The sequence below is a fragment of the Franconibacter sp. IITDAS19 genome, from assembly GCF_023079515.1.
Taxonomy (GTDB): Bacteria; Pseudomonadota; Gammaproteobacteria; order Enterobacterales; family Enterobacteriaceae; genus Franconibacter; species Franconibacter pulveris.
The window spans coordinates 1-57,671 of the sequence record NZ_JALJCP010000004.1; the positions used below are offsets into that span (position 1 = coordinate 1).

The 57,671-nt window shown below is 54.4% G+C and carries 49 protein-coding genes, 1 tRNA gene and 1 pseudogene (1 of these 51 running past the window's edge); 25 read left to right on the forward strand and 26 right to left on the reverse strand.

All coding sequences use genetic code 11. From position 1 onward, the window contains the following. Window positions 1-46: 46 nt before the first annotated feature. A complete protein-coding gene (locus tag MT962_RS12750; protein ID WP_247365785.1) occupies window positions 47-1,639 on the reverse strand; it encodes a methyl-accepting chemotaxis protein in 1,593 nt (530 codons plus the stop codon). A 250-nt stretch (window positions 1,640-1,889) separates the two neighbouring features. Then, window positions 1,890-2,420: an inorganic diphosphatase gene (gene ppa, locus MT962_RS12755; protein WP_024556592.1), complete on the reverse strand. Its 531-nt coding sequence runs from the start codon at window positions 2,418-2,420 to the stop codon at window positions 1,890-1,892. A 401-nt stretch (window positions 2,421-2,821) separates the two neighbouring features. On the opposite strand from ppa, the gene ytfQ reads away from it, so the two are divergent. The 5 genes from ytfQ to MT962_RS12780 all read left to right on the forward strand — a co-directional run bounded on the left by ytfQ (window position 2,822) and on the right by MT962_RS12780 (window position 9,290). Further along, window positions 2,822-3,778 carry a galactofuranose ABC transporter, galactofuranose-binding protein YtfQ gene (gene ytfQ / locus MT962_RS12760; RefSeq protein ID WP_024556591.1) on the forward strand — a complete coding sequence of 319 codons (957 nt, stop codon included), beginning with the start codon at window positions 2,822-2,824 and terminating at the stop codon, window positions 3,776-3,778. Window positions 3,779-4,104: 326 nt separating this feature from the next. Beyond that, window positions 4,105-5,604: a galactofuranose ABC transporter, ATP-binding protein YtfR gene (gene ytfR / locus MT962_RS12765; protein ID WP_024556590.1), complete on the forward strand. Its 1,500-nt coding sequence runs from the start codon at window positions 4,105-4,107 to the stop codon at window positions 5,602-5,604. A 10-nt stretch (window positions 5,605-5,614) separates the two neighbouring features. Next, a complete protein-coding gene (ytfT, locus tag MT962_RS12770) occupies window positions 5,615-6,637 on the forward strand; it encodes a galactofuranose ABC transporter, ATP-binding protein YtfT (protein ID WP_247365787.1) in 1,023 nt (340 codons plus the stop codon). Further along, entirely contained in the window at window positions 6,624-7,625 is a 1,002-nt protein-coding gene (yjfF, locus tag MT962_RS12775) for a galactofuranose ABC transporter, permease protein YjfF (protein WP_024556588.1), read from the forward strand. Before ytfT ends, yjfF begins: the two co-directional genes overlap by 14 nt. 99 nt (window positions 7,626-7,724) lie before the next feature. Then, a complete protein-coding gene (locus tag MT962_RS12780; protein ID WP_247365789.1) occupies window positions 7,725-9,290 on the forward strand; it encodes a methyl-accepting chemotaxis protein in 1,566 nt (521 codons plus the stop codon). A gap of 47 nt (window positions 9,291-9,337) precedes the next feature. On the opposite strand, the gene fbp is transcribed toward MT962_RS12780, so the two are convergent. Continuing rightward, window positions 9,338-10,336 (reverse strand): class 1 fructose-bisphosphatase, encoded by a 999-nt coding sequence (gene fbp / locus MT962_RS12785; RefSeq protein WP_024556586.1) that lies wholly within the window; start codon window positions 10,334-10,336, stop codon window positions 9,338-9,340. Window positions 10,337-10,511: 175 nt separating this feature from the next. Here fbp and mpl point away from each other — a divergent pair, with 175 nt between their 5' ends. Then, entirely contained in the window at window positions 10,512-11,879 is a 1,368-nt protein-coding gene (mpl, locus tag MT962_RS12790; RefSeq protein ID WP_247365791.1) for a UDP-N-acetylmuramate:L-alanyl-gamma-D-glutamyl-meso-diaminopimelate ligase, read from the forward strand. 80 nt (window positions 11,880-11,959) lie between these two features. Here the strand turns inward: mpl and MT962_RS12795 are convergent, their stop codons facing one another. Then, window positions 11,960-13,168, reverse strand: coding sequence for an aldose 1-epimerase family protein (locus MT962_RS12795; protein ID WP_247365792.1), 1,209 nt, complete (start codon window positions 13,166-13,168; stop codon window positions 11,960-11,962). 290 nt (window positions 13,169-13,458) lie between these two features. After that, complete coding sequence (gene yjgA / locus MT962_RS12800) at window positions 13,459-14,010, reverse strand: ribosome biogenesis factor YjgA (RefSeq protein ID WP_024556583.1); 552 nt, start codon at window positions 14,008-14,010, stop codon at window positions 13,459-13,461. A 106-nt stretch (window positions 14,011-14,116) separates the two neighbouring features. On the opposite strand from yjgA, the gene pmbA reads away from it, so the two are divergent. Both pmbA and cybC read left to right on the forward strand, forming a co-directional pair. Continuing rightward, the gene (gene pmbA, locus MT962_RS12805) at window positions 14,117-15,469 is read left to right on the forward strand and encodes a metalloprotease PmbA (protein ID WP_034882082.1); all 1,353 of its coding nucleotides are present in this window, start codon (window positions 14,117-14,119) and stop codon (window positions 15,467-15,469) included. Window positions 15,470-15,528: 59 nt separating this feature from the next. Next, window positions 15,529-15,918 (forward strand): cytochrome b562, encoded by a 390-nt coding sequence (gene cybC, locus MT962_RS12810; RefSeq protein WP_247365793.1) that lies wholly within the window; start codon window positions 15,529-15,531, stop codon window positions 15,916-15,918. A 51-nt stretch (window positions 15,919-15,969) separates the two neighbouring features. Here cybC and nrdG read toward each other — a convergent pair whose 3' ends face one another. From nrdG to MT962_RS12825, 3 genes are all read right to left on the reverse strand, one after another. Beyond that, on the reverse strand, window positions 15,970-16,434 hold the full coding sequence (nrdG, locus tag MT962_RS12815; RefSeq protein WP_024556580.1) for an anaerobic ribonucleoside-triphosphate reductase-activating protein: 465 nt from the start codon (window positions 16,432-16,434) through the stop codon (window positions 15,970-15,972). A 238-nt stretch (window positions 16,435-16,672) separates the two neighbouring features. Further along, on the reverse strand, window positions 16,673-18,808 hold the full coding sequence (gene nrdD / locus MT962_RS12820) for an anaerobic ribonucleoside-triphosphate reductase (protein ID WP_024556579.1): 2,136 nt from the start codon (window positions 18,806-18,808) through the stop codon (window positions 16,673-16,675). A gap of 292 nt (window positions 18,809-19,100) precedes the next feature. Beyond that, window positions 19,101-19,982, reverse strand: a complete 882-nt coding sequence (locus MT962_RS12825) for a LysR family transcriptional regulator (protein WP_247365794.1) — start codon at window positions 19,980-19,982, stop codon at window positions 19,101-19,103. Window positions 19,983-20,084: 102 nt separating this feature from the next. On the opposite strand from MT962_RS12825, the gene MT962_RS12830 reads away from it, so the two are divergent. Beyond that, window positions 20,085-20,615 (forward strand): NAD(P)H-dependent oxidoreductase, encoded by a 531-nt coding sequence (locus MT962_RS12830; protein WP_024556577.1) that lies wholly within the window; start codon window positions 20,085-20,087, stop codon window positions 20,613-20,615. On the opposite strand, the gene treC is transcribed toward MT962_RS12830, so the two are convergent. The 6 genes from treC to pyrB form a co-directional block, all read right to left on the reverse strand. Next, the gene (gene treC, locus MT962_RS12835; RefSeq protein ID WP_188723954.1) at window positions 20,586-22,277 is read right to left on the reverse strand and encodes an alpha,alpha-phosphotrehalase; all 1,692 of its coding nucleotides are present in this window, start codon (window positions 22,275-22,277) and stop codon (window positions 20,586-20,588) included. The two genes, MT962_RS12830 and treC, sit on opposite strands and share 30 nt — an antisense overlap. Window positions 22,278-22,332: 55 nt before the next feature. Continuing rightward, a complete protein-coding gene (gene treB, locus MT962_RS12840; RefSeq protein WP_024561311.1) occupies window positions 22,333-23,751 on the reverse strand; it encodes a PTS trehalose transporter subunit IIBC in 1,419 nt (472 codons plus the stop codon). 130 nt (window positions 23,752-23,881) lie between these two features. Continuing rightward, window positions 23,882-24,829: a trehalose operon repressor TreR gene (gene treR / locus MT962_RS12845; protein ID WP_188723955.1), complete on the reverse strand. Its 948-nt coding sequence runs from the start codon at window positions 24,827-24,829 to the stop codon at window positions 23,882-23,884. A 303-nt stretch (window positions 24,830-25,132) separates the two neighbouring features. Beyond that, the gene (ridA, locus tag MT962_RS12850; protein ID WP_024561309.1) at window positions 25,133-25,519 is read right to left on the reverse strand and encodes a 2-iminobutanoate/2-iminopropanoate deaminase; all 387 of its coding nucleotides are present in this window, start codon (window positions 25,517-25,519) and stop codon (window positions 25,133-25,135) included. A gap of 69 nt (window positions 25,520-25,588) precedes the next feature. Beyond that, entirely contained in the window at window positions 25,589-26,050 is a 462-nt protein-coding gene (gene pyrI, locus MT962_RS12855; protein ID WP_024556573.1) for an aspartate carbamoyltransferase regulatory subunit, read from the reverse strand. Window positions 26,051-26,063: 13 nt separating this feature from the next. After that, window positions 26,064-26,999 carry an aspartate carbamoyltransferase gene (gene pyrB / locus MT962_RS12860; protein WP_024556572.1) on the reverse strand — a complete coding sequence of 312 codons (936 nt, stop codon included), beginning with the start codon at window positions 26,997-26,999 and terminating at the stop codon, window positions 26,064-26,066. A 438-nt stretch (window positions 27,000-27,437) separates the two neighbouring features. On the opposite strand from pyrB, the gene MT962_RS12865 reads away from it, so the two are divergent. Continuing rightward, complete coding sequence (locus MT962_RS12865; RefSeq protein ID WP_029591364.1) at window positions 27,438-27,890, forward strand: YhcH/YjgK/YiaL family protein; 453 nt, start codon at window positions 27,438-27,440, stop codon at window positions 27,888-27,890. Between the two features lie 271 nt (window positions 27,891-28,161). Here the strand turns inward: MT962_RS12865 and argF are convergent, their stop codons facing one another. Next, window positions 28,162-29,166 carry an ornithine carbamoyltransferase gene (gene argF, locus MT962_RS12870; protein WP_024556570.1) on the reverse strand — a complete coding sequence of 335 codons (1,005 nt, stop codon included), beginning with the start codon at window positions 29,164-29,166 and terminating at the stop codon, window positions 28,162-28,164. Window positions 29,167-29,330: 164 nt separating this feature from the next. Between argF and rraB the strand changes: the two genes are divergently transcribed. From rraB to MT962_RS12890, 3 genes are read left to right on the forward strand one after another with little or no spacing between them, the layout of a single operon-like run. After that, window positions 29,331-29,750: a ribonuclease E inhibitor RraB gene (gene rraB / locus MT962_RS12880; RefSeq protein WP_024551479.1), complete on the forward strand. Its 420-nt coding sequence runs from the start codon at window positions 29,331-29,333 to the stop codon at window positions 29,748-29,750. A gap of 47 nt (window positions 29,751-29,797) precedes the next feature. After that, the gene (gene miaE, locus MT962_RS12885; RefSeq protein WP_024556569.1) at window positions 29,798-30,556 is read left to right on the forward strand and encodes a tRNA isopentenyl-2-thiomethyl-A-37 hydroxylase MiaE; all 759 of its coding nucleotides are present in this window, start codon (window positions 29,798-29,800) and stop codon (window positions 30,554-30,556) included. A 43-nt stretch (window positions 30,557-30,599) separates the two neighbouring features. Continuing rightward, the gene (locus tag MT962_RS12890) at window positions 30,600-31,415 is read left to right on the forward strand and encodes a topoisomerase II (RefSeq protein ID WP_247365795.1); all 816 of its coding nucleotides are present in this window, start codon (window positions 30,600-30,602) and stop codon (window positions 31,413-31,415) included. Window positions 31,416-31,454: 39 nt separating this feature from the next. Here the strand turns inward: MT962_RS12890 and MT962_RS12895 are convergent, their stop codons facing one another. Further along, window positions 31,455-31,961, reverse strand: a complete 507-nt coding sequence (locus MT962_RS12895; RefSeq protein WP_024560508.1) for a phenolic acid decarboxylase — start codon at window positions 31,959-31,961, stop codon at window positions 31,455-31,457. A 99-nt stretch (window positions 31,962-32,060) separates the two neighbouring features. Here MT962_RS12895 and MT962_RS12900 point away from each other — a divergent pair, with 99 nt between their 5' ends. Next, window positions 32,061-32,942, forward strand: a complete 882-nt coding sequence (locus MT962_RS12900) for a LysR family transcriptional regulator (protein WP_247365796.1) — start codon at window positions 32,061-32,063, stop codon at window positions 32,940-32,942. Between the two features lie 2 nt (window positions 32,943-32,944). On the opposite strand, the gene MT962_RS12905 is transcribed toward MT962_RS12900, so the two are convergent. The 6 genes and pseudogenes from MT962_RS12905 to pepA form a co-directional block, all read right to left on the reverse strand. Further along, on the reverse strand, window positions 32,945-33,448 hold the full coding sequence (locus tag MT962_RS12905; RefSeq protein WP_024556566.1) for a GNAT family N-acetyltransferase: 504 nt from the start codon (window positions 33,446-33,448) through the stop codon (window positions 32,945-32,947). Between the two features lie 118 nt (window positions 33,449-33,566). Beyond that, window positions 33,567-33,881: a DUF2645 family protein gene (locus MT962_RS12910; RefSeq protein ID WP_024556565.1), complete on the reverse strand. Its 315-nt coding sequence runs from the start codon at window positions 33,879-33,881 to the stop codon at window positions 33,567-33,569. After that, window positions 33,878-34,060, reverse strand: a pseudogene (locus tag MT962_RS12915) (hypothetical protein); the annotation flags it as partial. The pseudogene MT962_RS12915 and the gene MT962_RS12910, both read right to left, overlap by 4 nt. Window positions 34,061-34,407: 347 nt before the next feature. Further along, on the reverse strand, window positions 34,408-37,263 hold the full coding sequence (locus tag MT962_RS12920) for a valine--tRNA ligase (RefSeq protein ID WP_024556564.1): 2,856 nt from the start codon (window positions 37,261-37,263) through the stop codon (window positions 34,408-34,410). A gap of 5 nt (window positions 37,264-37,268) precedes the next feature. Further along, window positions 37,269-37,727: a DNA polymerase III subunit chi gene (holC, locus tag MT962_RS12925; protein ID WP_024556563.1), complete on the reverse strand. Its 459-nt coding sequence runs from the start codon at window positions 37,725-37,727 to the stop codon at window positions 37,269-37,271. Between the two features lie 175 nt (window positions 37,728-37,902). Next, entirely contained in the window at window positions 37,903-39,414 is a 1,512-nt protein-coding gene (gene pepA / locus MT962_RS12930) for a leucyl aminopeptidase (protein ID WP_024556562.1), read from the reverse strand. Window positions 39,415-39,680: 266 nt separating this feature from the next. On the opposite strand from pepA, the gene lptF reads away from it, so the two are divergent. The 5 genes from lptF (at window position 39,681) to MT962_RS12955 (ending at window position 46,724) form a co-directional block, all read left to right on the forward strand. Beyond that, complete coding sequence (lptF, locus tag MT962_RS12935; protein WP_024556561.1) at window positions 39,681-40,793, forward strand: LPS export ABC transporter permease LptF; 1,113 nt, start codon at window positions 39,681-39,683, stop codon at window positions 40,791-40,793. Further along, window positions 40,780-41,862, forward strand: a complete 1,083-nt coding sequence (gene lptG, locus MT962_RS12940; RefSeq protein ID WP_024556560.1) for an LPS export ABC transporter permease LptG — start codon at window positions 40,780-40,782, stop codon at window positions 41,860-41,862. Before lptF ends, lptG begins: the two co-directional genes overlap by 14 nt. 75 nt (window positions 41,863-41,937) lie before the next feature. Beyond that, complete coding sequence (locus tag MT962_RS12945; protein ID WP_024560502.1) at window positions 41,938-42,405, forward strand: hypothetical protein; 468 nt, start codon at window positions 41,938-41,940, stop codon at window positions 42,403-42,405. 119 nt (window positions 42,406-42,524) lie between these two features. Next, the gene (locus MT962_RS12950; RefSeq protein ID WP_247365797.1) at window positions 42,525-44,159 is read left to right on the forward strand and encodes a dihydroxyacetone kinase subunit DhaK; all 1,635 of its coding nucleotides are present in this window, start codon (window positions 42,525-42,527) and stop codon (window positions 44,157-44,159) included. 903 nt (window positions 44,160-45,062) lie between these two features. Further along, entirely contained in the window at window positions 45,063-46,724 is a 1,662-nt protein-coding gene (locus MT962_RS12955; RefSeq protein WP_247365798.1) for a hypothetical protein, read from the forward strand. 69 nt (window positions 46,725-46,793) lie between these two features. Here MT962_RS12955 and MT962_RS12960 read toward each other — a convergent pair whose 3' ends face one another. Beyond that, the gene (locus MT962_RS12960) at window positions 46,794-47,813 is read right to left on the reverse strand and encodes an NAD(P)-dependent alcohol dehydrogenase (RefSeq protein ID WP_024556556.1); all 1,020 of its coding nucleotides are present in this window, start codon (window positions 47,811-47,813) and stop codon (window positions 46,794-46,796) included. A 226-nt stretch (window positions 47,814-48,039) separates the two neighbouring features. On the opposite strand from MT962_RS12960, the gene MT962_RS12965 reads away from it, so the two are divergent. The 5 genes from MT962_RS12965 (at window position 48,040) to MT962_RS12985 (ending at window position 52,272) form a co-directional block, all read left to right on the forward strand. Continuing rightward, a tRNA-Leu gene (locus MT962_RS12965) sits at window positions 48,040-48,124 on the forward strand. A 211-nt stretch (window positions 48,125-48,335) separates the two neighbouring features. Beyond that, complete coding sequence (locus tag MT962_RS12970) at window positions 48,336-48,923, forward strand: hypothetical protein (protein ID WP_247365799.1); 588 nt, start codon at window positions 48,336-48,338, stop codon at window positions 48,921-48,923. After that, on the forward strand, window positions 48,920-49,969 hold the full coding sequence (locus MT962_RS12975) for a DGQHR domain-containing protein (RefSeq protein WP_247365801.1): 1,050 nt from the start codon (window positions 48,920-48,922) through the stop codon (window positions 49,967-49,969). The genes MT962_RS12970 and MT962_RS12975 overlap by 4 nt, the downstream gene beginning before the upstream one ends. Before the next feature lie 116 nt (window positions 49,970-50,085). After that, entirely contained in the window at window positions 50,086-51,816 is a 1,731-nt protein-coding gene (locus MT962_RS12980) for an ATP-binding protein (protein ID WP_247365803.1), read from the forward strand. A gap of 3 nt (window positions 51,817-51,819) precedes the next feature. Then, window positions 51,820-52,272, forward strand: a complete 453-nt coding sequence (locus MT962_RS12985) for a hypothetical protein (protein ID WP_247365805.1) — start codon at window positions 51,820-51,822, stop codon at window positions 52,270-52,272. A 97-nt stretch (window positions 52,273-52,369) separates the two neighbouring features. On the opposite strand, the gene dndE is transcribed toward MT962_RS12985, so the two are convergent. Genes dndE through dndC form a run of 3 tightly spaced genes read right to left on the reverse strand, consistent with a single transcriptional unit; the run spans window position 52,370 to window position 56,371 of the window. Beyond that, window positions 52,370-52,738 carry a DNA sulfur modification protein DndE gene (gene dndE / locus MT962_RS12990; RefSeq protein WP_247365806.1) on the reverse strand — a complete coding sequence of 123 codons (369 nt, stop codon included), beginning with the start codon at window positions 52,736-52,738 and terminating at the stop codon, window positions 52,370-52,372. After that, window positions 52,738-54,714, reverse strand: a complete 1,977-nt coding sequence (dndD, locus tag MT962_RS12995; RefSeq protein ID WP_247365807.1) for a DNA sulfur modification protein DndD — start codon at window positions 54,712-54,714, stop codon at window positions 52,738-52,740. Before dndD ends, dndE begins: the two co-directional genes overlap by 1 nt. 1 nt (window position 54,715) lies before the next feature. Further along, window positions 54,716-56,371, reverse strand: coding sequence for a DNA phosphorothioation system sulfurtransferase DndC (gene dndC, locus MT962_RS13000; protein WP_247365808.1), 1,656 nt, complete (start codon window positions 56,369-56,371; stop codon window positions 54,716-54,718). A 381-nt stretch (window positions 56,372-56,752) separates the two neighbouring features. Between dndC and dndA the strand changes: the two genes are divergently transcribed. Then, window positions 56,753-57,671, forward strand: partial view of a cysteine desulfurase DndA gene (gene dndA, locus MT962_RS13005; RefSeq protein WP_247365809.1) — the 5' portion only. Its footprint extends 206 nt past the window's final position; only the first 919 of its 1,125 coding nucleotides appear in the window; the start codon lies at window positions 56,753-56,755; its stop codon lies off the right edge, out of view.

Genomic DNA, 57,671 nt, shown 5'->3' on the forward strand with positions numbered 1-57,671 from the left:
AAACAATAAATAACGACAATGCCGCCCACAGGGCGGCATTTTTATATCAGGCGAGCTGTTCGTCGCGCTTTCCAAGGCGGAACACGCTGACGGTTTCCAGCAGCCGGTGCGCCTGCTCCTGCATCGATTGCGCGGCGGCGGCAGATTGCTGCGAAAGCGCGGCGTTCTGCTGCGTCGCGGCGTCCATCTGCGTTACGGCGACGTTCACCTGGTCGATGCCTGCGCTCTGCTCATGGCTTGCCAGCGAAATGTTCTCCACCAACTCGCTCACGCGCTGCACGCTGCGGACAATTTCTTCCATTACATCACCTGCGCCTTTCACCAGAGTATTGCCTTCTTCGATGCGGTTCACCGAGCGGTCGATCAAATCGCGAATATCTTTCGCGCTGGCGGCAGAACGCTGCGCCAGCGCCCGCACTTCGGCCGCGACGACGGCGAAACCGCGCCCTTCGCTACCCGCACGGGCCGCTTCTACCGCGGCGTTAAGCGCCAGGATATTAGTCTGGAAAGCGATGCTGTCGATAACGCTGACAATGGTGCTTATCTCACTGGAGAAGCGATGAATCACACTCATGGTCTGCACTACGCGCTCCACCGCTTCGCCGCCTTCACCTGCGCGCAGGCGCGCATCGCGGGCGATGTTGCTGGCAAAGCGGGAGTTTTCAGCGTTATTTTTCACCACTGAGGTGAGCTCTTCCATGGAGGCCGCTGTCTCCACCAGCGCGCTGGCCTGCGCTTCATTACGCGAAGAGAGCTCCCGGCTGCCGGTCGCGATTTGCGATGAGGCGGTGGCGATAGTCTCCGTGCCCGCCCGTACGCCTGCCACAATGCGCGTCAGGTTGCCGTTCATCTCCTTGAGCGCGCGCATCAGCTCGGCGGTTTCATCGCGCCCATGAACGGTAATCGTCGCCTGCAAATCTCCGGCGGCCACCGTACGGGCAATGGATACGGCTTCAGCCAGCGGGCGCGTAATGCTGCGCACCAGCCACCAGGTAATTAACGCGCCGGTAAGAAGAGTCAGCGCCATAGTGAGCAGCAGCATTAACCGCGTGCGTTGAAACTGCGCTTCGTTGCGAGCGTCGGACTGCTGATGGAGGTGTTCCGCCTGCTTCAGCGTGCTGGCGACCATCTCATCGATCATGCGCGTCGGCTCACGATCAATACCCGCTACCAGGTGATCGACCCGCTGCGCGCTGGTCGGGTCATTCACCACGTATTGCGTCAGCGCGTTCAGGTATTGCTGCTCCAGTTCGCCGTGCAGGACGCGGGTTTTCATCACCGCGTCGGCGTTCATACCCATCTGCGGCAGCAGCGCGGCGAGTTCATTAAGCAATGCCTGCGTCTTCTGGCTCTGGCTGATAAACGCGCTTCGGTATTTATCAAACTGCGCCTGGTCCTGAGCGCCGCGCAGCAGGGTGTTTTTCCACTCCTGCACCTGAATTTTGAACTGCACCTGGGCATTGCGGGCCGTATCGATACTTTCCGCTATCACCTTCTCCGTGGTCATGATCTCCTGGTTTTGCTTAAGGCCGTTGGCGTTAACCGCAAGGCTGCGTATGCCAATAAACAGCGTCGCGAGCAGCAGCAGGCCCGCCAGCAGGCCAAGCCGCTGTCCGATAGTAAGATGATTAAGTTTCATTGCAGTTGGTCATTCCCCGGTCAAGAAGGCGTGCGGCGCACGCGAGCAGGAGATATCGACCGCAAAAAGAGGAGCTTTAAGCTCACTAAAGAAGGAAACGCCAATGCAGATAGGGTAACGCGATGAACAAAAAAGAAAGAATCGCTTTATGACACTTTTATGAAACCTCTCAGAGCGCGTAAAACGCGGCGCTGAAGGCCAGAAACAAACACACCGCCCGCAGGCGGTGTGCTGTGTGAAGCGGGAAGAATTACTTCTTCGCAGCGCGTTCGAAAGAGGTACGAATTTCTTCTTTCGCGGCTTCTGCGTTGTCCCAGCCGTCAACTTTAACCCATTTGCCTTTTTCGAGGTCTTTGTAGTGCTCGAAGAAGTGGGTAATCTGCGCTTTCAGCAGTTCCGGCAGGTCGTTCACATCTTTAATGTGATCGTATTCTTTGGAGAGCTTGGTGTGCGGTACAGCAACCAGTTTCGCATCTTCGCCAGATTCGTCGGTCATTTTCAGCACGCCAACCGGACGGCAGCGGATCACAGAGCCCGGCTGCAGCGGGTACGGCGTCGGGACCAGCACGTCAACCGGGTCGCCATCCAGGGAGAGGGTATGGTTGATGTAACCGTAGTTGCACGGATAGAACATAGCGGTGGACATAAAGCGGTCAACGAACAGCGCGCCGCTGTCTTTGTCCACTTCGTATTTGATCGGGTCCGCGTTGGCCGGGATTTCGATAATAACGTAGATGTCTTCCGGCAGATCTTTGCCCGCAGGTACGTTCAGTAAGCTCATGTCTGTTTCCTTAAAAATGTATGGCAAACAAGTGCCCGGTATTATAGCCAGGTGGAGGTAAATGTCTTTGCCTGTTTTCGCCGGTCCGGCGTAGCGGGACAATTTTAAGACCTTTTCCGCGCCCGGAAAATCCATAAAGCCAGCCGCATTCTCAATAAATCTGTGTAACCGTTTACAAAGCAGATACAGGTCAGGATTTTTGTGTAAGAAAAGCCTGCTATCTCACCTTAGGCGGCAGGCGCGCCAGCGCTTGTCTTGCGTCACCTTTTGTCACTCACGGGATTTAACGTTTTCGTTACTTTTTTGAATTGTGATGTAACGCATTCAGTTACATCCCGGATTGTCTATAGTTTCGGCGCAGGTGGAGATTTAACCAACAATAACCCTACGAGGATGCACTTATGTGGAAGCGCTTACTTCTGGTCACAGCAGTTTCGGCAGCCATGTCGTCTATGGCGATGGCCGCCCCGTTAACCGTGGGATTTTCTCAGGTAGGTTCCGAGTCTGGCTGGCGAGCGGCGGAAACTAACGTCGCCAAAAGTGAAGCGCAGAAGCGAGGCATCAATCTGAAGATTGCCGACGGCCAGCAGAAACAGGAAAACCAAATCAAGGCGGTGCGCTCTTTCATCGCTCAGGGCGTGGATGCCATCTTTATCGCCCCGGTCGTCGCAACGGGTTGGGAGCCGGTGTTGCAGGAAGCAAAAGAAGCGGAGATCCCGGTTATCCTGCTTGACCGCTCCATCGACGTAAAAGACAAGTCGCTCTATATGACCACCGTTACCGCCGACAACGTGCTGGAAGGCAAGCTGATTGGCGACTGGCTGGTGAAAACCGTCGCCGGCAAGCCGTGTAACGTTGTGGAACTTCAGGGCACCGTGGGCGCAAGCGTGGCGATTGACCGTAAGAAAGGTTTCGCCGAAGCCATCTCTAAAGCGCCGAATATCAAAATTATCCGTTCTCAATCCGGCGACTTTACCCGTTCGAAAGGGAAAGAGGTGATGGAGAGCTTTATCAAAGCGGAAAACAACGGCAAGAACATCTGCATGGTTTACGCGCATAACGACGACATGGCGATTGGCGCTATTCAGGCCATTAAAGAAGCGGGCCTGAAGCCGGGCAAAGATATTCTCACCGGTTCCATCGACGGCGTGCCGGACATCTTCAAAGCGATGATCGACGGCGAAGCTAACGCAAGCGTTGAGTTAACGCCAAACATGGCGGGCCCGGCGTTCGACGCGCTGGAAAAATTCAAAAAAGATGGCACTCAGCCTGAAAAACTGACCATCACCAAATCGACGCTCTATCTGCCGGATACGGCTAAAGAGACGTTAGAGCAGAAGAAAAATATGGGTTACTGATAAGCCAATAGCAGTGGCGGCGGCTCTTTGACGCCTGTGAGCATCTTTCTGGCGAGGGGGCGGCGAGGGAGAAAATCCTCGCCGCGGCCCTCTCCCTGGAAAGAAGAGAAAAAAACCGGCTCCTTTGGCCGAAGTAAAACGTAAAGAAGCGAACCGATTCGCTCTTCTCTACGGAGGAGAGGAAGGAAAACCGACGCCTCGATGAATCGGTCATTTAATAAAAAGCAAACCGAGCCCCTCTTCCCCCCGGGAAGAGGGGCAATTTTCGGAGTGAGTAAACACAGCGCATCCACCGTTTTAGCGCGTGGGCAACGGGGAGTCTGGCAATGCATAACGAACAGCAGGAGATCCTGCGCACGGAAGGCTTAAGCAAATACTTTCCAGGGGTGAAAGCGCTTGAAGAGGTCAACTTCAGCCTGCGGCGCGGCGAGATCATGGCGTTGCTTGGTGAGAACGGCGCCGGGAAATCCACGTTGATTAAAGCCCTGACTGGCGTTTATCAGCCGGACGGCGGCACCGTTTTTCTCGAAGGCAAACCGGTGCGGCCGAAAAACACCGCTCACGCCCAGGAGCTGGGTATCGGCACCGTCTACCAGGAGGTCAACCTGCTGCCCAATATGTCGGTGGCGGATAACCTGTTTATCGGTCGCGAGCCCCGGCGCTTTGGGCTGCTGCGCCGTAAAGAGATGGAGCAGCGCGCCGCGCGGTTGATGGAATCTTACGGCTTTAAGCTCGACGTGCGCGAGCCGTTGAACCGTTTTTCCGTGGCGATGCAGCAGATTGTCGCTATCTGTCGTGCCATCGATCTCTCCGCCAAAGTGCTTATCCTGGACGAGCCCACCGCGAGCCTCGACACCAAAGAGGTAGAGATGCTCTTTACCCTGATGCGCCAGCTGCGCGATCAGGGCGTCAGCCTGATTTTCGTCACCCACTTTCTCGACCAGGTCTATGAAGTCACCGACCGCATCACGGTGCTGCGCAACGGCAAGTTTGTAGGAACGCGTGAAACTGCCGAACTGCCGCAAATCGAACTGGTGAAGATGATGCTGGGACGCGAACTGGACACCAACGCGTTGCAGCGCGCCGGACGCACCCTGTTGAGTGAGAAACCGGTCGCTGCCTTCAGCAACTTCGGTAAGAAAGGGGTTATCACGCCGTTCGATCTGGAAATTCGTCCCGGCGAAATCGTCGGTCTCGCTGGCCTGCTCGGTTCGGGGCGTACTGAAACCGCCGAGGTTATCTTCGGCATTCACCCCGCCGACAGCGGCACCGCCGTTATCAAAGGCAAGCCGCAGACGTTGCGATCGCCGCATCAGGCCTCCTGTCTCGGCATCGGTTTTTGCCCGGAGGACCGCAAAACCGACGGCATTATCGGCGCCGCGTCGGTGCGCGAGAACATTGTGCTGGCCTTACAGGCACAGCGCGGCTGGCTGCGGCCTATTCCGAAGCGTGAGCAAATTCAGATAGCCGAGCGTTTTATTCGCCAGCTTGGCATCCGCACGCCGGGCACGGAACAGCCGATAGAGTTTCTTTCTGGCGGCAACCAGCAAAAAGTGCTGCTTTCGCGCTGGCTGCTGACGCGTCCGCAATTTTTGATTCTGGATGAGCCTACGCGCGGCATTGACGTCGGCGCGCATGCGGAAATTATTCGCCTGATAGAAACGCTCTGCGCCGACGGGCTGGCGCTGCTGGTGATTTCGTCAGAGCTGGAAGAGCTGGTGGGCTATGCCGACCGGGTGGTGATCATGCGAGACCGGCAGCAGGTGGCGGAAATTCCGCTCGAGCAGCTTTCGGTGAGCGCGATTATGAATGCCATTGCGGCATAAGGAGTTCTGAGTGATGGGATCATTACCTGAAGTGGGTGCGCCAAAACGCCGCTTCCGCTGGCCGCCGGGCATGCCGCAGTTAGCGGCGCTGCTGCTGGTGCTGCTGGTAGACAGCCTGGTGGCGAGCCACTTCTTCCAGATAGTGTTGCAGGATGGCCGCCTGTTCGGCAGTCCGATAGACATTCTTAACCGCGCCGCTCCCGTGGCGTTGCTGGCGATCGGCATGACGCTGGTGATAGCGACTGGCGGCATCGACCTTTCCGTGGGGGCGACCATGGCTATCGCCGGGGCGACAGCCGCCGCGATGACCGTCGCCGGGCACGGCCTGGCGGTTGTCCTGCTCGCCTCGCTCGGCGTGGGCGTGCTGGCGGGGTTATGGAACGGCATTCTGGTCGCGGTGCTGAAAATCCAGCCCTTCGTCGCCACGCTTATCCTGATGGTGGCCGGGCGCGGCGTGGCGCAGTTGATTACCTCCGGGCAAATCGTCACCTTTAACTCGCCTTCGCTCTCCTGGCTTGGCAGCGGCTCGCTGTTGCTTTTCCCAACGCCAGTTATCATCGCGCTCGTCACGCTGATTATTTTCTGGCTGTTCACCCGTAAAACGGCGCTCGGCATGTTTATCGAAGCGGCGGGTATCAACATTCGGGCGGCGAAAAACGCCGGCGTTAACACCCGGGGCGTGGTGATGCTGACCTACGTGCTGAGCGGCGTCTGCGCCGCTATCGCCGGCGTTATCGTCGCGGCGGATATTCGCGGCGCGGACGCCAACAACGCCGGGCTGTGGCTTGAGCTGGACGCTATCCTCGCTGTGGTGATTGGCGGCGGCTCGCTGATGGGCGGGCGCTTCAACCTGGTGCTTTCGGTGGTGGGCGCGCTGATTATCCAGGGGATGAATACCGGTATTCTGCTCTCCGGCTTTCCGCCGGAGCTTAACCAGGTGGTAAAAGCGGTGGTGGTGCTTTGCGTGCTGATAGTCCAGTCGCCGCGCTTTATTGGCTTGCTGAAGGGAGTGCGCCGCCATGATAAAACGTAACCTGCCGCTGATGATAACGCTTGCGGTATTTGTGCTGGGCTACCTCTACTGCCTGACGCAGTTTCCCGGCTTCGCCTCCACGCGCGTAATTTGCAACATCCTTACGGATAACGCATTTCTTGGGATCATCGCGGTCGGCATGACCTTTGTGATCCTCTCCGGCGGGATCGATCTCTCAGTCGGCTCGGTGATCGCCTTTACCGGCGTTTTCCTTGCCAAAGCGATAGGCTTCTGGGGGCTTTCGCCGCTGGTGGCTTTCCCGCTGGTGCTGGCGATGGGCTGCGCCTTCGGCGCTTTCATGGGGCTTTTGATAGACGCACTGAAAATCCCGGCGTTTATCATTACGCTCGCCGGGATGTTCTTTCTGCGCGGCGTCAGCTATCTGGTTTCCGAAGAGTCTATTCCGATTAACCACCCCATTTACGACACGCTCTCAAGCCTCGCCTGGAAAATCCCCGGCGGCGGACGCTTAAGCGCGATGGGTCTGCTGATGTTGGGCGTGGTGGTTATCGGTATTTTCCTCGCTCACCGCACCCGTTTTGGCAACCAGGTTTACGCCATCGGCGGCAGCGCGGTTTCGGCGAACCTGATGGGTATCTCCACCCGCAGCACGACCATCCGCATTTACATGCTCTCCACCGGGCTTGCCACGCTTGCGGGCATTGTCTTCTCGATTTATACCTCGGCGGGTTACGCGCTGGCGGGGGTAGGGGTAGAACTGGACGCTATCGCCTCGGTGGTCATCGGCGGCACGCTGCTCTCCGGCGGCGTGGGAACGGTGCTCGGCACGCTGTTTGGCGTCGCTATCCAGGGCTTGATCCAGACCTATATCAACTTTGACGGCACGCTCAGTTCATGGTGGACCAAAATCGCCATCGGCATTTTGTTGTTTATCTTTATTGCGCTGCAGCGCGGCCTTACCGTGCTGTGGGAAAACCGCCAGAGCGCGGATGTTAAGCGCGTTAGCACGGCGCCAACAAGCCAGTAACATACTGAAATCGCTAAAAATGATTAAACTTTCTCCGGTGATTGCCGATAACTCACTATTCATCCGTTTTGAGCTATCGCGATTACCGGGAAAAGTACCATGCTAAAAAATCTCTCCATTCGTACCGGCCTGCTGACCCTGTTGGCGGCCATGACGCTTTTGCTGTTGGTCGTTAGCGGGATTGGCATTTACGCGCTGACGCAAAGTTCCACCTCTCTGCAACGCATCAACCAGCTACAGGGTGAAAAAATGGTGCGCCTGAACGAAGGCTATACGCTGCTTTTGCGGGCGCGTAACGAAGCCGGGCAGGCGGTGCGCCAGATGGAGGTCGGCCTGTTAGACGATGCCGGTAATTCTGTGAAAAGCGTAACCGCGGAAATCGCCCAGGCGCAGCAGACGCTGAAAGCGCTGATTGCCAGCGGCGTGGACGACGAGCAGGGCGCCGCGCTACTGAAGAAGCTGGCGGCAAGCTATAACGCCTATAACAGCAAAGGCATCACGCCAATGCTGGCCGCGCTCAACAAGCAAAGCCCCGATGAGTATTACGACCTGCTGGAAAACGGGCTTATTCCGCTCTCCCGCAGCTTTGATAACGACATGCAGGCGTTCCAGCGCTGGAGCGAACAGCGCGGCAATGAAGAGGTGGCGACGGTCCTGGCGCACAAGCGGACGGTGATGGGGTTAATGGTGTTCGCCGTGCTGCTCACCGCGGCGCTGATTGCGCTGGTGTGGCTGGCGCTGCGTCATTTGCTGCTCCAGCCGCTGAGCCGTGCGATTGAACAACTGGAAGTGATTGCCGCAGGCGATCTCACCCATACCACTGCTGACGCAGGCAACAACGAGCTGGGACGCCTGGCGACGGCGATTGAGAGTATGCGCCAGGCGCTGATGGCGTCGGTGTTGCGCGTGCGCGACGCCAGCGCGCAGATAGATACCGGCAGCCGCGAGCTTTCGGCTGGCAACGTCGATCTCTCTCAGCGCACCGAATCTACCGCCACCTCCCTTGAGCAGACCGCCGCGAGCATGGAAGAGATCACCGCCACGGTGAAACAGAATGCGGCGAATGCCGAAGCGGCGCACAAGATGGCGCAAACCGTTTCCGATACCGCCGATCGCGGCAGCGAAATGGTCTGCTACGTCATTGAGAAAATGCGTGATATTTCCGGCAGCGCCGGCCGCATCGCCGACATTCTGAGCGTTATTGACGGCATCGCCTTCCAGACCAACATCCTGGCGCTGAACGCGGCGGTGGAAGCGGCGCGGGCAGGAGAGCAGGGAAGGGGATTTGCGGTGGTGGCAGGCGAAGTGCGCAGCCTTGCCAGCCGCAGCGCCGAGGCGGCGAAAGAGATCCGCACGCTTATCAGCGACTCGCAAACCCACGTTGGCGAAGGCAGCGAACTGGCGCAGCAGGCGGGCGAAACCATGGATGAAATTGCCGAAGAGGTTTTACGCATGACGAAGCTGATGCGAGAAATCGCCAACGCGTCGCATGAGCAGAGCCGCGGCATTGAGCAGGTGAATATTGCGGTCAGCCAGATGGACGAAGTGGCCCAGCAGAACGCCGCGCTGGTGCAGCAATCTTCCGCCGCCACGCGCTCGCTTGAAGAGCAGTCGCAACAGCTGGTGGCAGCGATGGCGACATTCAGGTTGCAGATGCAGGCCTGAAAATAATAAAGGGCAGCGTGAGCTGCCCTTGTTGTCTCATACCGGCGTTACGCGTCCGGATACTCGCGAATAAAGCGCTCGACATCTTCCACCATGTGGTCGGTGCCGACGAAGAACGGACGGCGCTGGTGCAGGCTGTCCGGAACGATGTCCAGAATGCGCTGCTTGCCGTCGCTCGCCTTGCCGCCCGCCTGTTCGGCGAGAAACGCCATCGGGTTGCACTCATACAGCAGGCGCAGCTTGCCTTCCGGGTGGCTTGCGGTGCTCGGATAAAGATAAATGCCGCCTTTAAGCAGGTTGCGATGGAAATCCGCCACCAGCGAGCCGATGTAGCGCGAGGTGTAGGGGCGCTGGGTCGCTTTATCTTCTTCCTGGCAGAATTTGATGTATTTCTTCACGCCATTCGGGAATTTGATGTAGTTACCTTCGTTGATGGAGTAGGTGTTGCCTTTCTCCGGGAAGCGCATGCGCTCCTGGCACAGGCAGAACACGCCAAGCGAAGGATCGTAAGTGAAGGCGTGAACGCCGCAGCCGGTGGTGTAAACCAGCATGGTGGAGGAGCCGTAAACCACGTAACCCGCCGCCACTTGCTTGCTGCCAGGCTGCAGGAAGTCTTCCATGGTGACCGGCGTGCCGACCGGCGTAACGCGGCGGTAAATAGAGAAAATGGTGCCAACAGAGACGTTAACATCGATGTTGGACGAGCCGTCCAGCGGGTCCATCAGCACGACATATTTTGCATGTTCGCAGCCTTCAAAAACCACAATCTCATCTTCTTCTTCAGAAGCGATGCCCGCCACGATATCGCGAGCGCGCAGTGCGGCTTTCAGCTTTTCGTTGGCGAACAGATCGAGCTTTTGCTGCACCTCGCCCTGAACGTTTTCCGCGCCGCTGGCGCCGAGAATATCAACCAGACCTGCTTTGTTGATATCGCGGTGGATAATCTTCGCGCCCAGCTTTATTGCCGACAGCAGCGCCGTCAGTTCGCCGGTCGCATGTGAAAATTCGTGCTGCTTTTCGACAATAAACTCACCTAACGTTTTCATAACACTTTCCCTGCATCTGAAGTTGAGTAAAGCGATCACAACAATATTAACAAAGTTTCAAATTGTCGCGCAGAAGTGAATCGTGTAAGCCAAATACAGATAATCCTGAAAGGCATTTCTCCAGCCCCCTTCCTGCGGGTAGAATGTGCGCCGGACTAAAAAAGGATAGTGACGTATGCGCATTCATATTCTGGGTATTTGTGGCACTTTTATGGGCGGACTCGCGATGCTGGCGCGTTCGCTTGGCCACGAGGTGACGGGCTCGGATGCTAATGTCTACCCGCCAATGAGCACCCTTCTTGAAAAGCAAGGTATCGAATTAATCCAGGGCTACGACGCCGCGCAGCTGGAGCCGCGCCCGGACCTGGTCATCATCGGCAACGCCATGACTCGCGGCAATCCCTGCGTGGAAGCGGTGCTGGAGCAGGGCATTCCTTATATGTCCGGCCCGCAGTGGCTGCACGATTTTGTGCTGCGCGACCGCTGGGTCGTCGCCATCGCCGGCACCCACGGTAAAACTACCACCGCCGGCATGGCCGCCTGGATCCTTGAAGCCTGCGGCTACAAGCCGGGCTTTGTGATAGGCGGCGTGCCAGGTAATTTTGACGTTTCCGCGCGCCTTGGCGATAGTCCGTTCTTCGTAATCGAAGCTGACGAATACGACTGCGCCTTTTTCGATAAGCGCTCCAAGTTCGTCCACTACGCGCCGCGCACGCTGGTGCTAAACAATCTGGAATTCGACCACGCCGATATCTTCGACGACCTGAAGGCTATCCAGAAGCAGTTCCACCATCTGGTGCGCATCGTGCCGGGGCAGGGGAAAATCATCTGGCCCGAAAGCGATATCAACCTGAAGCAAACGCTGGGGATGGGTTGCTGGAGCGATCAGGAGACGGTTGGCGAGCAGGGCCACTGGCAGGCGAAAAAGCTGACGACCGACGCCTCAAACTGGGAAGTGTGGCTTGACGGCGAAAAAGCAGGGGAAGTGAACTGGGGCCTCGTAGGCGAGCACAACATGCATAACGGGCTGATGGCGATTGCCGCAGCACGCCATGTAGGCGTAACGCCCGCCGACGCTGCGCAGGCGCTGGGTTCATTCGTTAATGCACGCCGCCGTCTGGAATTGCGCGGCGAAGCGAACGGCGTAACCGTGTATGATGATTTCGCCCATCACCCGACCGCCATCCTCGCCACGCTTGCCGCCCTGCGCGGCAAAGTAGGCGGCACGGCGCGCATCCTCGCCGTGCTGGAGCCGCGCTCCAACACCATGAAGATGGGCGTCAGCAAAGACGATCTCGCCCCTTCGCTCGGTCGCGCCGACGAAGTGTTCCTCTTCCAGCCGCACCATATTCCGTGGCAGGTGGCGGAAGTGGCGGAGGCCTGCGTACAGCCTGCCCACTGGAGCGCCGATCTCGACACGCTGGTGGAGATGATTGTGAAAACCGCGCAGCCTGGCGACCATATCCTGGTGATGAGCAACGGCGGCTTTGGCGGCATTCATCAGAAGCTGCTGGATGGCCTCGCGCAGAAAGCGCAGGCCTGAAAAAAGGGCGTCTCCCGCGCCCCTGGCTTCATCCTTGCTGGTAAGAAAAGCCGCTTCCTGCGAAGCGGCTTTTTTATGCTTTACTCTTTCGCGATGGGCGTATCGCTGGCTTGCGTTTGCTTATCGCCCTGAATGGCGGCGACCTGTTTCTCCACGTCCGCCACCTGTTCGCTGCTGTGCAGCAGCGTGTAGGTTAAATCGAACTGCGTGCTGGCGCCGGGGGCGAGTTGCTTCACGCGCTTCTGCTCGCGCTCAATGGTCACCGGATAAGCGTAGCTGGTGCCCGGTTCGATGCCGGTCACATACCCTTGTTTTTCCGTATCGGTGTTTTTCCACATCGTCAGCACCGGCAGTTGCGACACGTTAAAACCGATAGCCGCCCCTTTGTCGCCCGCTTTGTTGATCACGGCGGCGAGGGTCTGCTGGTTCGCATCGGCAAGCGGAGTAAGGTTAAAGACCATTTCGTCAAAGTCTTTCGTCGGCGCGCTGTAGGTATTCCACGTTTTTATCCCGCCTTTGGCGTAGTCGTTAAAGGGGCTCACGTTCGCCAGCGGAGCGATAAAGCGCGCCCCTTCTTCCAGAATCGGCTTGCCGAAGTTGCTGTGGTAGATAATCTGATAGTCATGCGGATAATCGGCGTGGTTCGTCAGCACATCGTGCAGGCTGAAGCTGTTGCTGCCCGGCACATAGCGCAGTTCGGTCATCGTTTGCAGATCCGCTTTTTTAAAGGTGCTCTCTTTAATCAGACCGCGTATGCGGATTTCATACGGCGCGCTTTCACTTACTTCTACTTCCACGCGGGAGGCTGGCGTGTTGCCCGCTTTGCCATGAAGCGTATAAAGCTGGCCGTCAGCCGTTGTCGGATGGCCGGTCCACTCATAGCCGCAGCGCACCATCATTTCATTGAACCCTTCCAGCCAGCCGAGACCGTTGCGGCTTTCCAGATTAATAAATGCCGGGTTCACGACCTCTTTGACCGGCGAATCCCAGCCCAGGCGCACGCCAAACCCTTGCGCATGCAGCAGGTTCATGCCGCGCGTAGGGCTTAAGACGATGGTGAGGCCGTTTTCACTGGCGAGCGTGATGATTTTGCTGCCCTCCTGCTTGCCGCCGTGCAGCACTTTTTGCTCAATGCTGAACGGGGCGCCTTTGAGGTTCAGCTGCTGGCTGGTTATGCGCCAGTCTCCTTTATCCGTGCCCTTTTCAGCGTTGGTCAGCACCCAGGTCTGGGCGGAAGCCTGAGCCGAAACCAGCAGCGCGAGCGAGGTCAGAAGCAGCGTCTTTTTCATCCTTTTATCCTTTTTGCTGAATCGATTTAAGTTAATGGCCTGTGAAGACTAGTTTCTGTGGCGGATAAGAAACGTGATCGCATTCACTGCTCGGGAAAAAGCAGCAGATGAAGGAAATTTTTGAGGTCAGGGTCTGTTTTTTTATGAAATCAGGAGAGATGTTGCGAAGAAAAGTGTGAAGAAAAACCTGGTTAGCTTTAACGTTTCAGCTTAAGGGGCATGCAAAGAATTAAAAAAGCGAGGAGAGAGAAAGTAAAAAAAGAAGCCCGGCAGAACCGGGCTTTTAGCGCTTATTCCTGGCCTTCAGCCAGTTCGCGTAGATACTGGAAAATCAGGCGGGCGGATTTAGGCGGCTTATTGCCTTCCTTTTCCTTTTTCGCGTTGCGGATAAGCGAACGCAGCTGCTGACGGTCCGCCTGCGGCCAGAGGTTCAGCACGTCCGGCACCGCGTCGTCGCCTTCTTCAATCAACCGGTCGCGCAGATGCTCCAGCTTATGGAACAGCGCCACCTGCTGGTTGTGGCGGTTTTTCAGTTTATCCAGGGCCTGACGGATAGGCTCGTCATCGCGCTGGCGAAGCATTTTGCCGATAAGCTGCATCTGGCGGCGGCGGCCTTCTTTCTTGATGCGCTGCGCCAGTTCAATCGCGGCGCGCAGATCTTCATCCAGCGGGATTTTATCCAGGGCGTTCTTGCCCAGGTCCACCAGCTCGGCGCCGAGACGTTTTAACTCTTCGGCATCGCGCTTAATTTCGCTTTTGCTGACCCAGATAATCTCGTCATCGTCGTCTTCGTTTTCATTATCAGGGACATCATCGAGCCAGTCTTCGGGCTGCTTTGTCATCTCAGGCTCCTTAAAAAAAGAGGCTAATACTACCAGTTAAGGCGCGCACTGCGAAATGGTTCTCTGTTAGACTCAAAAAATACGTCTTCTGTTTTCACCTTACATTATGGCATTCGCGATGAAACTAATCACACAAGTTGCGCAACAGCGCAAAACACTGGAAGAGGCCGTCGCCACTGCGCTGGAACTGGCATCGGGCAAGGCGGACGGCGCGGAAGTGGCGGTGAGCAAAACCACCGGTCTGAGCGTCAGCACCCGCTATGGTGAGGTGGAAAATGTGGAATTCAACAGCGATGGGGCGCTCGGCATTACCGTTTACCATCAGAACCGTAAAGGCAGCGCTTCGTCCACCGACTTAAGCCCGCAGGCGATTGCCCGCACGGTGCAGGCGGCGCTGGATATCGCGCGTTACACCTCGCCGGATCCGTGTGCGGGCGTGGCGGATAAAGATCTGCTGGCGTTTGACGCGCCGGATCTCTCTCTGTTCCATCCGGCGGAAGTGGACCCGGATCGCGCCATTGAGCTTGCCGCGCGCGCCGAGCAGGCCTCGCTGAAAGCCGATAAGCGCATTACCAATACCGAGGGCGGCAGCTTCAACAGCCATTACGGCATTAAAGTATTTGGCAACAGCCACGGCATGCTGCAGAGCTACTGCTCCACCCGCCACTCGCTTTCAAGCTGCGTCATTGCTGAAGAGAACGGCGACATGGAGCGCGACTATGCCTACACCATCGGCCGGGCAATCGAAGATTTGCGCTCGCCGGAGTGGGTGGGCGAAGAGTGTGCTAAGCGCACCCTGTCCCGCCTGTCGCCGCGTAAGCTCCCCACCATGAAAGCGCCGGTAATTTTCGCCCATGAAGTGGCGACCGGTTTGTTCGGTCATCTGGTGGGCGCCATTAGCGGCGGCGCGGTTTACCGCAAATCGACCTTCCTGCTGGATTCGCTGGGTAAACAGATCCTGCCTGACTGGCTGACGATTGAAGAGCATCCGCACCTGCTGAAAGGGCTCGCCTCTACGCCGTTTGACAGCGAAGGGGTGCGCACCGAGCGTCGCGATATCGTGAAGGATGGCGTGCTGCAACAGTGGCTGCTGACTAACTATTCAGCGCGCAAGCTGGGGCTGAAAAGCACTGGCCACGCGGGCGGCATCCATAACTGGCGCATCCAGGGGCGCGGACTGAGCTTTGATGAGTTGCTCAAAGAGATGGGCACCGGACTGGTGGTCACCGAGCTGATGGGCCAGGGCGTGAGCGGCATTACCGGCGACTATTCCCGCGGCGCGGCCGGGTTCTGGGTGGAAAATGGCGAGATCCAGTATCCGGTAAGCGAAATCACCATCGCCGGCAACCTGAAGGATATGTGGCGCAACATGGTCACTATCGCCGACGATATCGAAACGCGCAGCAACATTCAGTGCGGCTCCGTACTGCTGCCGGAGATGAAGATAGCCGGGCAATAATTCCCAGGGGCGCCCGCAGCGGCGCCCTTTTTTCGTCACCATAATAAGAAGGTAAGCCGATGCGTAAGTCATTGTTAGCAATGTTAGCCGTCTCCTCCGTGCTGTTTGCCAGCACCGCAGCTCTGGCGGCGGATCTGGAAGATGATATGGACATCCTCAACGACAATTTAAAAACGGTGCAGAAAACCACCGACGCGGCAGAGATGAAGGATGCCTTAACGAAGATGCGCGCCGCCGCGCTGGATGCGAAAAAATCGACGCCGCCGAAGCTTGAGGACAAACCGGCGGACAGCCCGGAGCTGAAAGATTTCCGTCACGGTCTGGATACGCTGGTAAGCCAGATTGACGGCGCGCTGAAGCTGGCTAATGAAGGCAAGGTGAAGGAAGCGCAGGCGGCGGCTGAAGATTTCAAAACCACCCGCAACACTTACCACAAGAAATACCGTTAATTGCCAGGCCAGCCCGTTCGCTGCGGGCTGGCTGGTTCCTGCACAGGCGGCTCAGCGTAAATAATGAATCACCTGATTGCTGCTGCCGCGCCAGATAAGCGCCGGGTCTTTGAGATCCTGCATGAACTTCCCGTCTACCAGCACGTTGATAAGGTCAACGACCTCACGCTGCGCTGGCGTTAATTCCTCAAGCTTATAGCCGGTCCATACCCAGATATCTTTACCGGGACATTCAGCCCGCACGCGACGCACCAGCGTTAAAATCGCCGGCACGTTTTGCGGATGCAGCGGGTCGCCGCCAGAGAGCGACAACCCCTGGCGTTTTATGCGGGTATCGTTGAGGTCCTGGATTATCTGCGCTTCCATTTCTGGCGTGAAATGAGCGCCGGAGTTAAGCCGCCAGGTGCTTTTGTTATAGCAGCCGGGGCATTCATGAACGCACCCTGCGACAAACAGCGTGCAGCGGGTGCCCGGCCCGTTGACTATATCAACCGGATAGTACTGATGAAAATTCATTCCGCTTCTCAATTGACGCCATAGCGGCGTTGGCTGCGCTCATTCGCCCCGGTCACTTACCGGAGTAAGCTCCCGGGGACTCGTTCGTTTGCCGCCTTGCTCTGACGTCAGTTGCTTTGCGGAACCGCTCCTCAAGTGACGCCATAGCGGCATTGGCTGCGCTCATTCGCCCCGGTCACCATCAGCGCGGCGTGAGCCATGCAGGGCGGGTTAGCGAGCCGATACCCATCATCAGGCCTTACCCAATCTGCCCGTTGCCTAAATGCTTCACGCGGCGTTTTACCTCTTCCTGCTTGCCAGCGTTAAACGGACGCGCATCCGGGCTGCCGAGATAGCCGCACACGCGGCGGGTAACGGAGACGCGGGCGGCGTCGTGGTTGCCGCATTTCGGGCAGGTGAACCCTTTGCTGGTGCACTCAAACTCGCCGGTAAAGCCGCACTCGTAACACTCATCGATTGGCGTATTCGTGCCGTAATAAGGCACATGCTGATAGCTGTAATCCCATACGTCTTCCAGGGCCCGCAGGTTGTGCTGAATGTTCGGATATTCGCCGTAGCAGATGAAACCGCCGTTCGCGAGCGGCGGGTAGGGCGCTTCAAAGTCGATTTTGTCGTAAGGGTTCACCTTTTTCTCCACGTCCAGGTGGAAGCTGTTGGTGTAATAACCCTTGTCGGTTACGCCCGGCACCACGCCGAACTCGGCGGTATCAAGACGGCAGAAGCGGTCGCAGAGGTTTTCGCTCGGCGTGCTGTAGAGGCTAAAGCCGTAGCCGGTCTCCTCTTTCCACTGGTCCACCGCGTCACGCAACCGCGCCACAATGGCGATGGCTTTGGCGCGCAGCGTTTCGCTGTCATAAACATGCTGATTGCCGCTAAGCGCGTTGATGGTTTCATGAATGCCAATATAGCCAAGGGAAATTGAAGCGCGGCCGTTTTTAAAGATCTCCGCCACCTCGTCATCCGCTTTCAGGCGTACGCCGCAGGCCCCTTCCATATAGAGAATGGGCGCCACGCGCGCTTTTACCCCTTCGAGACGGGCGATGCGGGTCATCAGCGCCTTGCGCGCCAGCGCCAGACGCTCATCCAGCAGCGTCCAGAAGGCGGCTTCGTCGCCTTTCGCTTCCAGCGCGATGCGCGGCAGGTTAAGGCTGATAACGCCGAGGTTGTTGCGCCCATCGTGGATCTGCTCGCCGTTCTCTTCGTACACCCCAAGGAAGCTGCGACAGCCCATCGGCGTTTTGAAGGAGCCGGTGACTTTCACCACCTGGTCGTAGTTCAGAATATCGGGATACATGCGCTTGCTCGCGCACTCCAGCGCCAGCTGCTTGATGTCATAGTTAGGGTCGCCGAATTTGTGGTTCAGGCCGTCGCGAATGGCGAACACCAGCTTCGGAAAGACTGCCGTTTTACGGTTTTTACCCAGCCCTGCGATACGGTTGCGCAGAATCGACGTCTGGATGAGGCGCGACTCCCACGATGTACCGAGGCCGAAGCCGAACGTGACGAAGGGCGTCTGGCCGTTGGCGGTGTGCAGCGTATTGACTTCATATTCCAGCGACTGGAAAGCGTCGTAACACTCTTTTTCCGTGCGGTTGCGGGCATAGCCCTCCGCGTCCGCTATCTGCCACTCTTGCGCCACCCGACGGTGTTTTTCAAAGCTTGCGGCGACGAAAGGCGCCAGCACCTCATCGATGCGGTTAATCGTGGTGCCGCCGTAAATATGGCTCGCCACCTGAGCGATAATCTGCGCCGTCACGGCGGTGGCGGTGGAGATAGATTTCGGCGGCTCGATTTCGGCGTTGCCCATCTTAAAGCCGCGCGTCAGCATGCCTTTTAGATCAATAAGCATGCAGTTGAACATCGGGAAAAAGGGCGAGTAGTCGAGGTCGTGATAATGAATTTCGCCGCGCTCGTGCGCCAGCACCACGTCGCGCGGCAGCAGGTGCTGACGGGCGTAGTGTTTCGCGACGATGCCCGCCAGCAGGTCGCGCTGGGTCGGGATGACTTTGCTGTCTTTGTTCGCGTTTTCATTGAGCAGCGAAGCGTTTGTCTGCTCCACCAGCCCCTGAATTTCGCGGTTCAGGCGGCCGCGCTTTTCACGTTCCACATCGCGGTCGTGGCGGTACTCAATGTAGGCGCGCGCCAGCTGCTTGTGGTTGCCCGCCATCAGCTGGTTTTCCACGGCGGTCTGAATTTCATGGATATCGACCTGGCTGCGCCCCTGCATCTGCTGGCTTACCAGGGCGGCGACGGTGGCGCAATAATCGGCGTCATCGACTCCCGCTGCTTTTGCGGCACGAAGAATGGCTTCCTGAATGCGCGCTGAATCGAAAGGTACTTTGCACCCGTCTCTTTTCACTACATGCGGTGTCATGATCTCTCCATTTTAAACAGGTTATCCACAGAGGCGTACAGGAGGCATGGACGGGATTTTTGTTTTTTTCACCCGCCGCTTCCGGCATTCCGGCCCCTTTTATCCACAGCCTGAATCCCGCTCAGGACGGCGCGGATTGTTGAAATAGTAGACGAAAAATACAAGATGTTGGGCCGGGTGGGATTTTAAAGTCTATATATAGTGCTTTGCATCAAAGATGTTTGCGTTTTTATTGATGCAGGACAAAGCAAACCGGGCAGGGCACAAAGGATGGGCGGTAGCGCGCGGGAATTCACTTTGTAAATGTATTGAGTAAAAAATCAACAAACACGCGCGCGCGGGGCGCCAGCTGGTGGCTCGGGTACTTCACCCATAGCGGCTGTGGCGCGGCCCAGTCATCTTCAAGTAAAGGAAGAAGGCGGCCTTGAGCAATGTGCGGCTCCAGGTACCAGTCTGCGAGCGAAACGATGCCCATGTCCGCCAGCGCGGCGTCCACCAGCACGTCCGGATAGGTACTGATAAGCCAGGCGTTTTGCTCTTCAAGCGTTACCTCTTGCGCAAGCCAGCTTTGCAGGCGGCCGTTGCCGGGGTTGCGATGCACCAGGCAGCGATGGTGGGCTAAATCCTGCGGCGAACGGGGCGCGCCGAACTGCGCCAGGTACGCGGGCGAGGCGGCCATCATCATGCGCATCGGGGCGATTTCACGGGCTACTACGCGGTTGTCCTGTACGCTGCGCTGGCCGATGGCGACGTCAATGCGCTCGCCGATGAGGTTAACGCGGCGCGGATCCATCGCCAGATCGAGCCGGACTTTTGGGTAACGCTGCTGAAAACGCGCCAGTTCGGGCATTAAACGGTAGCGGCCGAAGCCGGGAATAACGCTTATGCGCACCAATCCTTCCGGCTCGTCTGCCGGGTTCTCCAGCGCCTGATTCAGGGCGTGCCACAGCGGGGAAACCTGCTCGCGCAGCGCCACGCCTTCTTCCGTCAGCATCACAAAGTGGGTGTTGCGCTGAAACAGCACGCGCCCCAGCCGCTGCTCCAGCAGCCGCACGCTTTTGCTTACCGCGGCGGGCGTCACGCCCAGCATACGCGCCGCCGCAGAAAAGCTCTGGCTCTCCGCCGCCGCCAGAAAAGCGGGCAGCAGACGATGCACATCGGAAGTCAGCGCCATGGTTGATACCTTTCGTTGAAACAGAAATGCTCAAGCCCAGCCTACAGGTTAGCCTGCCGGCGTGACAACATAAAACCAACACCCCATAACGAGGAACGAAGAATGAAAAAAGTGTTGGTTCTGGCAGGCCACCGCACCCCGGATGAATCCCGCGTTAACCGCGCCGCCGTCGAGGCGTTTAAAGCCTTGCCGCAGGTCACGGTGCATGAGCTGATGCGCGAGTACCCCGATTTTCAGATAGACGTGAAGCGCGAGCAGGCGCTTCTGCTGGCGCATGACGCGGTTGTGATGCTGTTTCCCTTCTGGTGGTACAGCTCGCCCGCCATTTTAAAAGAGTGGCAGGACCAGGTGCTGGAGCACGGCTTCGCCTACGGCACGGGCGGCGACAGGCTGCGCGGCAAACCGTTTCTGCTGATGGTCTCCACCGGCGGCAGCGAGCAGGCCTATTCGCCGGAGGGGTATAATCGCTATCCCATTGACGCCTTCTGGCTGCCGTTCAACGCCACCGCGAACATGACCGGGATGATCTGGCAGCCGCCCGCGCTGATTCAGGGCACCCATGTGCTGACGGATGACGATCTCGACGCGGGCGTCAGCCGCTGGTTAAGCCGCATCAACGCGCTTTGCGCCTGAAGCGCCCGGCGCCTGCAGCCAGTAGACCGCCTCGAACGGGCGCAGCGTGCCTTCGCAAGGCCGGGGCGCCGGGTCCGGATAGTTGCTCATCAGCACCTGCCAGCCGTCGCCGCACTCACCCGGCATGCACCAGTGGCTTTCACGGCTCAGGTTGGCGACCACCATCAGCTGCTGGCCCTGCCATTCGCGGCGATAGCACCAGATAAACGGATGCTCCGGCAGCAGATCCTGATAGCTGCCCCAGGTAAAGACAGGGTGCGCTTTGCGCAGGCGGATCAGTTTCTGATAGGCGTAAAAGACCGAGTCGGGGTCGTTCAGCGCGGCCCTGGCGTTGATGGCGCGGTAATTATCGCAAAGCCCTATCCACGGCGTGCCGGTGGTGAACCCGGCGTTGTCGCTGTCGTCCCACTGCATCGGCGTGCGGCTGTTGTCGCGCGACTTGCTGGCAAGAATAGCGAGCAAATGCTCCGGCTTATGCCCCTGCGCCCGCAGCTCGGCGAACATGTTATGGCTCTCCACATCACGGTAGTCAATGATGCGGGTGAAGTGCGGGTTGGTCATGCCCAGCTCCTCGCCCTGATAGATATAGGGGGTGCCCTGCATGCCGTGCAGCACCATGGCTAACATTTTCGCCGCCGGGACGCGCAGCTCTCCCTCGTCGCCAAAACGGGAAACGATGCGCGGCTGGTCGTGGTTACACCAGAACAGCGCATTCCACGCCACGTTGTGCATACCCTGCTGCCAGTGGTTGAAGATAGCCTTCAGCGCCACGTAATCGGGCGCCGCCAGCGTCCATTTCTGCCCGGCCGGGTAATCCACCTTCAAATGGTGGAAGTTAAAGGTCATGGAAAGCTCTTTGCCGTCGAGCGCCGCGTAGCGCTGGCAGTTGGCGAGCGTGGTAGAGGACATTTCGCCTACCGTCATCAGCCCGCGCGGCGTGAACACATCGCGGCTGAACTCCTGCAAATAGTCGTGAATGCGCGGCCCGTCGGTGTAAAAACGCCGTCCGTCGCCGTTAACGTCATCCGGGAAATCCTGATCCTTGGAGATAAGATTAATGACGTCGAGGCGCAGCCCGTCCACGCCGCGGTCGGCCCAGAATTCGCATACCTTTTTAAGCTCGGCGCGCACCGCGGGATTCTCCCAGTTGAGGTCCGCCTGCTCCGGTGCGAAAAGGTGCAGATAGTATTGTCCGCTTTCGGCGTGCCAGCGCCAGGCGCTGCCGCCAAACTTGGAACGCCAGTTGTTCGGCGCTACCTCCGGCGAGCCGTCGCGCCAGATGTAAAAATCGCGGCGCGGGCTCTCTTTGTGTACCGCCTCGTGAAACCAGGCGTGCTGCGTTGAGGTGTGGTTAAACACCATGTCGAGAATGATGCGGATGCCGCGCTCGTGGGCGCCCGCCACCAGCCGGTCGAAATCGTCCAGCGTGCCGTAAGCGGTGTCGATGGCGGTGTAGTGGGCGACGTCGTAGCCGTTATCCACCTGCGGCGAGATGTAAAACGGCGTGAGCCAGATGGCGTCCACGCCAAGCGTCTGCAGATAGTCAAGGCGCTGGATAACGCCCGCCAGGTCGCCGGTGCCGTTGCCGGTCGTGTCCTGAAAGCTCTTTGGGTAGATCTGATAAATAACGCCTTGTTGCCACCACGGCGGAGTCATATTCATCGCACTGTCCTGCTTTGCAAAGGGCGCGGCTGCCCGCGCCCGTCATCACGGAAAATTACACCACCAGCAGCGTGCCCTGGCGGAACTTACGCTTGTAGAGGAAAGAGGTCAGGATCATCGGGATAACAATCGCTACCGCCATCGCCAGCGCGAAAACCTGCCAGTAGCCCGGCTGGATGGAGAGAATGCCCGGCAGGCCGCCAACGCCGATACCGTTAGCCATAACGCCGTTCAGGCCGCACAGCAGCCCGGCGAGGCCGGAGCCAATCATGGCGCAGAGCATCGGGAAGCGGTATTTCAGGTTAATGCCGTACATGGCAGGCTCGGTGACGCCGAGGAAGGCGGAGATAGCCGCCGGAACGGAGATCTCGCGCTCGTTGTGCTTGCGGCTGGTGATGATGATGCCTACCACCGCCGACGCCTGGGCGATGTTGGAAAGCGCAATCAGCGGCCATACCGGGGTGCCTCCCATGTTCTGAATCATCTGCATGTCGATGGCGAGCGTCGTCTGGTGCACGCCGGTTATCACCAGCGGCGCATAGAGGAAGCCAAACAACGCGGCGCCGATGGGCGCGAAGCTGCCGGTCATCAGGTGACGCACCGCGAAAGCCACGCCGTCGCCAATCAGGCGGCCGAACGGGCCGATAAAGGCGTGGGCCAGGAAGACCGCGAGGATCAGCGAACAAACCGGCACCACCACCAGATAAAGATAGTCCGGCACCAGCCGTTTGATCCGCGTTTCAATGAACCCAAGCGCGAGGCCCGCCAGCAACGCCGGGATCACCTGCGCCTGGTAGCCCACTTTGGCTATCTGGAACAGGCCGAAATCCCACACTTCCGGTGTTTGCTGCCCGAGCAGGTAAGCGTTCATGAGCTGCGGGGAGACCAGCGTGACGCCAAGCACAATGCCGAGTATCGGCGTGCCGCCCATCTTGCGCACCGCCGACCAGCAGATACCCACCGGCAGGTAGAAGAAGATGGCTTCGCCAATCAGCCACAGGAAGTCGTAAATTGATTTCAGCGCCGGGAACATCTGCGCCAGCGTCTTGCCGTCGCTCATCGGCAGGTCGCCGATGACGTTGCGAAAACCAAGGATCAAGCCGCCGCTAATCAGCGCGGGCAGCAGCGGAAAGAATATTTCCGCAAAATGGGAAATAAGACGCTCATGCCATTTCATATTCTGGCGGGCCGCCAGCTTCGCCTGCTCTTTATTGGCGCTGCTGTGGCCGCTGGTGGCGATAAGCGCCTGGTAGTATTCGCCCACTTCCGGGCCAATCACCACCTGAAACTGACCGGCGTTGGTAAAGCAGCCCTTGACCATCGGCAGCGTTTCGATGGCTTTCGGGTCCGCTTTCGCCGGGTTATTGAGCACAAAACGCAGCCGGGTAATGCAGTGGCTGACCGTGGCAATGTTTTCACGGCCACCCACGAGTGCTATCAGTCTGTCGATATCCTGTTGGTTTATTTTTCGCATGATGACGCCCCGTGACTGAGTAAAAGTAGGCTGAGGGTAAGACGGGCCAAGCTTATCCGTTTCCCTTCAGCGGGAAAAAGGGAACGTTCCCGAAACAGGGCGGCGATCACAATATATCCGCAGGCAGGGGTTAACTCAGGGCGGCGGGAATGGTTATCTGACGCAGTTCAGCGTGCTGGGTTACCTGGGCGATAAGCTGCAAGGCGGCCTGTTTGCCCGCCTGCGCGTAACCTGGGTCGACGGTGAGAATTTCAGGGTGAAGAAACTTCAGCAGCGGGGTATTGCCAACGCTCGCCAGCTGTAGCGGGGTGCGCGGATGTTGCTGCAGGTATTTGCTTGCGCCGATGGCGAGCGTGTCTGTGGCGCAGAGCAGGGCGGTGGTCTCTTCATTGAGCACTTTCGCCACGTGGTCATAGCCTTGCTTCATGGCGAGCCCCGGCAGGACAGCGTTGGGCGTCAGTTCATGCTGCCGGCAAAAGCTAAGATAGGCCTCGTGGCGGCGCAGGCCGGTCGTGATGTCGCTCTCCGGCACGCCGAGGTAGCTGATATGCCGGTGACCCTGTTCAAAGAGTCGCTGCATCAGGATGCGGATAGCCCCTTCGTCGTCATAGCAGACCGAGGCGAAGCCTTCGGCATCGCGCGCCATCAGCACCAGCGTGTCGCGCCAGGGAGTAAGCATCGCTTCGTCGATGCCGGTAAAGCCAAAGAGGATCACGCCGTCGATGTTGCGGTGGCTCAGCACGTCCAGATGCTCCTGCACCAGCTTCGTTGAAAACTGGCTTTCCATCATGATCGGGTCGTAGCCCTGTTCGTAGAGACAGGGAAGCATGGTCTGCACCGCGAGGTTTTCTGAAAGAGAATCGAGACGGGTGACGATAATCGCCACCACTTTATCGCTCTGGCCGCGCATCGCCCGCGCCGAGCGGGAAGGGGAAAAACCGTGCTGACGCATGACCGCTTCCACCCGCTCGCGGGTGCGTTCGCTGACGCCGCTCTCGTTATTGAGCACGCGCGAAACGGTCGACTTTCCCACGCCGCTTAAACGCGCGATGTCTTTGATGGTCAGGCGGTTTTGCATCGGTCCATTCCCCTGGCATATTAAGATTTTATATTCAACGGCTTAGGTTATCGCTTTTTCTGCCGGACGCAATGAGCATAGTCTGGTTTAGGTTTGGTTTGTCTGGCCGATGCTGGCGCAGGCGTACCCAGGCCCGGGTTTCAGGTGAAAGCGTCCCCGCTACCTTCGCCCGTCGCGCTTCGTTTTTCAATACCCTGGCTTGCCGCCATCAGGTAGACGAGGGGAGCGTGACGCGGCTGCGTCTTGCCAGCGCTAAAAAAGAAAAAGGCCACCGGAGTGACCTTTTTAATGTGAGTACGGCGATTAACGGCGTACGGCGATCGCTTCGATTTCGATCTTCACATCTTTCGGCAGACGCGCCACTTCCACGCAGGAGCGCGCCGGGAAGGTCGCCTGGTGTTCGGTGAAGAACGCTTCGTAGGTGGCGTTAACGGTGGCGAAATCGTTCAGGTCTTTCACGAAAACGGTGGTCTTCACGATATCGCCCACTTTCAGGCCAGCCGCTTCAACGATGGCTTTCACGTTTTCCAGCGACTGACGCGCCTGAGCGGCGATGTCATCCGGCACGGCGCCGGTTTTCGGATCGACCGGGATCTGGCCGGAGGTGATGATCATATTGCCCAGATCGACGCCCTGAACGTAAGGGCCGATAGCTGCGGGTGCATTTTCCGTCGCGAGTGTGCGGGACATAGTCTCTCCTGAGTTAAGCGATTAGGCTCCCGCCATTATAGGGAGCCGCTGTGTCATTGCCAGTGTGAATTAATCCGCCAGTACCACGTGGTGCGTAAACTCTTTTTCGCAATATTTGCACTTCAGCAGGATCTCATCGTTACGCTGCTTCACGGCGAAGCCGGAGTCCACCGGCTCGCTGCGGCTGATGCAGTTGCTGTTCGGACAGACCAGCACTTTCTCGATGCGCGAAGGCAGGCTCGGGCGGCTTTTGCCTACCACTTCATACTCGTCGATGCGGTTAACCGTCGCCTGCGGCGCGTAAAGCGCCAGCTGGTTAACCTGCTCATCGGTCAGGAACGTATTTTCAATTTTAATCAAGTCCTTGCGGCCCAGTTCGCCGGAGGGCAGGTTCAGGCCGATGGTGATGCGCTGGTCGGTTTCGGTGAGCTTGAACAGCGTCAGCAGCTTAAAGCCTACGTGCGCCGGGATATGGTCAATCACCGTGCCGCGCTTGATAGCTTCTACCTGTAATTTATTGTCGTGTGTCATTTAAGCATCCTCCTTACAGAGCCAAATCGCGATTCAGAACCAGCGCCAGCAGCGCCTGGCGAGCGAAAATACCGTTGCCGGCCTGCTGGAAGTACCAGGCGTGCGGCGTTTTATCGACATCGGTTGTTATCTCATCCACGCGCGGCAGCGGGTGCAGCACCTTCATGTTGGCGCGCGCCCCTTCGAGGTCCGCCGCGCGCAGGATGAACTGCGCTTTGACGTTGGCGTATTCAGACGGGTCGAGACGCTCTTTCTGCACGCGGGTCATGTAGAGAATGTCCACTTCCGCCACCACCTCGTCGATAGCCTCGTGGCGGCTCCAGACAATCCCTTTTTCATCCAGCATATCGAGGATGTATTGCGGCATCGCCAGCGCGTCGGGGGCGATAAAGTAGAAGCGGTTGCCGTTGAACTTCGCCAGCGCCTGAGCGAGCGAGTGCACGGTGCGGCCATATTTCAGGTCGCCCACCATCGCGATGTTCAGGTTCTCCAGACGTCCCTGGGTCTCCTGAATGGTGAAGAGATCGAGCAGCGTCTGCGTAGGGTGCTGGTTAGCGCCGTCGCCCGCATTCAACACCGGCACGCCGCCGGAGAATTCGGTGGCGAGACGCGCCGCGCCCTCCTGCGGGTGGCGCATTACAATGGCGTCCACATAGGTGCTGATAACCGAAATCGTGTCCGCCAGGGTTTCGCCTTTCTTGCCAAGCGAGGTGTTGCTGCTGTCGGAGAAGCCGACCACTGAAGCGCCGAGGCGATGCATGGACGTTTCAAAAGAGAGACGAGTGCGGGTAGAGGCTTCAAAGAAGCAGCTGGCGATAACTTTATGCCTGAGCAACTCCGGCTGCGGGTTCGCCTTGAGTTTCGCCGCCGTCTCCAGCACCAGCTCAAGCTCCTCGCGGCTGAGATCGTTAATGGAAATGATATGTTTCTTATAGAGCGAATTAGCCATTTCTGTCTCCTCTTCAGGCCGGCGGGTAAACGCTGGACGAAAAAAAAGCCCCTCAATGAGGGGCTTTCAGTAGAAATTGAATAGCGGAAAGAAAAACGGCGTGGCCGCCGCCAGCGTTGTGGCGACGCGGTAAGCGAGTTTGTCGAACAGACCTGACCATGCTTCCTCCCGGCAAATTGCCCGGCATTATACGCGCGCGCGTTAGCTTCGCAAGGGGCCGGATGCACATTTTGAGGACAGGAATCGATTACGTAGAATAATTAAGCGATAAAAATGCATATTTATTTTAGATATTCACAAGGAAATGGGGCAGGGCGCGGCTACGCAAAGAAGAATGTTGTCCTGACGCAGGTTTCTCGCAGAAAGCGGTAGCCCTGCAGGCGAATTCCTCGTATAAAACATAAAAATGAAACAGTGTTTTATATAAAGGAGATTCAGATGATTATCGGCAACATTCACCATTTGCAGTGCTGGCTGCCTGCGGAGCTGCGCGACGCGATTGAGTATGTGAAGCGGCACGTCACGGCGCAAACCCCGCTCGGTAAGCATGACATCGACGGCGACCGTCTTTTTTATCTCGTTTCCAACGACACCACGCAGCCGATTGCCGAGCGCCGCGCGGAATATCACGCTCGCTATCTGGATATTCAGATTGTGATGCAGGGCGTGGAGGGGATGACCTTCAGTTGCCTGCCTGCGGGCGCGCCGGAGACCGACTGGCTGGCGGAGAAAGATATCGCTTTCCTGCCGGAAGGGGCGCAGGAAAAAACCGTGGTGCTGGAAGAGGGCGACTTCGTGGTCTTCTATCCGGGGGAAGTGCATAAGCCGCTGTGCGCTGTAGGGCAGGCCGCGCCAGTACGTAAAGTGGTGGTGAAGCTGCTGGTGGCGTAGTTTTCTTGCACAGGCGCTTCACTTTCCTGCATATGCGCAGCCAGTGAAATATTCCGTTCACTGTTACGTTACGCAGCTATGGAATCTCTCATTCTGTGAACGTGCAAGGGGGGCGCCGCCGCCCCCTTTGTAATCCTGGCTCCCGGCGGAGAATCGCCCGCTGAAGCGGGAACAGGCTCTCTACTTCAGCGCTGGCTTTTATAGGGAAAAAGCCTGCCTCCTTTCCCCTCTCTCCTTTGGAAAAAGAACCGGGATGAGCGGCAATCGCAAATCATTGCGCCAGCGTCGCCACCATCACCGCTTTAATCGTATGCATGCGATTCTCGGCCTGGTCGAAGACAATGCTGTTGGGCGATTCAAACACTTCGTCCGTCACTTCCATGCCGCCGTGCAGGCCGTACTGCTCCGCCATCTGTTTGCCAAGGGTGGTCTGATCGTCATGGAACGCGGGCAGGCAGTGCAGGAACTTCACCTGCGGGTTGCCGGTCAGCGCCACCATGTCGCGGTTCACCTGATAAGGCCGCAGCAGCGCAATGCGCTCCGCCCACTTCTCTTTGGCTTCGCCCATCGAGACCCAGACGTCGGTATAGAGAAAATCAGCGCCTTTCACCCCTTCAGCCACATTTTCCGTGAGGGTGATTTTGCCGCCGGTCTGCGCCGCCAGCGCCTGGCACTCCGCCACCAGGCTCGCTTCCGGCCAGCAGGCTTTCGGCGCCACGAGACGCAAATCCAGCCCCGTCAGCGCCGCCGCTTCCAGCATGGAGTTGCCCATGTTGTTGCGCGCGTCGCCCGCATAGACCAGCGTCATCTCATTAAAGGCTTTGCCCGGCAGATGCTCCTGCATGGTAAGCAGGTCCGCCAGCAACTGGGTGGGATGGAACTCATTGGTCAGGCCGTTCCACACCGGCACGCCGGCGTGCTGCGCCAGCGTTTCCACCACCTCCTGGCCGTAGCCGCGATACTGAATGCCGTCATACATGCGGCCCAGTACCCGGGCGGTATCTTTAATTGATTCTTTATGCCCAATCTGGCTGCCGCTCGGACCAAGATAAGTCACGCGGGCGCCCTGGTCGTAAGCGGCAACTTCGAAAGAGCATCGTGTACGGGTAGAGTCTTTTTCGAAGATGAGCGCAATGTTTTTACCGGTCAGCTTTTGTTGCTCATTGCCTTGTTTCTTATCGCTTTTGAGCTTTGCGGCGAGCGCGAGCAAGTCAGCTATCTGGGCGGGGGTAAAATCGAGCAGCTTCAGAAAATGTTTTTTATAAAAGGTCGACATCTTTTCCTCACATGGCTAACGCCACTTATTGAATTAAAATTCAATCTATATGTATGAATATTCATTTGCAACCCCGCGTAATAAAACTTTGCGGTGAAAGGTGGAGGCATTGGCGTCGGTATGTGAAAATAAAGGATATTCGCCGACACACTGAGGAACGAGCCATGGCAAACCCGGAATTACTGGAAGAGCAGCGTGAAGAGACGCGCCTGATCATTGAAGAGCTGCTGGAAGACGGCAGCGATCCAGACGCGCTTTATACTATCGAACATCACTTTTCCGCCGATGATTTCGAGACGCTGGAAAAGGTCGCCGTGGAGGCGTTTAAGCTGGGTTATGAAGTGACCGATCCGGAAGAGCTGGAAGTAGAAGAGGGCGAAACCGTGATCTGCTGCGACGTGCTGAGCGAATGCGCGCTCAATGCCGAGCTTATCGACGCTCAGGTTGAACAGTTGCTTAACCTCGCAGAAAAATATGAGGTCGACTACGACGGCTGGGGCACCTACTACGAAGATCCGAACGGCGAAGGCGAAGAGGACGACGAAGACTACGTGGACGAAGACGACGACGGCATTCGCCACTAAGTCGTTCAGGGCGGCAGCGTCGCGCTGCCGCATCGCAAGGACCCTGCATGAATTACGAAGAACTGCTCGCTCCCGTCCGGGAGTTTTTGCATTGCGCCACGCCTGCGGCCTGGATTGAAAAGGCGCGCGCGCCGGAAAACCTGCCCCTTCTGCTCACCGACCACATGATTTGCGAACTGAAAGCGGCGCAAACCGCCATGCTGCTCATTCGTAAATATGTGGCAGATAAAAGCGGTTCCGACGAGCTGCTGGGCTGGCTCCAGCCCTATGAGGCCTTTGCCTTTCGCGAAGGGCCGGAGCCCGACTTTATCGCCCTGCATAAGCGCATTGGCAAAAGCGTAATGCCGGAAACGGACGACCCGTGGAGCCAGGCGCTTATCGACAGCATGGTGCTGCTTATCAAAGAAGAATTGCACCATTTCTGGCAGGTGCGGGAGGCGATGGCGGCACGTAACATCCCTTATGTGAAGATCACCGCCAGCCGCTACGCTAAAGGTATGCTGCGCGAAGTGCGCACTCACGAACCCCTGACGCTGGTGGATAAGCTTATCTGCGGCGCGTACATTGAAGCGCGCTCCTGCGAGCGTTTCGCCGCTCTGGCGCCTTATCTGGACGACGAGTTGCAGAAGTTCTACCTGTCGCTGCTGCGCTCGGAAGCGCGTCACTATCAGGACTACCTGGCGCTGGCCCGACAGATAGCGCCGCAAGAGGTAGACGCCCGGGTGCGCTTTTTCGGCGAAGTGGAAGCCGCGCTTATCACTTCGCCCGACAGCGAGTTTCGTTTCCACAGCGGCCTGCCGGTATAACGGCACGCGCTATGCTTAACGCATCAAATATGATTCAGGAGCCATGATGGCCTTTATTCCCCTTATTTCCGTGCTGGGCGCGATAATTATCGTCGCCGCTTACCTGCTGACGCGTAAGCGCTCGAAAGCGCTGCGCATCGGCGCGCTGGTGGCGGCGTTCGCCATTGTGGTCGCGCTCAGCGCCTGGCTGCGTTACGCGCAGCAGCCCGCCGCGCCGCAAACCGTGAGCGACAGCGCTTTCGACGCCACCATGAGCCGCATTCCGCTCTACCGCGCCATTCTCGACCACGATCCCGCCACCGCCCAGCAACTGCGGGATCAGGTAGTGGCGATGGAGCGCCAGGGGCGCAGCGAGCAGGAGAAAATCGACGCCATTCAACAGCAAATTCTGCTTATCTCCATGCAGCGCCTGCAGCAAACGCCCGATGCCGAAGCGGTGGCTTATATGCGCTCGAATATGGAAATGACCGCCGCGCTGCAAAAAAAGGGCGATGATGTCTGTTTCCGCTATCTCTTCCCGGCAGTAAAAGGGGGCGTGAACCCGGTACGCTACCTGACGCAGGATCAAATCAACAGCCGCATGGCGGCGGACGCCGATATGTATAACGCCTCTTTCGGCGCGAACAAGCACAGCGTGACGGAAGCGGAGCGCGAGAAGGCGCATCACGATTTACAGCCCATCCTGCTGCGCATGAACGAGCGCTACGGCGCGGATCTCGACCTGATGGCGCACCCGGAAAAGGCGCAGGGGAAAGAAGGGCAGCTATGCAATATGGTGCAGGGGCTCTGGCAAGAGGTCTTTAGTCTGCCGATGGCGAGCGCGGCGGGCATCATTCGCTATTCGGTCAGCAGCCGATAAAAAACGCCGCACGCGGCGGTGCGGCGTGCGGCGCAGGGATTAACGCAGGTTGTTCGGGAAGTCGGCGGGCAGCTCGCTCGCCGCGCAGTTGATAACGCTGTCATCATCCGGTCCGCAGTCGCGTACAAAGGTGATGGTGGCGAATTCATCAATCACTTCGGTCGGGTAAGCCGGGCCCGCTTCGCGGTAAGATTCCATCTCGGCGATATGCTCGTTCTGGAAGCACACCGTTTTTTCCGGGTTGTTCATTACCCAACGCGGGAAGAAAATCGTGCCGTGGAACAGGCGGTCGCCCAGGTTCACAATCAGGCTGACGTCGGTGCCGGTCGGCTCGGTCCAGGAAATTTTATAGATGCTTTCGCCCACGCGTACGATGTAAGCGCGCTGGTCTTTTACCCAACGGTTTCCTACCAGCCCGCTGTGAATGCGGTAGTCCAGCGTGGTTTCGTTTTTCACATAAATTTCATAGTTCCAGCCATTGTCGTAGGTGTACACGAGGTGTTTACCGACGAAACCGCTCAAATCATGTTTATCGAACTGGCTCATAACTGACCTCCTTTGTTTTGATGAGATTATTTTATTGCTTCATTTTTTGAATGAATAACGCTAATTTTGGATTAAATACATTCAAAAAATAGAACATTTATGCACAAGACCACCCTCGAACAGTGGAGTCTCCTTGAAAGCGTAGTGGAGCTTGGCAGCTTCGCTCGTACGGCGGAGGCGATGTACCGCAGCCAGTCCTCAGTCAGCTATAACCTGGCGCAGTTGCAGGCGCGCCTCGGCGTTACGCTGTTAACGATTGAGGGGCGAAAGGCGGCGCTGACGCCCGCAGGCCGGCTGCTGCTGGACCAGGCCAAACCGCTGCTGGCGGCCTTTCACGCGCTTGAGACGCGGGCCGCTGGGTTGCATAACGGCGTGCGCGGCAGCCTCGACCTGGTAGTGGATACGGTGTTTCCGCGCGAGCGGCTGTTCGCCATACTGCGCAAGTTTCAGCAGCGTTACCCGGCAACGCAGGTTCGCCTCACCGAAGTGCTGGAGAGCGACCCGCAGGCGGTCACCGCAAGCCAGGAGGCGGACGTGCTGGTGCTGACGCGGCGTGAAGAGCGCGTGGGGCGCGGCGAATGGCTGATGAACGTTGATTTTGTCGCGGTAGCTCACCGCGACCATCCGCTGCATCAGCTCGCCTCTGCGAAGGTGGACGACGCGCTGTCGCGTTATCCGCAAATTCGTATCGCCGGGCGCGAAAGCGAGCAGGCGGCGCGCGAGTCGCGTACCCCGGAGCAGTGGACCTTTTCCACCGCCGATGCGGCGATAGAGGCGGTAATGTATCAGGTAGGTTACGGCTGGTTGCCCGAGGCGCGTATTGCAGCGCAACTGGCGGCAGGAACTTTAAAAAGGCTGCCGCTGGTCCATGGCGCCAGGCGCGCCACGCCGCTGCATCTTATCGTCAAAGAAGCGATGTCGCCGCCTGATGAGCAGGTGGCGACATTGCTGGCGCTGTTCAAAACGAACAGGGAAGGGTGAGGTCAGAGGTTTTTCAGCATCCGCACTTCGCAGTCCACGTGGCCGGTGCAGCCGAGCGGCCCGTCGATATGCTCAAAGCCAAGGCGCTCATACAGCGCGATGGCCTGGGTCAGCGAGGCGGTCGTTTCCAGATAACAGCGGCGAAAGCCCTGCTCGCGGGCGAAATCCAGCGCCTGCAAGGCCAGCTTTTTGGCCAGCCCCTGGCCGCGGGCCTGTGCCAAAAAATACATCTTTTGTAATTCGCAGATATCCGGTTCGCTGCACTGCAACGGCGCCACGCCGCCGCCGCCCACCACTTCACCTTCGTGTTCGATCACCCAGTAGGCGTGGCCAGGCTTGCTGTACACCTCATAGAGCGTATCCAGATTCGGGTCGGCGACCGTATAGCCTTTATCGGCGGTCAGGCCGAATTCGGCGGAAACATGGCGAATGACGCGGGCAATAGCGGGGTTATCCCGGACGGTCAGCGGGCGGATGGTTAACTGAAGGGGCGTTGCAACACTCATAGACGTCTTATTTACTTTTGAACACATAGGCGCAGTAAATAGCACTACGTTTATCAGGGCGCAAGCGAGGATCTTTCAGACAGGATGCTGAGGACGTAAAAAAGGCCGGTCGTCAGCGCTACAGGCAAACCGCCAGACGCCCATAAAAGCGCCATACCCACCAGAAGAACAGCGCTATCGTAACGACGATGAGAAAAACATGGCGATGTTTTCGACTGAGGCAAGCAATGAGCAAGGGCATCAGCAGCAAAAAACCCAGCGATGCGGTAAAAGCGCGTGGATCGTCAACTTGCAACATTCGCACCGCGTCACAAACATTTTTTACTTCATCTCCATCAATATATTCTTCTTCTTTGAGGTAAGATAAGAAGGCGATAAGCGTAAAAGCGAACAGGCTATAAACAAGCGTTAGCGTTATTTTTTTGAAATTCATATCGCAAGCCTTAATATTTCTTCAATTGATTTTCTTTTCTCAAGGATTCGTCTGCCATAAGAACTATATTCTCTTTCCGGACGTCCTTTTTCGGCATGGATTGAATCAAGGAAGTCTTGTTTGTTGCGCTGAACGCCTCTGTTATAACGCGATCCCGCGACGATGATTTGCTCAATTGTCTGGTAAGGCCCAAAAACGTAAAAAGTCGAGCAAAGTCCAGTGGGGAAAATTTGCTCCAGTTACTCTACAATATCTATTCACGACAGTCTTACATTCAAATTTAGCGATACGCTGAGCGTAAGCGTATCGTTTGATAAATAAACGCACAAAAAAAGCGATGTTGATATTTTGAGATAATATCTATGATTATTACCAGGGCGGGTAATGATATTAAGCGTTTACGTTAACGAGTGGATTGACTGATAACTGCGGTGACATTTAGCTAACAAGACAGACTTTATTTGAAAAAATAGAAGCGTATCTATGGCAATAAAAAAGGCCGGTCGCCCGGCCTTTATGGTTTTGTTTACAGCGCGCTAATAACGCCCTGCTGCTCTACCAGCTTCGCTTTCGCCTCGTGGTAGCCCTGCAGTTTTTCACGCTCTTTGGCGATAACCGCTTCCGGCGCACGGGCGACAAAGCCCTCGTTGCCGAGCTTGGTTTCGATGCGGTTGATTTCACCTTCGATCTTCGCCACTTCTTTTGCCAGACGATCCAGCTCCGCCGCTTTGTCGATAAGCCCCGCCATCGGGATCAGCAGCTCCGCGCCGTCGATGATTTTGGTCACGGAGACCGGGCCTTTCTCATCGGCAGGCAGAACAGTGATGCTCTCCAGACGCGCCAGCGTTTTCAGGAAGCTCAGGTTGTCGTTTACGCGACGAGCGGCGTCAGCGCTGCAACCGCGCAGCAGCAGCTCCAGCGGTTTACCCGGCGCGATGTTCATCTCGGCGCGGATATTACGCACGGCGACGATCGCCTGCTTCAGCCACTCGGTGTCGGCGGCGGCGGCGTCATCTTCAAGCGCCGGGTCATAAGCCGGGAACGGCTGCAGCATGATGGTGTCGGCGGTAATGCCTTTTATCGCTTTCACGCGCTGCCAGATGGTTTCCGTGATGAACGGAATGATCGGGTGCGCGAGACGCAGCAGGCCTTCCAGCACGTTCACCAGCGTATTGCGGGTGCCGCGCAGCTCGGCTTCGGAACCGCCGTTCATCACCGGCTTGGTCAGCTCCAGATACCAGTCGCAGAACTGGTTCCAGGTGAACTCGTACAGGATGTTGGCGGCGATGTCGAAGCGGAAGTTATCCAGCGCGTCGCGGTACGCTTTCACGGTGCGGTTGAATTCCGCAAGGATCCAACGGTCCGCCAGCGAGAAGGTCATCTCGCCGCCGTTAAAGCCGCAATCCTGCTCTTCGGTGTTCATCAGTACGAAGCGGCTGGCGTTCCACAGCTTGTTGCAGAAGTTGCGGTAGCCTTCAAGGCGCTTCATGTCCCAGTTGATGTCGCGGCCGGTAGAGGCGAGCGCGGCGAGGGTGAAGCGCAGGGCGTCGGTGCCGTGCGGCTCGATGCCGTTCGGGAACTGCTTCTCGGTGCGCTTGCGGATCTTCTCGGCCAGCTGCGGCTGCATCATGTTGCCGGTGCGTTTTTCCAGCAACGCTTCCAGGGAAATGCCGTCGACCATATCCAGCGGGTCGATAACGTTGCCCTTGGACTTGGACATCTTCTGCCCTTCGTCGTCGCGGATAAGCCCGGTCATGTAGACGGTGTGGAACGGCACCTGCGGCTTGCCGTTTTCATCTTTGATGAAATGCATGGTCATCATGATCATGCGGGCAATCCAGAAGAAGATGATGTCGAAGCCGGAGACCATCACGCTGGTCGGGTGGAACTGGCGCAGCGCGTCGGTGTTCTCCGGCCAGCCGAGGGTGGAGAAAGTCCAGAGCGCGGAGGAGAACCAGGTGTCGAGCACATCGTCGTCCTGGCGAAGCGCAACGTCGGCGCCCAGGTTGTTCTCCTGGCGCACTTCCTCTTCGCTGCGGCCAACGTAGACGTTGCCGGCATTGTCATACCAGGCCGGAATGCGGTGGCCCCACCACAGCTGACGGGAGATACACCAGTCCTGAATATCGCGCATCCAGGAGAAGTACATGTTCTCGTACTGCTTCGGCACAAACTGAATGTCGCCGTTTTCTACCGCTTCAACGGCCGGCTTCGCCAGCACGTCGGCGCGCACGTACCACTGGTCGGTCAGCATCGGTTCGATAACCACGCCGCCGCGGTCGCCGTAAGGGACGGTCAGGTCGTGCGGTTTGATCTCTTCCAGCAGGCCGAGTTCGTCAACCGCGGCGACGATAGCTTTACGCGCGGCAAAACGTTCCATCTTCTGGAACTGCGCCGGAATATCGCTGGAATAAACGTCTGATTCGTTGCCTTTGGTGTCGTAGACTTCCGCGCTTTCGCGGATATCGCCGTCGAAGGTCAGGATGTTGATCATCGGCAGGCTATGACGGCGGCCCACTTCGTAGTCGTTGAAGTCGTGCGCTGGCGTTATCTTGACGCAGCCGGTGCCTTTTTCCATGTCGGCGTGCTCATCGCCCACGATCGGAATACGGCGGTTTACCAGCGGCAGCACCACGAATTTGCCGATTAAGTCTTTATAACGAGGATCTTCCGGGTTAACGGCCACGCCGGTATCGCCCAACAGGGTTTCCGGACGCGTGGTGGCGACCACCAGGTAATCTTTACCGTCAGCGGTTTTCGCGCCGTCCGCCAGCGGGTAGCGGATGTGCCACATGGAGCCTTTGGACTCGCGGTTTTCCACTTCCAGGTCGGAGATAGCGGTGCGCAGTTTCGGGTCCCAGTTGACGAGACGCTTGCCACGGTAAATCAGGTCTTCTTTATAAAGACGCACGAACACTTCTTTTACGGCGTTGGAAAGACCTTCGTCCATGGTGAAGCGCTCGCGCTCCCAGTCCACGGAGTTGCCCAGACGACGCATCTGGCGGGTGATGGTGCCGCCGGATTCCGCTTTCCACTGCCAGATTTTTTCGATGAAAGCGTCGCGGCCGTAATCATGGCGGGTTTTCCCCTCTTCGGCGGCGATTTTACGCTCTACTACCATCTGGGTGGCGATGCCCGCGTGGTCGGTGCCGACCTGCCACAGGGTGTTTTTCCCCTGCATGCGCTGGTAGCGGATCATGGTGTCCATGATCGTCTGCTGGAAGGCGTGACCCATATGCAAACTGCCGGTGACGTTCGGCGGCGGGATCATAATGCAGAAGCTTTCCTGGCTTTCGTCGCCATTGGGTTTGAAGTAGCCCTGCTCTTCCCAATGCTCGTAAAGCGGCTGTTCGATATCTTGGGGATTATATGTCTTTTCCATTTCTGCTATATCGTTCCGGGCGCCGTAAAGGTGGCCGTGGTCAAGTGGAAACCAGCCACGCGATAGGCTTTATAGCGTTCGCGCGCCAGTTGTTTCTGGGATTCTTCGTAAGGCACGAAGTCTATCACTTCAGTGAAAGCGGTGGCAAAATCTGCGAACGCCGGACGCAGGCTGATTAAGATGTCGCGCGGCGCGCTGCTGCGTTTTTGCGGCCAGGCTATCTCTACCGGCGCGCCGCCGCGCGGCCCTTCGCCCGCCAGGTTATGCGGCACGAAGCTGTCCGGGTTGCGCTGCCACAGCGCTTCGTCAAGCCGGACGGCCTGCGCTTCGTCATCGCAGGCGATCAAAACGCGTTTGCCGGAGCGCCAGCGCTCGGCGGCCACGTCGCAGGCCAGCGCTTCCACCGCGCTCAGTCCGTCGACGTGCGTGTCGTTGTCCAGCAGGTAGAACGTTGCGTTTTTCATGATATGTGGGCTCTTGTGGTGGATTTAAATGCCCGTCGGATGCGCGGCGAGTCAGGGTTTGCCCTTCAACCAGGCTCTCTCCCTGCCGGGTAAGGGGGAAAGCGCGCAGGCCGAAGCTTTACTCATCTCGCTCGCCAGCCGGTTCCCTCTCCCCGCCGGGGAGAGGGGCGCAGGTTTACTCTTCGCCGTTCATCCCGGCGCGGTTGAGCAGGAACTGCGACAGCAGCGCTACCGGACGGCCGGTCGCGCCTTTGGCTTTGCCGGAACGCCAGGCGGTGCCCGCGATATCCAGATGCGCCCAGTTGTACTTGCGGGCAAAGCGCGACAGGAAGCAGCCTGCGGTAATCGCCCCGCCAGGACGCCCGCCGATGTTCGCCATATCCGCGAAGTTCGACTCCAGCTGCTCCTGGAACTCGTCGGCCAGCGGCAGGCGCCACGCGCGGTCGCCCGCCTGTTCAGAGGCGCCGATAAGCTCATGCGCCAGCGGGTTATGGTTAGACATCAGCCCGGTGATGTGGTGCCCCAGCGCAATCACGCAGGCGCCGGTTAGCGTCGCCACGTCGATAACCGCTTCCGGATCGAAACGCTCTACGTAGGTCAGCACGTCGCACAGCACCAGACGGCCTTCGGCGTCGGTGTTCAGCACCTCTACCGTCTGGCCGGACATGGTGGTCAGCACGTCGCCTGGACGATAAGCGCGCCCGCCTGGCATGTTCTCACAGCCCGCCAGCACGCCGATGACGTTCAGCGGCAGCTGCAGCTCCGCCACCATACGCATCACACCGTAAACCGCCGCCGCGCCGCACATGTCGTACTTCATCTCATCCATCCCTTCGGCGGGCTTGATGGAGATGCCGCCGGAGTCGAAGGTCAGCCCTTTGCCTACCAGCACGATAGGGCGGGCGTCCGGCTCGCTGCTGCCTTTATATTCCATCACCGACATTAGCGATTCGTTCTGCGAGCCTGCGCCTACCGCCAGGTAGGAGTGCATGCCGAGCTCTTTCATCTGCTGCTCGCCAATCACGCGAGTGACGACATTTTTGCTGTAAGCATCCGCTAACTGGCGTGCCTGAGAGGCGAGGTAGGCGGCGTTGCAGATGTTCGGCGGCATATTGCCGAGATCTTTCGCCGCCTTGATGCCGGCGGCGATAGCCAGACCGTGCTGAATGGCGCGCTCGCCGCTGGTGAGCTCGCGGCGGGTCGGCACGTTGAAGACCATTTTACGCAGCGGACGACGGGGCTCGCTTTTGTTGGTTTTCAGCTGGTCGAAGCTGTAAAGGGTCTCTTTCGCCGTTTCCACCGCCTGGCGCACTTTCCAGTAGGTGTTGCGGCCTTTAACGTGCAGCTCGGTAAGGAAACAGACCGCTTCCATTGAACCGGTATCATTCAGCGTATTAATGGTTTTCTGAATGACCTGCTTATACTGGCGCTCGTCGAGTTCGCGCTCTTTGCCGCAACCAATGAGCAAAATGCGCTCGGACAGCACGTTGGGCACGTGATGAAGCAACAAGGTTTGTCCCGCTTTCCCTTCCAGTTCGCCGCGGCGGAGCAGGGCGCTGATATAGCCGTCGCTGATCTTATCGAGTTGTTCGGCTATCGGAGAAAGGCGGCGCGGTTCAAACACGCCCACAACGATGCAGGCGCTCCGCTGCTTTTCCGGGCTTCCGCTTTTTACACTGAACTCCATGCACTACGCTCCTGAATCTTAAAGACAACGGCAGCGGCTGCGGATAGAATTGAACGCTTTCGTAACGCTTGCTCCGCTGTTGCGATGACTTCGTGTTAATCTTAACGAGTATTGTTATGGTTCGGCGCGTCGCCAACCCCTTGAGCACAGGTCCGCTGAGTATCATCTTAGCGACGCTTTCGAAGACTCAAGAGGATAAATGACGTTTAAGCCATGAAACAAGCGATTTTCCTGCAAAAAGACTCGTATTCACAGGCGTATTTAATGTGATAATCATAAGATATCTGGTCCGGGAGACGCTCAAAAGCCAGTTCGCGATCCTCTTCATCCTGCTCTTGATCTTCTTTTGCCAGAAGCTAGTGAGGATTCTGGGCGCGGCGGTAGATGGCGAAATCCCGACAAATCTGGTCCTCTCCTTGTTAGGCCTGGGCGTGCCTGAAATGGCGCAGCTCATCCTGCCGTTAAGCCTTTTTCTCGCCCTGCTGATGACGCTCGGCAGGCTCTATACCGAAAGTGAAATTACCGTCATGCACGCCTGCGGCCTCAGCAAAGCCGTGCTGGTGAAGGCGGCCATGATCCTGGCGCTCTTCACCAGTCTTATTGCTGCGGTGAATGTGATGTGGGCGGGCCCGTGGTCCTCGCGCCACCAGGATGAAGTGCTGGCGGAGGCGAAAGCGAACCCCGGCATGGCGGCGCTGGCGCAGGGGCAGTTCCAGCAGGCGACCGACGGCAACGCCGTGCTCTTTATCGAGAGCGTGGACGGCAGCAACTTCAACAACGTTTTCATGGCGCAGCTGCGGCCAAAAGGCAACGCCCGCCCGTCGGTGGTGGTGGCGGATTCCGGTCACCTTTCCCAGCGTAAAGACGGCTCGCAGGTGGTAACGCTCAACCAGGGCACCCGTTTTGAAGGCACCGCGCTGCTGCGCGACTTCCGCATTACCGACTTCCAGGATTACCAGGCGATTGTCGGCCATCAGACGGTCGCGCTGGACCCGAGCGACGCCGAGCAGATGGACATGCGCGCGCTGCTGCAGTCTGATAAAAACTCGGCCCGCGCGGAGCTGCACTGGCGCCTGACGCTGGTCTTTGCTGTGGTGGTCATGGCGCTGATGGTGGTGCCGCTTTCGGTGGTCAACCCGCGCCAGGGCCGCGTGCTTTCAATGCTGCCCGCGATGCTGCTCTACCTCGTCTTCTTCCTGTTGCAGACGTCGCTGCGCTCTAACGGCGCGAAGGGCAAGCTGGACCCGCTTATCTGGATGTGGGCAGTGAACCTGCTGTATCTGGCGCTGGCGGTGGGCCTGAACCTGTGGGATACCGTGCCGGTGCGCCGCATTCGCGCCCGTTTTGCGCGTCGGGGGTTAATCGATGCTGGGATTTAGCGTACTCGACCGGTATATCGGCCGGACTATCTTTAACACCATCATGATGACGCTCTTCATGCTGGTGTCGCTCTCGGGCATCATCAAGTTTGTCGACCAGCTGAAAAGGGCCGGTCAGGGCAACTACTCCGCCATGGGCGCAGGGTTCTATACCATCCTCAGCGTGCCGAAAGACATTCAGATCTTCTTCCCGATGGCGGCGCTGCTTGGCGCGCTGCTGGGGCTGGGGATGCTGGCGCAGCGCAGCGAGCTGGTGGTGATGCAGGCCTCGGGCTTCACCCGCATGCAGGTGGCGCTCTCGGTGATGAAAACCGCCATTCCGCTGGTGCTGTTGACCATGGCGATTGGCGAGTGGGTAGCGCCGCAGGGCGAGCAGATGGCGCGCAACTACCGCGCGCAGATGATGTACGGCAACTCGCTGCTCTCCACGCAGCAGGGGCTGTGGGCGAAAGATGGCAACAATTTCGTCTACATCCAGAACGTGAAGGGCGAGAACGAGCTGGGCGGCGTGAGCATTTACGCTTTTAACGACCAGCGCCGTTTGCAGTCTGTGCGCTACGCCGCCACGGCGACTTTCGACCCGCAGCAAAAGGCCTGGCGCCTTTCACAGGTGGATGAGTCCAACCTCAGCGACCCGAAACAGATTACCGGTTCGCAGACGGTAACCGGCACCTGGAAAACCAACCTGACGCCGGACAAGCTCGGCGTGGTGGCGCTGGACCCGGACGCGCTCTCGATAACGGGGCTTCGCGACTACGTGAAGTACCTGAAATCGAGCGGTCAGGACGCCAGCCGTTATCAGCTCAACATGTGGAGCAAAATCTTCCAGCCGCTGTCGGTGGCGGTGATGATGCTGATGGCGCTCTCCTTCATCTTTGGCCCGCTACGCAGCGTGCCGATGGGGGTGCGCGTTATCACCGGCATCAGCTTCGGCTTCCTGTTCTACGTGCTGGACCAGATCTTCGGCCCGCTGAGCCTGGTGTATAACATTCCGCCTATCCTGGGCGCCCTGTTGCCAAGCGCGAGCTTCTTCCTGATAAGCTTCTGGCTGCTGATGCGGCGCGCCTGACGGCTTGCGGCTTCCCCCTCTGCGGAGGGGGAAGTGCTTACTAACATTTTTCACCCCCTTCAGCATGGACGCCGGATGAAACGGATAGCTGCTTTTCTTTTCGCCTTCTTTAACCGCCTGATGTTCGCCTTCGACTCCCTCATTCTGGTGCTGATAGTGGGCGCGTGCTTCTGGCTTAAAAACCTTCAGCAGATCCTGTGGTTTGAGGCGGGTACGCTTGGGCTGTTTACGCTGCTTTTCTTGCTTACCGGACGCTGGGCGGCCCGGCGCAGCCTCGCGGTGGGGACGGTGCGGCGCGGTTCGCCGCAGGAGAAAGACGCCGATAAGGTGCTGCGTATTTTTAGCCTGGCGGAATGGCTGCTGGAGATGCTGCTCTACGCCATGCTGGGGTTCTTCATCATGAGCTTTTTTATGTTTGACGGGCGGTTTGGCTTCTGGCTGCATAACGGGCTGCTGGCGGCGCTGTGCATCGGCCTCTACTGCGCGGAGCGGTGGCTCGGCAGGGTTCGCAAACAGCGCGGCTACGGGGAGTACGGCCTGTAAGGCGCCATCTTATTTTGCGCCTGCATTCTCATACCTCTTTCTGATTCCGCGCGCTTCGTAATGCGAGGGCTGTCACACCGTCTATGCTTTCCCTACGGCTTACTTTTTAGCAGGAAACCATGTCCAGATTCTTCTTCAATGACCGCAAGCAGCTGGTCAACGACGCCATTGAGGGCGTTATCCTTAGCGCCCGCCACCATAACCTGACGCGTCTTGATATCGACCCCGCCATCCGCGTGGTGGTGCGCAGCGACTGGCACAAAAGCCGCGTGGCGGTGATTTCCGGCGGCGGCTCCGGCCATGAACCAGCGCACGTGGGGTTTGTCGGCAAAGGGATGCTGACCGCCGCCGTATGCGGCGACCTCTTCGCCTCGCCGAGCGTGGACGCCATTCTCAACGCCATTGTGGCGGTAACGGGCGACCGGGGCTGCCTGCTGGTGGTGAAAAACTACACCGGCGACCGCCTGAACTTCGGCCTCGCGGCGGAGAAAGCGAAGCGCTATGGCCTGAAAGTGGAGATGGTCATCGTCGCCGACGACATTGCGCTGCCGGACAACAAGCAGCCCCGCGGCATCGCCGGCACGGCGCTGGTGCACAAAATTGCGGGCTACGCCGCCGAGCAGGGGAAATCTTTAAGCGAGGTGCGTGAGATTGCCCAGCAGGCGTGCGACAGCGTCTGGAGCCTGGGCGTAGCGATGCAAACCTGCAACCTGCCAGGCGGCGGCGAAGAGGGGCGCATCAAGCCTGGCCACGTTGAGCTGGGGCTTGGCATTCACGGCGAACCGGGGGCGAGCACGGTAGAGAGCCACAACAGCCGCGAGATAATCGCCGAGCTGGCGGCGCGGTTGCAGGAGAAAGCGGGAACCGAAGCGCGCCTTGCGGTGCTTATCAACAACCTCGGCGGCGTTTCGGCGCTGGAGATGGCGCTGCTTACCAAAGAACTGGCGCATTCGGCGCTGAAAGACCAGATAGCCTACCTGATTGGCCCCGCACCGCTGGTGAGCGCGCTCGATATGAAAGGCTTCTCGCTTTCGGTTATCGCGCTGAACGAGACCTTCGAGCAGGCGCTGAAAGCCGACGTTGAGACCGTGGGCTGGCAGCCGCCGGTGGCCTTCGCGCCGATGCAGACCCAGCCGCACACGCCGCTTCGCGGCAGCGACGAGGCGACGCCTTCTGAGAACGCGCAGGTGCGCCAGAGCGTGAAGAGGGCCGTTGAAACGCTGATAAGCCTTGAAAACCGCCTGAACGCGCTGGACGCCAAAGTGGGGGACGGCGACACCGGCTCCACCTTCGCCGAAGGGGCGCGGGAGATAGCGCAACTGCTGGAGCAGAACCGCCTGCCGCTGAACGACACGGCCGCGCTGCTGCAACTTATCGGCGAACGGCTGGCGACGGTGATGGGCGGCTCCAGCGGCGTGCTGATGTCGATATTCTTCACCGCCGCGGGCCAGAGCGTGGCGGACGGCAAACCGCTGCCCGACGCGCTGCTCACCGGCCTTAAGCAGATGAAGCACTACGGCGGCGCGGATCTCGGCGACCGCACGCTTATCGACGCCCTGCAACCGGCGCTGGAAGCGCTGGCGAACGAAGGGCTGAGCGCGGCGATAGCGGCGGCGGAGAAAGGCGCGCAAGTGACGGCGGCGATGCACAAAGCCGGCGCGGGCCGCTCTTCTTACGTTAACCGCGAAAGCCTGGAAGGGGTGCAGGACCCGGGCGCGGTGGCCGTGGCGGAAGTGTTTAAAAAGTTGCAGTAGAAGACATTTTTCTTTGCCGGGAGAGGGCCGGGATGAGGGGGCAGGCTGCTCATGCGCTGAGCCTTACTCTCTCAGGATATATGCACGGGCGGTGAAAGATTCCGTTCGCCGGAGCGTTGTTTTCATATGCACCCTTCCTTCACGCGAACGTGTTAAGGGGGCTCGCCGCCGCCCCCTTAACCATCCCGGCTCCCGGCACGCAAAATCGACCCCTTCGGGGCAGACCTCCCGTTCTGTCATCTGGCTTCGGGTCGGCAGGACGGCAGTTACTCGGCCCATCCATGGGCCTCGCCCCTTCGGGGCCAACGCTTTGCGTTGTTCAAAAACGCTCCCGGCGTTTTTGTCCCTGCACCGACATGACCTCACGCCGGTTACTCGGCCCATCCATGGGCCTCGCCCCTTCGGGGCCAACGCTTTGCGTTATTCAAAAACGCTCCCGGCGTTTTTGTCCCTCCGGCGTGCCCCGGCCATCTGTCCGCCCGGAAGGCGATTTTGAGGCCGGATAAACGTCATCGCTGACAGGTTGATTACAACAGTCGTGGTGGTGTTGCTGTAAAGACGGAACAGTCTTCGTGGTTTGCAGGGTGAGCAAGCGCAACATTACTCGCCGGGTTTCCTCCCTCACCCCTTTGGGGAGAGGGTTGGGGGGAGGGGCGCAGGCTGTTCAGCGCCTGACACGGGCCAATGGATAACCCCTTCCCATCAACGCTTAACTCCCTCATGGCGGGTAAGCCCCCTCTCTTTTCGCCGCCCTGAACCGCCGTCCCGCTTCCCACCAGAATAGGGGGCGCAGCGCCAGCGCTTCGCTATGGTAACATCCTGTATTTACGCCACTAAACGTAAGCGGGCGGCCATGCCCGGCGGCATCCTGTATTGACGGAGCCACCCCGCAGAGGATTTACCATGAAAGACGCCTGGCTCTCCGCCTGCGATAACACCATTCAAACGTTTGTCAGGGATTCCACCCGCCTTGAACCCAACGCGCTGAAAGTCACACCCGTTGAGTACATCGACTTCCATTACCAGATTGGCCTGCGCCTTCTCTTTAAAGCGCAAACCTCAACGCTACACCAGGCCGGAGGTATTACCGCACACGCCGATACGCAGGTCTACCGCACGCGGCCTGATTACGAACGGGCGCTACAGGCCGAGACCAGCGCGGTACTGGCGCGGGACAAAACCCTGGACGACGCGCGGGCGACGCTGCTATCCAACCCCTACGGCGCCTGGCGCAAGGAAGAGGTGGTTTACTCGCATCCAACGCGAATTTGCCTGACGGACTCTTGCGACAGCTGCCGCGGCAAAGGCTCGGTAAACTGCCGCCATTGCAGCGGCTCGGGCAAGACCACCTGTCACAGCTGCAGCGGCAGTGGTCAGGTGATGCGCCAGCGCAGCTATTACGATCACTTCACCAAACAGAACCGCATTGAGCACTACTACGAGAGCTGCTCAGGCTGCACTGGCAGCGGCAGAGTGCGGTGCAGCAGCTGCGGCGGCTCGGGGGATGAGCGCTGCTCGCCCTGCAACGGCACCGGCGTGGTTTCACAGATTACCTCTATTGCGACGGTCGGCACCCCCGACTACCAGCTCATTTATCCGCAGGCCGACGTGCCCAATTTCATCCGCGAAGGCCTGTACAAAGCGGGCCTGCCGGAGCTTGCGAAGTATGGCAACGTCCAGCACGCGCAGGATGAGGTGGATTACGCCCGCCGCGACGTAACCGTGATATATGACGCAAGCCTCCCCTTTGGCCGCCTGGAAAGCCCGCTGCCGGAGGCCGACGAGCCGATTCGCTGGATCCTCTACGGCGTAACGCCGCACATTCTGGATGCCGGGCACGTGCTGCAGACGCTCTTAAAAAGCGACCTCGACATGCTGGTGCGCCAGGCGACGCCGGGCAAGCTGCTTAACCCGTGGGTCGCCCGCGCCAGCCGTAAAACGGTGAGAACGTTTATGGAATCTGAGGCGCACCAGGCGATGCTGGTGGAGAACAGCCGGGGCAAGAAGGGCGATATGCTTCGCGAAGCGCTGAACCGCGCCTTCGCCACGCCTTATCTTGATGAGGCGCTTACAAGCCTTGGGAACATCGTCGGGGCGGTGCAGCGCTGGTCGGTTATCAAGTGGGGGCTTTTCACCGCGCTGTTTATCTATCTGCTGGCGCCTGCGCTGGTGGTGTATCAGCAGCAGGGGGTGATGGATTTCGAGCGTGCGCGCATTTACCTCACCTTCCCGATACAGGCAGCAAGCACCGACCAGCTGCTTTATTCACTCAAGGCGGTGGCCATTCTGCACGGTTTGCCGATGGTGGCCGCCGCGCTATGCGGAACGGTACTGGGCTACCTGTGGCGACGCGGCTGGCTGGAGCGCCGCTTCGGCAAGCATCTGGCGGCCTGGAGCCTTGAGCAGAAGCGGGTGCGCAACCGCTGGGCTACCGGCACGCTGTTCACCCTGGCGGCCACCCTGCTGCTGTTTTACTTTTTCCCGGTCTGGATAACGCAGGACGAGATGCTGTTCGGCATGCTGCCGATGCACGACCTGTTCCGGCAGCTGGCGCAGCTAAGGTAACCGTGATGGCCGGTTTTGCGGGGTGAGGGGCATCTCAACAAAAAGGCGCCTTGCGGCGCCGTTGTCATCTTAAAAATCCGCTTTCAGCACCACGCGGTAACGGGCTTTGCCGTCGCGAACGTGTTGCAGCGCCTCGTTGATGCGCGACATCGGGAACTCTTCCGTCTGCGGCGCGACCTTCGCGCGGGCGGCGAACTTCATCAGCGAACGCAGCTCGTGCGGCGAGCCGGTGGCGGAGCCGGAGAGGCTGCGGTCGCCCTGGATAAGCGAGAACGCCGACACTTCGAACGGCTTCATCACCGCGCCGACGGTGTGGAAGTTGCCGCGCCAGGCCAGCGCCTGGAAGTAGGGCAGCCAGTCCAGCGACACGTTAACGGTATTGATGATGAGGTCGAACTGCCCGGCCAGCGCTTTCAGCGCTTCCGGGTCGCGGCTGTTGACCACGTTGTCGGCGCCCATCGCCCGCACTTCCTGCTCTTTAGACGGGTTGGAGCTGAACGCCGTCACCTCACAGCCCATGGCGTGCAGCAGCTTGATGGCGATATGGCCAAGGCCGCCGATGCCGATGACGCCCACGCGGCTGGTGGCGGTGATGTTGTGCATCAGCAGCGGTTTGAACACCGTGATGCCGCCGCACAGCAGCGGGCCTGCGGAGGCGGCGTCGATGCCTTCCGGCATCGGGATAACCCACTGCCAGTTGGCGCGCAGCTTATCGGCGAAGCCGCCGCGGTTGATGATGGTCGGCACGCTGCCCTGCTGGCAGTTTATCTGGTTGCCGCTGATGCAGGCGTCGCAGTGCTCGCAGCTAGACGCCGTCCAGCCGATGCCGACGCGCTGGCCCACCTTCAGGCCTTTGTTTTGCGCGCTTGCGCCCAGCGCGCTGACGCGGCCAATCACTTCGTGGCCGGCGATGAGCGGATAGGTCGACATGCCCCATTCGTTATCGATCATGGAAAGGTCGGAGTGGCAGATGCCGCAGTACTCAACCTCGACTTCCACATCCTCAGGCTTCAGTTCGCCTGCATCGTACTCATAGAGCTCAAGCGCGGCGCCCGCTTCATGAGCGGCGTAACTTTTGATGATGGTCATCCCGGTTTTCCTTTGTTGTGGTTAGCTCCGTGATTGTAGAACATTCACATGACAGAGGCTGTTCAGGCGCTGCGCATGGCTCGAAGTGTGAAAGTGGGGGATAGAAGGTAAGAGGCTGAAAAGGCAGTGGCGGTTTTTTCAGCACCTGATGACAAGGGTAGGGGATAAGGCTTGCGCAGGGGGTTGTAGCAGGTATAATCCCACACGTTTCCGCATCCCCTTCAGTGCCGAAGTGGCGAAATCGGTAGACGCAGTTGATTCAAAATCAACCGTAGAAATACGTGCCGGTTCGAGTCCGGCCTTCGGCACCAAGCGATGTGAGAAAAAGAAGCTGCCTCAGGGTGGCTTTTTTTATAATGATTAAAAAGTGGTTTAGTTTTATAATTCTTATAAATTTTATGGAGTTAGATTTAGTTAGGCCGGAACGCTTCCTGTTTATCTATTGTAGTTAATTAAGATATCTGCTATTAAACTTATACTCTTTATGACAATCAATGTTAATCATGTTGAGAAATTGAGGCAATGAAACAGATATTAAAAAACATATATTATCCCTTTATTGTTCTCCAGTTTAATAAAAGAGAATTCTTTGTTTGGTTTTTGTTTACTATTTTTTGTGGACAATTAGGAATAATAATAAATGTTATTATAAGGTATTATTATAAATCCATATCAATAAGTGATTCACTTTATATAGAAGGTGTGGCTGGTAGCTTTTATACATATTCTATCGCTTTAATAGCTTCTTCTTTAGGCCCAATGTTTATTCCATTCTTTTCTTCTAAAATTGAATTCAAAACATTAAAAGTCATCTCCATAATACTTATGTTTATGCTTTTGCTCTTTTCTGGAGTTATTTATTCCGCAGTTCAATTAAAATATATCACAGTAATACCCCTTTCAAACAAAGAGTTTAATCTTACTCAACCTTTTATTTATATAATTTCAGTTCTTTTGGCTGGGTATTCTTTTGGAGTTTTAAAATTAAATATTACTAAGCATGCTGATATTGATGATCCAAGCTACGATAAAAAAGACGATGATGTAGTTAGGCAAAGAAATAGAGAGGCATCCAACGTAACGCAGGATGGAAAAGGGGTTAAAGTATGAAGGCAAAATATATTGAAGTTAATCAGCCTATCGGAACTTTTTATTTATCTTCCGTTAAAGCTAATAAACTAATAAATATGGTTAGAGTTGAAAATAGGAACGATTTCGAATTTGGTGTACAAAGAGAAAGATCAACAAGCCGAGTTAATGAAATAGCTGAATATACTGGTGATCCTGACGCTACGTTTCCAACACCAATCATCATTGCAGTTGATCATACTACAGAGGTAAATAGTGATGAAAATTATTTCTATTTTGATAATGGAATAATTGGCGATGTAATCGATGGACAGCACCGTTTATGGGGCATAAAAAAATCAAAAAATGCAGATTTATTTGAACTACCAGTAGTGTTTATGTTCAATTTGACCAATGAAGAAAAAGCCTATGTTTTCTCAATTATAAATAGTAAACAAACAAAAGTAAATCCGTCATTAGTATATGATCTTTTTTCATTATCAGAAAATAGGAGTCCTCAAAAAACTTGTCATGAAATAGCACGCAGTATGAATAATGATAGAAAATCGCCTTTCTATAATAGATTAAAAATGTTAGGTAAAAAGAAAGAAGGGCAGGATAATGCCTCTATCTCTCAAAGCTCATTTATTAAATATTTGCTGCCGAACATAACAAAAAAAGCAGATGAAGACTTACGTGCACTTAAACGAGGGGAAAGTTTAACTGTTGATGATGACTGTATATTTCGTAATTATTTCATCGATGATAACGATGCGGTTATAATAAAAATATTAAATAACTTATTCAACGCTGTTAAAGATGTATTCTCAGCTGAGTGGAATGATCCGAAAACATCTAATATTTCTAAACTCCCTGGATATGCGGCAATAATGAAAGCTTTTCCTTTTATTTATGCTAAAGGCGTAAGGGAAGGTACTTTGGAGTATAAATTTATGTATGATAGCTTCGGTATCATAAAGCAAAAGCTTTATGACAAAGATATTTTTTTTACTGCAGCAAACTTGGGAACTAATGAAGCAGAGATAAATAAAATGGCAAACGAAATCAGAATTGCATTAACGCCATAAAAGTAATCGTTATTAATCAATTTAAAAGCTAATATTATAAATAATAAAAGCATATATTGTTTAGGATATACAAAATAGATTATTTAATAATGTTAAACAGCTGGTAAGGGGAACATATGAGTGATATAGAGATTGGATTTGATGCAGGACGTTTATGTGAAGCTATTGCTCGAATCGGATATGAGCCTGATTCGGCAATTATGGATATTGTTGATAATTCAGTATCTGCTAAAGCAAAAAATGTTTATATAACTTTATCTTTATTAGAAGGAAAAACTATTAAGCATAGAAATTCCGTTAAAATGTATCAAATAGTCGATGATGGCATTGGCATGGACGAAAAGGGAATTCAGCAAGCCTTTTCATTAGGAGCTAAAAGAAAATATGAAATAAATAGCCTGTCTAAATATGGACTAGGTTTGAAATCTGCGGGTTTATCTTTAGGAACTAGAATATCTATTATAAGCAAAAAAAATAATAAACTGACTGATAAGTATACTTTTGATAAAGATCTTATTGAAAAAAATAATAAATTTATGATAAATGTCAGCAAATTGAACAATACGGAAAAAGATACCTATGATGCTTTGATTCAAAATGATAGCGGAACCATCATTGAAATTGAAGGATGCGAAAGAGTTAATCATGCATCCCCTGATCTAACTCGCAATAAATTGAAAAAAAAACTAGGCGTTGTTTATTACTCATTTCTAAAAAATGATAAAAATAAGCTCGATATTTATATTAAAGTTAAGCCATATTTTCAAGAGATTGATTTCGAAAAAGTAGAACCAAAAGACTTTCTACATACTGATAGCCCAATTTTTAAAGAACATTGGTCGCCAGATAATTATGACTTCGTAAGCCCATATTTAGCAGTAAACGAGCCGTGGATCCTACACGATGTAAATGATAAAGCTTTACCAGCTATAAACGTCCAAGCAGTTGTTTTTCCTCAACGGAGTATGGCAACAACAAAATCTCCTTTAAATAAAAAGGACAAGGCGATTATATCTAACTATGAAATTTCAAAAGAAAATAGCGGGTTTTTTATCTATCGAAATGGCAGGTTAATCCGTTGGGGTGATGATCTGGGTGGTATGATTTCCAAAGATGACTTCAATATTAGAATCAGGCTTGATATCCAATCGGAGCATGATGATGTATTACATGTTGATGTTACGAAACAGCGCTTAGAAATTGATGATATACATTGGGAAAGGTTAAAGAATATAGTTTCTAAATCATTGCAAACAGCTAAGGAAGTTCGGGAACAATGTCAGCGTTTTATAAATCAATGTAAAGAGGGAGATGAAGGATTATCATTTTCATATACATTAGAAGGTGTAGCTGAAGACGATCCTGATGAAATAATTGGAACTAAACCCTCAGCTGAAGTTGTTGAAAGGAAAAAAATAAGCGCTGAGGAAAGCAAAATAATAATAAAAGAAATCAAGGAAGAAAGAGTAGCTTTTTCTGATAATGACGAAGATGAAATACTACATGACGAAGATGATATATTTAGGAAAATAAATTACTCTACCAATGTTCCATACGGATATGTTTGGAAGCCCTATCATGATGCTATCGAAGGGACCTTTGTAAATGTAAATAAAAATCATCCATATTATAGTGAGTTCTTAACAAGATTTTCAGAAAATAGTCTTGAAAGGTTATCTTTAGAAGCTATTATATTCTCAATTGGCCTCGCGGAAAATAATGTAAAACATAATTTTGATAATTTAGATAAAGAGACATTAGATAGCATATTTAGAAAATTCCATAAAAATATTAGTAACTGGCTTTCAGAATGGTCTGCGGAAAATTATAATTTAAAGAATGAGTGAATTATGATAATCAGCGGAATACTAACAGGAGAAATTAGTTCTTCTTATATTTATTTGATTAGCTATTCTCAATATATATATATAGGAGAAACTGGTAGCCATCCTGCCGTTAGATGGGGAAATCATCTTGGAAAACGAGGCACTTTTCTTGTTAACCTTTATGAAATGGAAGGTGAGCAGCTAAGTAGTGAAGAGGATATCTTTTTTATCAGTATAAAATGTAATGAAATTGACTGCGAGGACGTATATAAAAGAAAGATAGCAAGGCGAGCAGTTGAGGCTGAATTGCATAGGTCCTATGCTTTGAATCCAGATGTATTTGGTCCTGATTCTCGTATAATATCAAGACCTCCGTCCGATCCAGTATGGCAAAGCTTTAGATTTGATCCATGCACTATAGCGAAAGAAATTTATTCGGAAATATCAAAAAGATACCAAGAATGGAAGCTTAGCTAATTGTGTAGCTTAATAAATCATTATTTAAATACAATCATTTTTAAAACTGCCAAGTAAAATTTGCTTGGCAGTTTATTTATTCAATATATATAACTATTTAGATAAGGTTGCATAAGCTGTCAATACTTTCAACTCTATTCAAAAGATATGAAACCCCTCTGTGTAAATGTAACTTTACGAAGTAATCAGGATTAATATCTGAGGCTAAACTTCCATAATCTTGATATATCCTTTGCTTTATAATGGCAAGATAGGCTTCAGAGTATTCGCCGGTAAAAGTTTTCCAAGTCATCTCGATATTACTATCAGTAATAATATCTTCATGAGGGGGAACAGTTTTTTCTGCTAAGGATACACATAATGCCCAACGACAAAGGATATTCCAGTTCTCAATTCCTGTCCTTTTTTTTAAAGTAATAAGTTGCTGTTTGGCTTTTTCAGATAGCCTGATAATTTCTAAAGCCATTACTTTACCACCTCCAAATAACCAGGATGAAAAAAAGAACTATGATTACTTTCATCGTAATCAATATAATATTCTTTTGCGATATATGGCTTTAATTTATTATAGTATGAGCCTGAAATTTCCTCATCAGTTGAAAGAAGTATCACTTGCGATGCTGCTAATGGAAAGTACTTTTCAACTAAATTAGTTCTATGTTTTCCGTCAAGTCTACCCATAGGGGTATCAATAATAGTAGGAAGCTCTTTGCCAGAACAATCAGCAAGTCCCCATAAAATAGCAATAGCAAAAAGTTGTCTTTCGCCTGCAGATAACCTATCTGTAGAAAGTAGCTTCATATCTCGAGTGTATAAACTTATTGAAAAATCTACAGCATTGATTTTTAAACGTTCAATAAAATGATCTTTACGTTTTAGTTGATCAAATTTTGATTTGATTCTATTTTCCAATTTTGTAATATTTTCTTGAATCATTTGTTCATTAAAGTCATTTAAAATCAACTTTAAGGTGTCAATATGTTTTATAATTTGAGCTTGCCTTCTCTGCTCAAATGTTTCAGCATTTGTTCGCATTAAAAGCGATTCATATTTGCTTTTAATATTTTTTATTTTTGATTCAATTTCAAGTCGGTGCGATGCCGCTTGGCTAATACTATCATTGATTGTTTTAATTTTTTCTTCTTGTTTAGCGTTTTCTTCAATGATATGTTGTACATCTTTTAATTTTGGAATAGTTGCAAGTTTACGCTGTAATAGCGCTATATCATCTTGAATGTGACCTTTTTTTCGAAGTAAATCTGCTACGTTATTTTTGTCTTCATTAACTTTCTCAATAATATCTGAGATTGCTACATTAACATTATCAAGATAGCAGATTATATTTTGTTCTTGTTTAAGCTTTTCATTTTCGGATGCAATTTTATCTTTGATAATGGTCAACAGGTTGTTATCTGCAACGGCTTCGGAAATAATTAAAAGTAATTGCCCTTGTTGCTCTTTAATAATATTTTCAGCGTTCTTATAAGCATGAACTTTCTTTTCCTTTTTCAGCTGGGTTTCAGTAGCTCGAAGCAAATCTTCAATAAGGCCTAACGGGAGTACTCCCGATGTAATTTTAATTATCTCATGCTCAGTTTCAAAAAGATTTTTCTGTAGTATGGCTTTTGCTTCGTCTAATTTTTCTTTTAGCGATAGCTTGTCGGCTCCGCTAGAAGTAAGCATATTTTGGATTGACTCGTATTCTTCCTCTAACAAACCCTTGGTTTTGTAATATTCACCAAGCTTATCATTTACTTTCTCTTTATTTTTCTCCAGCTCTTGGATTTCTTTATTTAAAGTTTCAATTTGTGACAAATCAACTTGATTGAGTTGTTTCTCCTGTTTCCTTCTTCGAATTACGCTTAAATCATTTGATAGCTTTGATAATACTTCTAGACCTAGAAGCGCCTCGATTCCTGTTTTTAACAATTCAGCTGAACGTTTTGGATCAGCCAAAGTTTCTATTTTTTCGCCATCAAAAAAGAAAAGTTCCGAAATAGATTGGGGGATAAATTCATTAACGAAATCTTCCCAGTTGTCACTCAATAAATCATCACTAATGCCATTAAGTTTGACTACAGTTGTTTCGCGACATTCTTTCCCCTGATCTTTAGACCAGCTTCTTATTACTTCATAAGTATGTCTGTTTTGATTACTATCACCATGTCTAAATCTTAGAGAAATACTAGCTTCTTGCTTTTCTGCAAACCTATTGATATTTCTTTCAAGATATGCTGAATAACTCAATTTGCCTCTGTTTGAGCATTTAGCATGCTTACCATAGAGAGCTAACTGTAGAGCATCTAAAAAAGTGGTTTTTCCCGCACCATTGAGAGCTCCAATCAAAATAACAGGTTTAAAGGGATCGGGACTATCAAGGCAAACAATATGTTCGCCTTTATAAATCCCAAAATTATACAATTTTACTTCTTCAAATATCATATCAAATCTCTTGGATATCTATTTGTTCTAAATGAACATATTTATTTTCAAGAAGCGAAGCCTCAATTTTATCGTTTTCCCATAATAACTTCGCTTTCTCTTCAGCTTCGATATCATGCGAAGCAATTCTAAACTGGTTCTCAGTTAATTTTTTTTGTAATGCAAATTGACGTGCTTGATTGATATTTTCAAAAGCTGTTTTGTCAAGAGCTGACTCTAGTTGATCAAAAAGTTTAGAACGCCTTAACAAATTCTTATGCTTGTCGGCAATGGTTAGTAATTCTCGTACTTGCTCATATTTAAGCCCGTCTTCATCATTATACTCAGAGCATTTTTCTTTAAGCTTTTGCATAATTTTATGATTGAGAAGAGGATGCTCCTTAATTTGAACTCCAGGATAAGACTTACCTGTTACGGATTCATAAATAGAAGGAACATTGTCTTCTACTTCATTTTTTGTATTAACCCATAAATTCCTGATAGCCTCAAGATCTTCAATAGTAAGCAATTCGAGATCTTTTACTTCTGCAGGCCCCAGTTGTTGTACTTGAACTTGTGCTTCAAGAACTTTACGGAGCATATACTCGCGAAATGGCTGTCTATAGGGTCCACGCACTAGGTCAGCACCATATTCATTAATGTGAACAGTCAATGAACCATTCATGCGCCTAAAATCACGGCGATCTTTGTCGGCTTGTATTTTTTTACTTTTTAGCTCTTTATTTGAATCGTTGATATCGATTTCATTCCGAAGTTTAAGAAGAGGTAACATCCATTCTTTTTCACTATCGTTTTGAATCATTGCAGCCATTGATTTATCTTCACCAACCATGGTGCATACATAACAGCCGAAACGGCTATCACCACAACTTGGTGTTGATTTATCAACGACTAAGGGGCATTCACCATCTTCAGTGGCACCTTGATACATTGTTAATAATTCTTGGTTTTTAAATCCCCAAGGATTTTTTTCCTGCATCAAATACTGCCAAACATCATCATTACTCCACGTACTTACGGGAGTGTAAACCCACACTCGGTCAAGTTCTTTGTTGACCGATAAACCTACCGCACGTCGGGTATTGTCAGCGCGGTTTTCATAAACTTCCATGGTAGCAGCACGGACGCTGCTTTCTGCTTTACGCGTACCTAGTACTAAAATAGCTTCGCCATTCTTCTTTACAACATTTTTAATGAAGTTATTAGAAGGACTGATTTTTAAGCGATCCGTGCACCATCTGAATTTGTAACGTGGCGCAGGATAGCCGCGTCCAATCAAGTTAACCCAATAGCGATCATTTACTTCAGGAGTTAACCGATGCGGGAAAATGGGTAATTTTTGCTCATCAACCGCCTTTTGCATTTGTTTCAGTGAGCGGTTAACCCAGAGAGCTACTATAGGGTTTTCGACTAAGGTATCCGTACTTATGACGTGCACTGCCTTGTTAGCCTTATCTTCGATTTTTAGCTCCTGAAGAGCACACCAGATAAGCTGGAGCACTGCAGTAGAATCTTTGCCACCGCTATACCCAACTACCCATGGGATATCATCGCTTAGATAAAGCTCTTTGGTTTGCTCAAGTAGCTCCCTGATAGTGTTCTTGAACCCTGCAGCTGCAAAGGCCGACTTATTTGGTTGAAATGTGTCAATAGTCATTTTTAACCTTTAGTTTCTTAGGGATTCACGAATGGATAATGTAAGAGGAATGATAAGCATGCCGTGGTATTGCCAAGCATTAGGATTAGTAACCTCTTGAACATAATGGATATGTTCTCGATTTACGTGTTGTCTGCTTACACATTTTTTCATACTCCCTTTTCTGCACTTCGAAGGGCAAACGTGCAAGTTATGTTTCAAAACAAGTATGATAAAGCCCTCGTTGTGTCCGTCAAGTAAAGAGTAGCAAAACACTATATATACATACAGTCTGAACGTGCTCTTTCAGATGTGACAACACAAGATATTGTGTCAGTTTACACGTAACTGCATACTGTAAGTTAAGTCATTACCTTCTAACACAGGCGACAAGATAACCTTATGACAACATACTTAGATTGCAACGCCACGACGCCAGTCTCTCCTGACGTGGCTGAGTTAGTTATGCATTTTATGGTTGAAGAGTATGGAAATTCAGGTAGCCGAACTCATGAGTTTGGATTAACTGCAAAAAAAGCTGTTGAACAAGCAAGAGAGCAGGTAAGCAAAGTTGTTGCTGCCGATAAGTCTGAAGTCTATTTTACAAGTGGTGCTACTGAAAGTAACAACATTGCTATTTTGGGTTTGTTGGATTTTGGTAATGAAGTAAATAAAAAACACATCATTACCTCACCAATTGAACATAAAGCTGTACTTGAACCAATCGCATATGCGGCGAAAAAAGGATTCGAGGTAACTTATTTACCTGTAGATGGATCTGGAATAATAAAATTAAAAGATCTAGAAGCAGCATTACGTCCTGACACGCTGTTAGTATCATTAATGCATATAAATAATGAAACTGGTTCTATTCAAAATCTAGAAGGTATTTGTGATGTATTAAAGGAACATAAGGCCTATTTACATGTCGATGCGGCGCAAAGCTTTGGTAAATACTCAGAGGCATTACAAAATCAACGTATAGATTTAATCAGTATTAGTGGTCATAAAGTATATGCGCCTAAAGGTATTGGAGCATTAATTGCAAGGCGTCGTGGCTACGAAAAAATACCGTTGACCCCAATTATGTATGGTGGTGGTCAAGAGAAGGGACTGAGACCAGGTACTCTTCCCGTATCATTAATTGCAGGCTTAGGCTTGGCTGCAGAAAATGCATATAAAAATGCGGAGAAATGGCGCTCTGCCTGTTTGATAATCAAAGAAGATATTCTTCGGTGTTTATCAGGCTTAGACTATGTTATCAACGGTGATAATAGTGCAGCGCATGTTTTAAATATTTCTATAAAAGGTCTCAATTCCG

Coding starts and splice junctions, on each gene's coding strand:
- MT962_RS12900 (WP_247365796.1), top strand. CDS start 32,061: ATGCACAAGACCACCCTCGAACAGTGGAGTCTCCTTGAAAGCGTAGTG.
- MT962_RS12750 (WP_247365785.1), bottom strand. CDS start 1,639: ATGAAACTTAATCATCTTACTATCGGACAGCGGCTTGGCCTGCTGGCG.
- cybC (WP_247365793.1), top strand. CDS start 15,529: ATGCGTAAGTCATTGTTAGCAATGTTAGCCGTCTCCTCCGTGCTGTTT.
- ytfR (WP_024556590.1), top strand. CDS start 4,105: ATGCATAACGAACAGCAGGAGATCCTGCGCACGGAAGGCTTAAGCAAA.
- MT962_RS12780 (WP_247365789.1), top strand. CDS start 7,725: ATGCTAAAAAATCTCTCCATTCGTACCGGCCTGCTGACCCTGTTGGCG.
- MT962_RS12960 (WP_024556556.1), bottom strand. CDS start 47,813: ATGACCATCATCAAAAGTTACGCCGCTCATGAAGCGGGCGCCGCGCTT.
- treR (WP_188723955.1), bottom strand. CDS start 24,829: ATGCAAAACCGCCTGACCATCAAAGACATCGCGCGTTTAAGCGGCGTG.
- MT962_RS12895 (WP_024560508.1), bottom strand. CDS start 31,961: ATGAGCCAGTTCGATAAACATGATTTGAGCGGTTTCGTCGGTAAACAC.
- MT962_RS12920 (WP_024556564.1), bottom strand. CDS start 37,263: ATGGAAAAGACATATAATCCCCAAGATATCGAACAGCCGCTTTACGAG.
- MT962_RS12905 (WP_024556566.1), bottom strand. CDS start 33,448: ATGAGTGTTGCAACGCCCCTTCAGTTAACCATCCGCCCGCTGACCGTC.
- miaE (WP_024556569.1), top strand. CDS start 29,798: ATGAATTACGAAGAACTGCTCGCTCCCGTCCGGGAGTTTTTGCATTGC.
- yjgA (WP_024556583.1), bottom strand. CDS start 14,010: ATGACAAAGCAGCCCGAAGACTGGCTCGATGATGTCCCTGATAATGAA.
- MT962_RS12795 (WP_247365792.1), bottom strand. CDS start 13,168: ATGAAAAAGACGCTGCTTCTGACCTCGCTCGCGCTGCTGGTTTCGGCT.
- treB (WP_024561311.1), bottom strand. CDS start 23,751: ATGCGAAAAATAAACCAACAGGATATCGACAGACTGATAGCACTCGTG.
- MT962_RS12980 (WP_247365803.1), top strand. CDS start 50,086: ATGAGTGATATAGAGATTGGATTTGATGCAGGACGTTTATGTGAAGCT.
- MT962_RS12945 (WP_024560502.1), top strand. CDS start 41,938: ATGAAACGGATAGCTGCTTTTCTTTTCGCCTTCTTTAACCGCCTGATG.
- dndC (WP_247365808.1), bottom strand. CDS start 56,371: ATGACTATTGACACATTTCAACCAAATAAGTCGGCCTTTGCAGCTGCA.
- MT962_RS12910 (WP_024556565.1), bottom strand. CDS start 33,881: ATGAATTTCAAAAAAATAACGCTAACGCTTGTTTATAGCCTGTTCGCT.
- nrdD (WP_024556579.1), bottom strand. CDS start 18,808: ATGACACCGCATGTAGTGAAAAGAGACGGGTGCAAAGTACCTTTCGAT.
- MT962_RS12865 (WP_029591364.1), top strand. CDS start 27,438: ATGATTATCGGCAACATTCACCATTTGCAGTGCTGGCTGCCTGCGGAG.
- pyrI (WP_024556573.1), bottom strand. CDS start 26,050: ATGACACACGACAATAAATTACAGGTAGAAGCTATCAAGCGCGGCACG.
- ytfQ (WP_024556591.1), top strand. CDS start 2,822: ATGTGGAAGCGCTTACTTCTGGTCACAGCAGTTTCGGCAGCCATGTCG.
- argF (WP_024556570.1), bottom strand. CDS start 29,166: ATGTCGACCTTTTATAAAAAACATTTTCTGAAGCTGCTCGATTTTACC.
- MT962_RS12985 (WP_247365805.1), top strand. CDS start 51,820: ATGATAATCAGCGGAATACTAACAGGAGAAATTAGTTCTTCTTATATT.
- MT962_RS12830 (WP_024556577.1), top strand. CDS start 20,085: ATGAAAAAAGTGTTGGTTCTGGCAGGCCACCGCACCCCGGATGAATCC.
- treC (WP_188723954.1), bottom strand. CDS start 22,277: ATGAATATGACTCCGCCGTGGTGGCAACAAGGCGTTATTTATCAGATC.
- pmbA (WP_034882082.1), top strand. CDS start 14,117: ATGGCATTCGCGATGAAACTAATCACACAAGTTGCGCAACAGCGCAAA.
- yjfF (WP_024556588.1), top strand. CDS start 6,624: ATGATAAAACGTAACCTGCCGCTGATGATAACGCTTGCGGTATTTGTG.
- mpl (WP_247365791.1), top strand. CDS start 10,512: ATGCGCATTCATATTCTGGGTATTTGTGGCACTTTTATGGGCGGACTC.
- MT962_RS12950 (WP_247365797.1), top strand. CDS start 42,525: ATGTCCAGATTCTTCTTCAATGACCGCAAGCAGCTGGTCAACGACGCC.
- lptG (WP_024556560.1), top strand. CDS start 40,780: ATGCTGGGATTTAGCGTACTCGACCGGTATATCGGCCGGACTATCTTT.
- MT962_RS12955 (WP_247365798.1), top strand. CDS start 45,063: ATGAAAGACGCCTGGCTCTCCGCCTGCGATAACACCATTCAAACGTTT.
- MT962_RS12890 (WP_247365795.1), top strand. CDS start 30,600: ATGATGGCCTTTATTCCCCTTATTTCCGTGCTGGGCGCGATAATTATC.
- fbp (WP_024556586.1), bottom strand. CDS start 10,336: ATGAAAACGTTAGGTGAGTTTATTGTCGAAAAGCAGCACGAATTTTCA.
- pyrB (WP_024556572.1), bottom strand. CDS start 26,999: ATGGCTAATTCGCTCTATAAGAAACATATCATTTCCATTAACGATCTC.
- holC (WP_024556563.1), bottom strand. CDS start 37,727: ATGAAAAACGCAACGTTCTACCTGCTGGACAACGACACGCACGTCGAC.
- pepA (WP_024556562.1), bottom strand. CDS start 39,414: ATGGAGTTCAGTGTAAAAAGCGGAAGCCCGGAAAAGCAGCGGAGCGCC.
- dndD (WP_247365807.1), bottom strand. CDS start 54,714: ATGATATTTGAAGAAGTAAAATTGTATAATTTTGGGATTTATAAAGGC.
- nrdG (WP_024556580.1), bottom strand. CDS start 16,434: ATGAATTTTCATCAGTACTATCCGGTTGATATAGTCAACGGGCCGGGC.
- MT962_RS12975 (WP_247365801.1), top strand. CDS start 48,920: ATGAAGGCAAAATATATTGAAGTTAATCAGCCTATCGGAACTTTTTAT.
- rraB (WP_024551479.1), top strand. CDS start 29,331: ATGGCAAACCCGGAATTACTGGAAGAGCAGCGTGAAGAGACGCGCCTG.
- ridA (WP_024561309.1), bottom strand. CDS start 25,519: ATGTCCCGCACACTCGCGACGGAAAATGCACCCGCAGCTATCGGCCCT.
- MT962_RS12825 (WP_247365794.1), bottom strand. CDS start 19,982: ATGGCGCTGACTTCCGATGTGCATCGTCTGCTGCCCGCTTTTCTGGCG.
- MT962_RS12970 (WP_247365799.1), top strand. CDS start 48,336: ATGAAACAGATATTAAAAAACATATATTATCCCTTTATTGTTCTCCAG.
- dndE (WP_247365806.1), bottom strand. CDS start 52,738: ATGGCTTTAGAAATTATCAGGCTATCTGAAAAAGCCAAACAGCAACTT.
- ppa (WP_024556592.1), bottom strand. CDS start 2,420: ATGAGCTTACTGAACGTACCTGCGGGCAAAGATCTGCCGGAAGACATC.